We start from the raw sequence: 57,671 nt of genomic DNA on the forward strand, positions 1-57,671 counted from the left end.
TTTGATAAAATGAAATATCATTTTCAATCAATGTTTTGAATGCTTTTGAAGCTACGCCCGACATGTCTCTCATGCCAGAACCAATTAGAGAGAGTTTAACGTAATCTTCATTTATCTTAAAGTCTAACGCACTAAATGATTCTTTTAAAGACTCTAAAATCGTAGAAATTTGTATGACATCTGTATCTTTAATCGTGAACGACATTTGTAATCCTTCCAAATTAACGATTTGTGATATCATATCAACATTAACGGAACCATCTTCTAAATGGTTGAATAACGCAGTTAATAATTTGTTATCGGGTAGAGGATAACTAATAGTAACGTGCATCATATGCGTATCTAACGCAACGCCTGTAACGGCTTTTCTTTCTAATATTTCAGTTTGGGGCATAATCCATGTTCCTTTCACATTTGATAAAGTTCTTCCTAAGTAAAGTGGAATACTGTAATTGTTTGCCAATTCTACACTTCTTGTTTCAAGTACACCTGCGCCTAAAGCACTCATCTCCATCATTTCTTCATAAGAGACATAGTCCAAACGTTTAGCGTCCTTGTAAAGTCTTGGATCTGTTGCATAAACGCCATCAACATCTGTATATATTTCGCATGCTGTGTTATTGCTTGCTGCTAATGCGACTGCTGTAGTATCTGATCCACCACGACCTAATGTAGTTACTTCAAAGTTATCATTAATACCTTGAAAACCTGCTATGACTAAAATATCATTTTCGGTAAATGATTGCTCGAATGTCTCAGGATCAATTTCTGCTATACGACTCTTCAAATGATGTCCAACAGTTTTAATTCCTGCTTGATAGCCAGTCATGGCTTTGGCGTTAATACCAATATCATTTAAAACCATCGATAAATAAGAAACTGTTTGTTGCTCTCCTGTGGTAAGTAAGAGGGCAAGTTCCTGATCTTTAGGACTACTAGTTAAAGTCGAAACATTTGCCATTAGTTCATCTGTTGTTTTACCCATAGCACTTACAACCACAATTAATTGTTCACCTTGTTCAACTCTTAATCTAAGCATTTCGGCAATATTTTTTATTTTAGTAAAATCACTTACTGAAGAACCTCCAAATTTCAAAACACTTCTTTCCAATTTCTATATCCTCCTCAACGAATAGGGGAGAATCACAGTATTATAAAAAAAGAACAAGTTCGGAATGCGAACCTGTTCTATAATATATATACAAGTGATGCACTCCATTATTTTAAAATAATGACAGACTCTTAGCTCTTAACCATAAAGTCCAACGTGTTATAAGCTGCTATTATAACTGTTTCGGCATCTCACCCTTTCAAAATTAGCTGCTAGCAGGCAGGTTCTTCTAATAATTACTAATGATTGATGCGCCTCATCAAAACCATATTTAATTTTTTGTTTATGATACACATTATACATAGGCATGCATATACTGTAAACCGCTTTTACGCAGTTTTTTTAATTTACTGAAAAATCCAATACTTTATAAATCCTTTTTGCAACTTATGTGTAAAAAGTGTTGTAAATCAATTCATATTCCCAATTTTAAATTATAATAATGGGAATTATAGTGGATTAAAATTCTTCATATACTGCTGGATCTTGTCCTTTTAATCTGCCGTCTTTTTGTGTTAATGCATTTATTTTTTCTATATCATCATGCTCTAAAGTAAAATCAAAAACATCTTTATTTTGAATTTGTCTAGCAATAGAAGTTGCTTTTGGAATAGGTACTACACCATTTTGAATATGCCATCTCAAAATAATTTGAGGAATGGTTTTATCATATTTTTCTGCTATCACTTCAATATCCTTATCATTTATAACTTCTGAAGCACGACCAAGAGGGCTCCATGCTTGTGTGATAATTCCTTTTTCATTATGATATCTAAGCATATCTTGTTGGTTAAAATAAGGATGTAATTCTATTTGGTTAACCGAAGGCAGGACTCCTGTTTCTTGTTCTAACGTTTCAATGTGTTCAGGCAAGAAATTACATACACCGATAGATTTAATTAACCCAGCATTACGAGCATCAATCAACGCTTGCCAAGCCTCAACAAATTTACCATGTCTTGGATTTGGCCAATGTATTAAGTATAAATCTATATATTCCACATTCAGACGATAAATCGATTCTTGAATAGCAATCATTGCCGAATTGTAGTCTTGATAACGCCCAGGAAGTTTAGAAGTTACAATAATTTGGTCTCTTGAGACATGACTCTGTTCAATCGCTTTACCAACGGTACCTTCATTCTCATAATTATATGCAGTATCTAATAAACGATAACCTTGATTTAACGCGCTAACAATCGCATGCATCCCTGATACACCATTTAACTTATATGTACCAAATCCTATTTGGGGTATTATCTTGCCGTCAATCATATCTATATTTTGCATTTTCAAATTCCTCCTAGCTTAAACTTATAATGATTATATAATTCTTGAAAAGCATTTCAAAGTAATTGGCCCTTACAACATTTATTTTACAATCATCAAATGGGGAGTAATAAAAAAGTCTGCCAGATTATAAACTGGCAGACAAATATATTTTCATATTTTTAATTATTATTAAACAATCATTAATTATTTCGTTAATACGCCAGTTTCTTCTAAATAAGCTTGGTATGATATCTCTTTAGATACAGCTCCAGCTGGATTTAAGTCGATTACACGATTTGCGATTGTATTGATAAATTCAAAGTCATATGAAGTAAAAATAAGAGAACCTTTAAAGTTCTTCAAGCCATCATTTACAGCAGTGATACTTTCTAAGTCTAAGTGGTTCGTAGGCTCATCAAGTAATAATACGTTTGCGCTTGATAACATCATTTTACTTAGCATACAACGCACTTTTTCTCCCCCTGATAATACACTTGCTTTTTTCTTAACTTCTTCACCACTAAATAACATACGACCTAAGAAACCACGTAAGAACGTTTCAGTTTGTTCATCCTCAGGTGCGTATTGGCGTAACCAATCGACAAGATTCATGTCAACACCTTCAAAGAATTCTGAGTTATCTTTAGGGAAGTAGCTGCGAGATGTAGTAACACCCCATCTTACAGTACCTTCATCAGGTTCCATTTCTCCAGCTAGTATTTTCAGTAATGTTGATTTAGCAAATTCACTATCTCCAATTAATACAGCTTTATCATTTGGATCCATTGTAAATGAAATGTTATCAAGAACTTTAACACCATCAATTGATTTTGATAGGTTTTCGACAAATAATAAGTCGTTACCAATTTCACGTTCTGGCGTGAATTTTACAAATGGATAACGGCGCGAAGAAGGTTGAATATCATCGAGTTCAATTTTCTCTAATTGCTTTTTACGGCTTGTAGCTTGTTTAGATTTAGATGCGTTTGCAGAGAAACGCGCAACAAATTCTTGTAACTCTTTAATTTTTTCTTCTTTTTTCTTGTTTTGATCTTGGGCCATTTTCATAGCTAATTCACTTGACTGATACCAAAAATCATAGTTACCTACATAAACTTTAATCTTACCATAATCTAAATCAGCAATATGAGTACACACATTATTTAAAAAGTGTCTATCATGTGATACGACAATAACAGTGTTGTCAAAATTGATAAGGAAATCTTCTAACCAACTTATAGCTGGAATATCTAGTCCGTTAGTCGGCTCATCTAGTAATAGTACATCTGGCTGACCAAAGAGACTTTGTGCTAATAACACTTTAACTTTTTGATTGTTTTCTAATTCTGACATCGTTTTGTCTTGCAAGTCAGCTTTAATACCAAGACCAGAAAGTAGGGAACCAGCATCTGCTTCTGCATTCCAACCATCCATTTCTGCGAATTCACCTTCAAGTTCAGCAGCTCTGATACCGTCTTCATCATTGAAATCTGGTTTCATATAAATTTCATCTTTTTCTTTCATTACTTCATATAAACGTTCATGACCTTTAATAACAACGTCTAAAACACGTTCATCTTCAAAGGCGAAGTGATCTTGTTTCAATACTGCTAAACGTTCATTTTTACCCATTGAAACATGGCCAGTTTGAGCGTCTAATTCACCGGATAAAATCTTCAAGAATGTTGACTTACCAGCTCCATTTGCCCCAATCAAACCATAGCAATTGCCATCTGTAAATTTAATATTTACATCTTCGAATAGTTTACGATCGCCAAATCGTAAACTTACATCAGTAACTTGTAACATGCATTTACTCCTTTTCGTTAATCTACCGGACAAATTATAACACACTTAGCTTGTACTTTCGACCATTCTCGCTATACTGATGCTTGTTTCCTTATAGCATGTTATAATAAGAAAGAATAAATTTATGTACGAAGGAGAAAAGTATGGCCCAAGATGAAAAAGATATAGTAGGTTCAATAGAATTTCTTGAAGTTGTTGGTATAGAAGGCTCAACATACCAATTAAAAGGACCAAATGGCGAAGACGTAAAACTAAACCAATCTGAAATTAACGAAGAAGATGAATTACAAATAGGGGAAGAATATAGTTTCTTCATCTATCCAAACAGATCAGGAGCATTATTTGCCACACAAAATATGCCTGATATCACAACAGATAAGTATGCTTTTGTTAAAGTAATCAAAACAGACCGCGATGGTGCGCATGTAGATGTCGGTTTACCGAGAGAGGTATTAATTCCTTGGGTAGATTTACCAAAAGTAAAAGAAGTATGGCCAATACAAGGTGATGAGTTATTTGTTACTTTACGTGTGGACAGGGACAACAATATGTTTGCGCGTTTAGCGACTGAAACTATTGTCGAACAAATGTACACCCCTTCATTTGAAAATGAAAAGCAAAACCAAGTTATCGAAGCTAGACCATATCGTCTATTAAGAATTGGTAGTTTCTTACTATCTAAAGATGGATATAAAATATTTGTTCATGAATCTGAACGTAAAGCAGAACCACGTCTTGGTGAAAATGTAAAAGTACGTATTATTGGCCAAAATGATAAAGGTGAATTAAACGGGTCATTTTTACCATTAGCTCACGAAAGATTAGATGATGATGGGCAACGCATTTTTGATTTACTTGTAGAATATAATGGCGAACTACCATTTTCAGATAAATCAAGTCCTGAAGCCATTAAAGAAATATTTAACATGAGCAAAGGGTCCTTTAAAAGAGCAATTGGTCATCTTTACAAAAATAAAATTATTAACATTGAAGGTGGTAAAATAGCTTTAACTCAAAAGGGTTGGGACCGAGTAGAAAAATAGTCCACGAAGTTAAACGTAAAAAACTTTAAAACGTCATATAGAAATACACGTTATAACCTGAAAACACTACGGTAAAGTAGTTGTTTTCAGGTTTTTTTAGTTTTTATATTACAAACCCTGAATTTTTGTAATATATCACTAAGATTATAAACACTGCTACCAAAGCATTTTTAGTACTAATACACATTATCATATGCAAAATATAAATATTGTAAATGACAAAAATGTTTTCTTAACGAAACATTTACACTAACTATATTTCTATTTAATAAACATTATGTAGTATAGGAACTGTAATAAATACATATAACTTTTGGGTTATTCACTTATTAGGAGGATGTTTCAATGAAAAAATGGCAATTATTTGGTGCTACAGCAATCGGCGCTTCACTTTTATTAGGAGCTTGTGGTGGCGGTAACGCAAACTCAGGTAAAGGCGAAGGAGAAGTAAAGGGCGATGGCTCTTCTACAGTAGGTCCAATCATTGAAAAACTAAATGAAAAATTTGCTAAAGATAATTCAGATGTAACAGTTTCTTCTGGCACTTCAGGAACAGGTGGTGGCTTTGAGAAATTCATAGCCGGGAATACTGATTTTTCAAACGCTTCTAGACCAATCAAAGATGAAGAAAAGAAAAAACTAGATGATAAAGGCATTAAATATGATGAATTCAAAATTGCTCAAGATGGTGTAACGATTACTGTAAACAAAGATAATGATTTCGTTGATGAACTTACAAAAGAACAACTTAAAAAAATCTACTCAGGCGAAGCAAAAACTTGGAAAGATGTTAATTCAGAATGGCCATCAAAAGAAATCAAAGCTTTCTCACCTGACCAATCACATGGTACTTATGACTTCTTTACCGAAGAAGTGATGGATAAAGGGGATATCAAGGCTGAGAAAAACGCTGATACAAACGTAATAGTACAATCAGTTCAAAACAATGAAAATGGTGTTGGTTACTTTGGTTACAACTTCTACGAACAAAACAAAGATAAATTAAAAGAAGTTAAAGTTAAAGATGATGAAGGTAAAACTACTGAGCCAACTAAGAAAACAATACAAGATGGTTCTTATGCTTTAAGTAGACCATTATACATTTACACAAATGAGAAAAAATTAAAAGATAATAAAGGATTCCAAGACTTTATGAAATTTGTACTTGAAGACAAAGGTAAATCCGCTGAAGATGCAGGTTTCGTAGCATTACCTAAAAAAGATTACAAAGAACAACAAGATAAATTAAAAGATATTATTGGTAAAGAAAGTAAAGATAGCAAAAAAGAAGAAAAATAATTTTTAATTAGATCGTTAAGGGTTGGGATTCTGGAATGGACACAAAGTAAACTTTGTACACTACTTTGTCATCACACTTCCATTCCCAACCTTTTTAAATAATTGGGAGTTTACAAGAAGGAAGGAATTCACATGGCGAATAATAACCTCTCCGTAAGTGAAATGATAGCAAGAAATAATGCTAAAAAGAATGGTACGAGTGATAAAATTGCACCAATAATTTTAGGCATTATTGCAGTTTTCTCTATTTTAGCAACAATTGGCATTATCGTAACACTGTTAACAGAAACAATCACATTTTTTACACGCGTTTCATTAGCAGACTTTTTCCTTACAATGGAATGGAATCCATTTTCATCAACACCTAAATATGGCATTTGGGCTTTAATTTTAGGAACATTAAAAATTACAGCCATCGCTACCGTTGTTGCAGTACCGCTTGGTTTAGGTGCAGCATTATATTTAAGTGAATATGCTTCAAATAGAGCAAGAAGCATTATTAAACCAATATTAGAAATACTTTCTGGTATTCCGACAATCGTATTTGGTTTCTTTGCCTTAACTTTTGTTACACCTTTATTACGTTCTATATTTCCGGAATTAGGCAGTTTCAACTCAATAAGTCCAGGATTAGTCGTAGGGGTCATGATCATACCATTAATCTCAAGCATGAGCGAAGATGCGATGTCTTCTGTTCCAAACAAAATGCGTGAAGGTGCATTAGGTCTCGGCGCAACAAAATTCGAAGTCGCAACTAAAGTAGTGTTACCAGCAGCTACATCAGGTATCATGGCATCAATTGTTTTAGCTATATCACGTGCTATAGGCGAAACAATGATTGTGTCTCTTGCAGCCGGTAGTACACCAACTGCTTCTTTGGATTTAACTGGTTCTATTCAAACAATGACTGGTTATATCGTACAAGTAGCTACAGGGGACGCAACATTTGGATCAGATATATACTATAGTATATACGCTGTAGGCTTCACATTATTTATTTTTACTTTAATCATGAACTTATTATCACATTGGATCACAAAACGTTTCAGAGAGGAGTATTAAAATGGCTGAAACAAATAATAGCAAAGTACTTGTCGATCAAAACACCGTTGAGAAAAAACTCTCTGGACGCTTATCCGTTAATAAAATTAATAAATGGGCATTTTTTGCTTGTACAATGATTGGTTTACTTGTCTTAGCAGCATTAATCATAGATACACTCTTCAAAGGCGTCGGGCATCTGACACCATCATTTTTCACAAGTTTCTCATCTTCAACACCGTCGATGGCAGGTATTAAGGGCGCTTTAATCGGAACAATATGGTTGATGATTACAATCATCCCAATTTCTATTATTTTAGGTGTCGGGACCGCAATTTATTTAGAAGAATACTCTAAAGATAATGCATTTACAAATTTTATTAAAGTTAGTATTTCAAACTTAGCTGGTGTCCCATCAGTAGTATTCGGTTTACTAGGTTTAACTATTTTTGTTCGAGGCATGGGCATCGAAGCTTTAGCGCTAAGTAATTCTATCTTAGCCGCTGCGCTGACAATGTCGTTGTTAATTCTACCTGTAATTATTGTTGCAAGCCAAGAAGCTATAAGAGCAGTACCTAATTCAATTAGAGAAGCTTCATACGGTCTAGGTGGTAATAAATGGCAAACTATTCGTCGCATTGTATTGCCAGCAGCAATACCTGGTATATTAACAGGCTTTATCCTTGCTCTATCTAGAGCATTAGGTGAAACTGCACCATTAATTCTTATTGGTATACCAACTGTGTTGTTACAGTTACCATCAAGCGTATTCGATCAATTCCAAGCTTTACCAATGGCAATCTACAACTGGGCTAAGTTACCTCAGGCAGAATTCCAAAACGTGGCTTCAGCAGGAATAATCGTATTACTAGTAATCTTATTATTGATGAACGCTATTGCAATATTCTTAAGAAATAAATACAGCAAAAAATATTAATTTAGTAATAGAACACAAGATTTTATCTAACTAGGCTATGAAAATGGGAATATGCTAACATTTTCGAAAATGTTAGCACATAGCCTAAAAAAAGGAGTTTTAATTATGACTAACAAACAAATTAAAGATAGAAATGATGATTTACAATCACATACGAATCGTAACGATACGCCTATAGCAACAATAGATCCAAATACGTCGGAAAATAAAATAATTAATACGCAAAAAAATATTGTGTACTCTACTAAAAACTTAGATTTATGGTATGGCGAAAACCACGCTTTAAAAAACATTAATCTCGATATTTTAGAAAATAATGTAACTGCTATTATTGGGCCTTCTGGTTGCGGTAAATCAACATATATCAAAGCATTAAACCGTATGGTAGAACTTGTACCATCTGTTAAAACAGCAGGAAAAATTTTATATCGTGATAATAATATTTTTGATGATAAATATTCTGTTGAAAAATTAAGAACAAACGTTGGCATGGTATTCCAACAACCGAACCCATTCCCTAAATCAATTTATGATAATATCACATATGGCCCTAAAATTCATGGCATTAAAAATAAAAAAGTTTTAGATGAAATTGTAGAAAAATCATTACGTGGCGCAGCAATTTGGGACGAATTAAAAGATCGTTTAGATACAAATGCATACAGTTTATCAGGTGGGCAACAACAACGTGTCTGCATCGCTCGTACATTAGCAATAGAACCAGATGTCATACTGATGGATGAGCCAACTTCTGCTTTAGATCCTATTTCTACATTAAAAGTTGAAGAACTTGTTCAAGAATTAAAAGAGAAATATTCGATTATTATTGTGACACACAATATGCAACAAGCAGCTCGTGTTTCTGATAAAACCGCATTCTTCCTTAATGGCTATGTAAATGAATACGATGATACTGACAAGATCTTCTCAAATCCTTCTGATAAACAAACAGAAGATTATATCTCTGGTAGATTCGGATAATTTAAATATGGCGATTATTAGACGCAAATATGAAGACCAACTCGACGATTTAATCAAAGATTTACGTCGACTTGGTCTTCATGTATATCGTAATATTGAATACGCATTAACGTCATTAAGTGAAGAAGATCGTAACTATGCTAGACAAACTATAGCCAAAGATAAAGATATCAATGCGATTGAAACTGAAATTAACGAAAAAGTTATCATGCTTATAACTAAACAACAACCCATTGCTAGCGATTTGCGTTTAATGATGGCAGCAATGAAAATTGCTTCTGACTTCGAACGTATTGGAGATAACTCAGCTAATATTGCTGAAATTAGACTTAGAGCTAAAATCATTGATAATTACGTCCTCACAAGACTTAACACAATGGGGAAACTCGCACTTTTAATGTTAAAAGATTTAAACGATGCTGTAAGAGACAATGATATTACTTTAATTAAAGAGATCATCGAAAGAGATGTAGACATTGACGATTTATATAGAAATATAGTCAATACGACTTATTTAATAGATAATGATCCTTTTGTGGCTGGTCAAGCTCATTTAGCCGCAAGATATCTAGAGCGTATAGGAGATCATATTACAAATATCGCTGAAAACATTTACTTTTTCATCACAGGTGATCGCTACGAATCATATAATAAATAAAAAAGGCTCAATAGTCGCACAGGAGTTTAGCACCTTGCGATTATTGAGTCTTTTTTATCATTCTACAAGCTTTATGCTTGTTCAATTTCATCTGTAAGTTTTTCTAATTCATCAACTAGACTGCCTATATAGCCAATTGTTGATTTTAAAGGAGCATCTGTACGGATATCTATATTAGCGATATCTGCAAGTGCTACAGGCGATTTACTGCCACCAGCTTTCAACGTTTCTAACCAAGCATCAACTGCAGGTTGTCCTTCGTTTTGAATGCGTTGAGACATAACTGTACCAATTGTTAAGCCAGCAGAATACGTATAAGAATATAAACCCATATAATAGTGAGGCTGTCTCATCCATGTTAATTCTGTACCTTCAGTCAATTTAACACTATCACCAAAGAATTGGCCATATACATCTAGCATAATTTGATTAAGTACAGGAGCAGTTAATGATTCTCCTTTATCCACTTTATTATAAACTTCGCGCTGATATGCTGCTTCTAATAAATGCGTAACCATATTATGATAGTAAGTTCTTGAAACAATTGAACCAATTACCCAACGCTTAAATTTAGGATTGTCACTATTTTTGAACAGATAATTAGACATAAGCATTTCATTCATTGTTGACGGTGCTTCAACAAAATACATAGAAGCTTCTGATTCTAAATAATTCTGGTGTTTCTGTGCCAAAGTGAAGTGGCCAGCATGACCAAGCTCATGTGCTAGAACAAACGTTTCAGTCATTTTACCAGTCCAAGAGATAAATATATATGAATGTGAGGCGTAAGGACTTGCACAGTATGCACCAGTATCTTTACCTTTATTTTGAGCAAAATCTATCCACCTATCATTGTACGCTGATTCAACCATTTTTAAGTAATCTTCACCTAAGACTTCTAAAGCACCATAAATATATTGCTTAGATTCTTCAATTGAGATTTCTGGTTCATAATCCGGATCAATAGACACTTTCAAATCTTCGAATCCCATAACTTCTAAGCCGTGAACACGTTTGATTAACTTAGCATATTTTTGCATAATTGGAGCCAAATCACTCATAATTACATCAATTTGGCGATTAAACATATCGCGTGTGACTTCTTGATCTTGCAATAAATAATCAATAACTGAGTCATAACCCCTTAAATCTGCTTCTATTTTCTCTTGCTGAACTTGCATATTGTATGTAGCAGCAGTAGTATGTTGGTATTTACGTAATGCATCGCTGAAATATTTGAAGCTTGTTTTTCTAAACGTTGCATCTGGATTATCTTCATATTCATTTTCAAATGTTGCATAATCTAAAGGATAGGCTTGATTATTATGTTCAAAAGATTCAAAGTTTATGTCCAACATTTTAGTAGTGCCATATAACTCATATGCGCTATCAAAAGTAGGGGACAAACTAGCTAATACTTTTTCAACTTCTGGTGATAATTCATATGCTTTTTTAGATTTAACTTTAGTAAGAAAATGGGGGTATTTCGACATATTAATTAGTTCATTTAAATCTTGTTCGGATAATGCTATAATCTCTGATACTACAAAAGATAACTCACTTGCAATTTTGCCATAAGATGTAGATAATTTTGCACTTAGTGTCTGTGACTGTTCGTTGGCTGTATCTACACTTAAGCGTAATTCTGCATAATTAGCCATTCTGTCTAATTGAATTAATATTTCAGAATAGTCATCCAAAGCTTGTTCAATTATCTGTACATCTTTCAACTGGTTAACATATTGAGCATTAAATGCCTTAGCCGATTTAATAATATCTGTTAAAGTTTGATAAAATTCATCATCTGAGATGAATAAATCTGTAACGTCCCACGTTTCTTCTAATGGAACTTCTTTTCTGAACGGTAATGTTTCAGTCATTGAATCACTCCTAAAATTTATTTAGTATTCACAGTTAATTATACATGAAAGACCCTTAAGAAATACAACCGTAAGTTTAGTAAAATTTAAAGTAGGGAACAGTTATAAAATAGATTGACTACACATGAATCCGTAGATATTATTAAATTATACTCCCACAGTCGGACACTATTTATATGAAAATATAGTACAATTAAATAAACACCACTTAAAACCAGGTTTTAAAATATAAGGAGTGCAATAGATGACGATTTTTGATATGCCTAATTTTTTATGGATTTCAATTGTTGCAGTTATAGTCGTAACTGTTTTTTGTAATCTCGTATTAAATAAATGGTTTGCTACAGCTATTCTAACATTTATAGTGTTAGCAATAGCCGCGTTTCTAATTCCTAATTTCCAAGACATTACCTATGAGCCATTACTAGGATTTGCAGCGTTTATGGCTGTTCTAAGCTTAATCATTAGCTTTTTGATATGGTTTTCTACAAGAAATTGGAGACGTAAACGTCGAGAGAAAAAAGCAAAAAAAGAAATTCGTAAACGTGGAGGAATACCACAAGACGAAATAGAAAATTACAGAGAAAAAAGATAAACATTTATAAAAGGAATTGTAGCAATCTACGTTACAATTCCTTTTATTTTATTATGATCATTAAATAGGTTAGTAGGGGGTTATTTATAAGCTTTTTGTATTTGCTCTAGCTGTTCGATAGTTAAACCAATACCACCTTCACCGAAAAACCAACTGTTTGGTTCAAAAAGTGTAACATCATTATTTTTAATTGCTTTTGAATTTTTAATTACATCATTTTGTAATGCTTGAGGTATGACTTTATTCTGTCCATTAGCTTTTTTAGTTCTATCAATAACAAATAATTTATCAGGATTAATTTCATTTAAGTACTCATTAGAAATAAGTATGCCACTTGAATTAGCTTTCATTTGTTTATCAGCGTGTTTAATACCTAAATCTTTATTTAAGAAGCCTCCGAATCTTCCTGTAGGACCATATGTTTTTAAACCTTTATCATCAATATTTAAAAACAAGACTGATTGACCACCGATTCTTTGTTTAGTTTCAGCCACTTGGTCATCTAGTTCTGCAACTAATTTTTTTGCTTCGTTTTCCTTTTCAAAAATCCTACCAATATTTTCGGTGTTTTGTTTAATTGAAGCTATGTAATTATCATTTTGTGGACTTACAAAAACAATTTTAGCACTTGGAGCAGCTTTCTTCATTTCTTCCAAAGTTTTAGTATGAGCTTGTCTGAAAGAAGCAAAAATAACATCTGGTTTAGACTTTGCTAACTCATCATAATTAGGTTGCCCTGGATTGCCGATATTTTTATATTTACTATTTTTAAATGATTTTAGTCTATCTGGCAAAAATGAAGATCCTTGTCCCTTAGCAATAGCAACTATATGGTTTTCTAATTTTAATTGTTGCATTACATCTAACGCTCCATAATCCATTACTACAACTCGTTTAGGATTTACAGGAACCTCAACAGTCTCACGTTTCATTTCACCTCTATTATGATCTTTATTCTTATCTTTGAGCTCATAAGAAGTTTTGATTTTAACTGTTTGTTTTGATTCTTTATCACTATGAGCATTATTACAAGCACCTAAAAATAAGACACATAAAGCTGTTAACATAAAGAATACAAATTTATTCATATGTAATTCCTCCTTTAATATAGAAGTTAATTATATATTAAATGAAAACCATTATCAATTAGAGGTTTTATAATTCTTATTAATTGTGTTAAATTGAATTTGAAGGTGTTATTACACAAACACTATCAATGTATTCTACAGTAAAAGTAAATGGGAAAAACTAAATGAATATGCTAGAAACAACCAAGAAGTTATTCGACCTTAACATCAAGTGCATATATACAAAATCAAACGCACATCTGAACTACGTTTTGACCATAACGACTGTCAATTATAGGAATATTAAATAATTGTATCGAGTGTTTAAATAATAAACAAATAAAGCAATGAGCTAAACATTCAATTAGTATTGATACTAATAAAAAATCAAACTCATAGCTTGAGATAATGCAGATGGTTTAATTATTTAAGTAACAAAATTGTATTAGTATTTAACCAATAGATATAATAGAATTAAATATTTAGCAGTCAGTAAATAGCAAATAGGTCTATATATAATGAAATAGGGTCAAGAACTATAATTATATCAAAACACACATAACTTCCTATAATATATATTATGTAAACTAAAATGGATTTCAAAAATTTTACAACTTACATATGAACAATTTGCTTTAAATTACATTATTTGCTTTACGTATTAAACCTCGCTTATATATGCACATACTAATTATCATTTTAAAATCTTAGCTAGATACATATATAAACCTGCACGTATTTTACATACCGTAATTCATACCTAAGTTTGCTTAAAGTCATCAGTTTACAAGTTCTCTCAAAGATCCACATTTACAAAAGCAATTATTCATTTACAATATCTGTTTAAAACACACCGTATAACATCAAATAATACATAGTTGTTTATTTGCATTAATCGACTAACGATACACAGGCATCATATTTGATGCTCAGAAATCGAAATCTCAGCGTCAAAATTCAGACAATTAATAAAAAAAACAATTTTACGTAAATGTTTACTTTAATATGTGGTATTATACCTACCAGAACCTTCAATCCTTAAATAATGGTTTTGATTTTGCTATTACTTATATAGGGTTACATAACATAATTATAGTCTACTTAAAAATAGTGTTTTTTTCTCGTTTTTGGGTATATATTAGTTAGTTAAAAATTTAGGAGTGACATTTATGCAGCAATCTTCAACTATTAAATGGTCTAGTTTAATCATCGGCGTAATATTTCTTGTTATCGCGGTGTTTATTATAAGTTTTCCAGAAGAAAACTTATTTGCTATAACTTGGCTAATAGGTCTTTTATTTATAATTAATGGTTTTTTAGAAATATTTATAAGACAAGTAATCAAAAGAGCAGCACAACAAAGTTCGACAATGCTTATATTATTAGGTATTTTTAATATTATCTTTGGTTTATTAATCTTGTTCAATGTAGTAACAAGTACGACATTTATTGTTTATTTGTTTGCAATTTGGTTTATTATTAACGCAACTTTTAATATGTTTAATGTAACGCCTGTAGAAAAATCAAACAAAACTTTCCATATAATCTCAATTCTTTTAAATATTATAGCTATTTTATTCGGGGTTATATTATTATTTAATCCGCTCATAGCAGCTTTCATTATTGCAATATTTATTAGTGCTGTGTTCTTTATTATAGGTATCAGCTATATTATAGATGCATTACATTAATCGCTTTTTGTTTATTCAAGCAGCTATTATTTAGAGCAAGAAAACATTTGCAACTAAAAACACCCTGAACGCAATGGTTCAGGGTGTTTTTATGTGTTTTTTATTTTATAAAAAATATTTTTACTATAAAATTATTTTTATGCGTGAATGTTGAAATTGTTTTACTCTATGCTATACTAAATTACGTGGAGTACAACCAGAAACTAACTTCTCAGACTATTCCACACTTTAGTTCACTGTTATATTGGAATGCCATCCTAATATAACCAACTTCAGAACGAAAGAAAGCATACTGACCAGGGCTTAACATCATCAGTATGCTTTCTTTTTTTATTATTTTCTAACCTTTTTTCTTAAATTATTCAGTGTATTAAACAACCAGTATTTCGATTTCTTGATTGGTTTGTAGAAGTCACCGATTAATTCTTCGATTTGTACATTAAAACCACGTTTAAAGCGATAAACTCCGTAATCCTCACTATTTTCAGTGAAATCACCTGATAGTCCATAGAAATTATAACGTCCATATCCATGATCAAAACAATAATTCAACATAAACCAATGCATCATATAAGGTCCCATGTATTGGTTATATTTTTCTGAAGAACCACCTGAGAAATAATTTACTTCATACGCATTTGCGAAGTAAACACCTGCCGCTAGATTCAATATTGCCCCATCAGTTTGTCTTAATTCACTTGCTTGAAGCAATTCCTTTTTATCATGATCAATTTGTTTGTCTAACTCAGCAATTTTTTTCAATTGCTTATCTGATTTGTTTTCATTTTGCATCATTTGATCTCTACGCGCTTCTTTTTCATTAATACCCTCTTGCATATTATTAATATATTCATCTAAATCAATATATGCCAATGGTACTAACGCTTTATCCCCATAATTATCAATAAAATTATAAAAATATTCATCTGTTTTTGAAACAAAACCAGCACGTTCTTCCGTTTCACGATAAAGTTCCAAGAATACACCAAATTCTTCTCTTGGTAATAATCTTACTTTAACACCGTAATTAATTGCTTTATTTATGTTTCGCTTACGTTGACTATCGAACTGTTTTTTTAAGGAAGCTGGTGTTTCACCATCAAGATTCAATACACCCATCCATCTCACTTGGCTTGATGTGTCATATTCCGTTGTAAAACCATGATGCGTATAGTTGTGAGATTTAAATAAATTCACTAATGCATCATTCTTATCTTGATTCGGTAAAGGATTAATATCTTTATCGTAAATTTGATAAATCCAATATGGATCCATTTTTACATATAAGCAATTATGTTGTTGCAAATACGTATCTAATTCACGTAAATAAAAATCTACTAATCCCAAATCATTGTAATCCATCACTGGTCCACGATTTGAATAATAAACATAGCTTCCCATTGTAGGGATTTTAGAGAAAAGACTAGCAGCAATAACTTGATTGTCGTCATCTTTTAAGCCTAATAAAACAACTTGAAATCCATCTTCTTCTCTTGTCGCAATATTTTCTTTCACTTGAAAGTAATGACTCTCTAGTGCTGGATTCTGTACAAAATTGTCATATTCTTTGACAGTTAACTCTGTAAATTTCATTCTAGCTTAGTTCCCTTCTATTAAATGTTTATTTCTTTTTATCTTTAATTTTCTTTAATGTCGTATAAATTTTGTACATTGGTTTATTGATTGGTTTAATAAAATCACCAACATATTCCACTACATCCGCATTAAATCCTTTTTTAAATTTAACTACACCTGCGTCTTCTGCATCTTCAGTGAAATGACCACTAATTCCATAAAAATTATATCTATCAATATTATGATCAATGGCATAGTTAATCATCTTCCATTGAATGGCATAACTACCAGCAAAATGTCTAAACTCATTCGACGTTCCACCTGCATAATACACAACTTCATAAGGATTAATGATGAAATATGCTGCTGAGATTGGTAGTTCATTACCATGTTTCTCTTGTAAAACTTTAGCTTCATCGATTTTTTGTTGATTCGCTATAAGTTGTTTCTCTAGGTTATCTTTTTTGTTATATGCTTTTTTATTTTCAGGTCTTTTCTCGATATCTTTTACTGCTTTATTGATATCTTTGCTTAATACCTCACGTTCGGCTTGTAATTCTTCAATATATTCATCGAAATCCATATAAGCCAGTGGTACTAGAACGCGGCCCTTGTAATACCTTAATCTATTATAGTAAAAATCATCGTCTCTATCGTCAAAATCTTTACTTTCAGATGTATCTTCCATGAACGAGCGGAAAATTGGCAACTCATCTTCCCCTAAGAACCTTACTTTCACACCATTTTTTTGTACTTTTTTAGTATTACGTTTACGTAAACTATCCATACCATTTAATACATCTTTAGCTGTTTTGCCTACTAAATCCAGTACAGAGTGGAATCTAATTTGAATAATGGAATCGAAACCAGTTAAAAATCCTTGGTGTTTATATCCAAGCTGTTTCATTTTATCGAAAATCCAATCATGTCCTGCATTCTCCAATACATCACCATCATGATTACGGTATTGATATGCTAAATAAGGGTCAACTCTTAAATAAAGCGCATTATGTTTTTTTACATATTTAGATAGTTCATTGAAAAAGTAATGTACTAATTCTTTATTTTCAAAATCTATAACCGGACCTCTATTAGTGTAAAAATACTTAAAGAACTTCATTACTGGCACCGCAGTTAATAAACAAGCTGCAATGACTTCATTTTCATTATTTTTTATACCTACTAAATGCGTCTCCGTACTTTCTGCAATTTTCAATTCATAATTCCCTACCATTTGTGTGAAATGGCTATTTGGCATTTTATCTGTAAATGCGCCAAACTCTTTTGCAGTTAAATTTGTAAATTTCATTTTTGTATACTCCTAATTGTCTATAATTCTTTTTCGAGTTAAGCTTCAATCTTAATTATTATACAATATTCATTCATAAAACAAAATCATTACCCAGTCCACAATGTTTTATAATCGTGCTGTGTCTTACAATTATATCATTACTTCTATTCTAACAAAGTATTTATATTTAATCTTTCATCAGCATTATTTTAATTATTAAAAAGTGTTTTAATATTCATGTATTGACCAAAAGTATCTTAATAACAATATTTTAAAGAACAATATTTCCCTTTATATTACGCTTTTAACATAAACAGTCATGTTTACATTTATCTGTGCTTATTTAGCCCTTCTTCAACTATATTTAAATTCAAATATTACTGTATATTAGTCTACTTCTTAAAATATAATAAAAACTGGGAAACTTAATAAGTCTCCCAGTTTTTTATTTAGCACAAATAACTAATAAATTATCATTGTGTTTATTTTAATGCATCACGTAACGCTTTACCGATAGCAACGCTTGATTGTGGATTCTGTCCAGTGATAAATTGACTATCTGATTCTACGTGTTCGCTAAAGTTTTCTTTAGTTATGAATTTAGCACCTTGATTTTCTAATTCTGTTTGAGTTAAGAATGGTACTTTATTATCTAAGCCCATAGTACGTTCTTCTTCATCTGTAAATGAAGTAAGCGTAACACCATTAACTAAGAAATTACCTTGTTTATCTTTGGCACCAACAAATGCACTTGGTCCATGACATACAGATGAAATAATTTTATCTTCATCTTTAAAATCAGCTAATATTGATGATAATTGTTGGTTGTGTGCAAAATCAAATACCGTACCATGACCACCAGGTAGGTACACAGCGTCATACTGAGCTACATCTACTTCTGCAATACTAGGTACATCTTTAATTTTTGCTACAAATTCTGCATATTTATCAAGTTCGTTATTTTGTGTTGAATTTGGATCTAACGGAACTGCTCCACCTTCGATAGAAGTTAAATCTACAGCAATGTCAGCCTCTGTTAATATATTATAAGGCTCGCTCGCCTCTTCTAACCATAATCCTGTTGGTGTTCCATCTTCATATTGATCTCTGCTTGTTAGTATGAATAAAACTTTTTTACTCATTTTATATCACCTCTTTATAAAATAAGGATTATCATCGATACAATATATACCAAGAATCCTCTGATAATCTGTTACCCTTATTTTAACAAATCTATACATAAAATTATTGTGGAATTTTATTGATTAAGTGCATTTCTTATAGATTTCAAGTAATTCAATATATTTTTTTCACTATCATTTTCAAATCGTTTAACAATTTCACTACCTATAACTACACCATCTGATGACTCTGTAATATCTTTAACATGTTCCGGTGTTCGTATACCAAAACCAGCAACTACGGGTACCTCAGATTTATCTTTTATTTTTTTAATTCTATCTTTTAAATCTGGATGAAATTTACCATTTTCACCAGTTGTTGCATTCATCGTTACAGTGTATATAAAACCCTCTGCATCTTTAGCAATTTGATTACTTCGAGATTCAGATGTCGTCATAGCAATTAATGAGATTATTTTTGTATTTCTTTGTGGATGGCGTTCTTTAAATTGTTGCACTAATTCATGTGGTAAGTCAGGGATAATTAATCCGTATACACCAGCACGTTCACATGCTTGTAAAAAGTCTGATTCACCATAGTAATTGATGATATTATAATACGTCATTAATACATAGTCACTTTGAATTTCATCACGATGTTTTGTGAGTTGATCCAAAATGAATTGTATATTCACACCTTCTTGAATTGCTTTATTACCCGCATCCATAATGACAGGGCCATCAGCTACTGGATCTGAAAAAGGCACCCCCACTTCAATAATATCGGCACCTACATTACTTAATGTTTTCACATTTTCAATAAAATGCTTATTCCCCATAACATAAGGTATAAATAATTTATGCATGTTTGTCACCGTCCTGTTTCATATAATTTCTAATTGTTTCCATATCCTTATCACCACGACCTGATACTGTAACAACTAAGATTTCATCTGAGTTCATAGTCGGTGCTAATGTTTCTACATAACTTAAAGCATGCGCGCTTTCAATAGCAGGAATAATGCCTTCAGCTTTAGTGAATCTAACAAGTGCATCCATCGCTTGTTTATCACTCGCAGTTGCATACTTCACTCTGCCGATATCATGATAATACGAATGCTCAGGACCAACGCCAGGATAATCTAATCCAGCTGAAATAGAGTGTGCTAATTCAATTTGACCATGCTCATCTTGAATCAAGTACATCTTGGTACCGTGTAACACGCCTTCTTTACCTTTATTTATTGCTAATGCATGTTTGTCAGAATCAAAACCTTCACCAGCTGCTTCGACGCCATATAGCTTTACATCCTCTTCGACAAACGGATAAAACGTTCCAATCGCATTTGATCCTCCACCAACACAAGCAACAATTGCGTCAGGTAAGCGACCTTCAATTTCTTTAACTTGCGCTTTGATCTCAGTACCTATAATTTTTTGGAAGTCTCTTACAATAGTAGGAAATGGATCTGGACCTAATGCAGAACCTAATAAATAATGCGTATCTTCTACATGACTGACCCAATATTGCAGTGCCTTGTTCACTGCATCGGATAATGTTCCTTGACCTTCAGTTACTGGTTCTACTTTTGCACCTAATAATTCCATTCGAAAAACATTTAGTGATTGTCTCTTAATATCTTCTTCACCCATAAATACAACAAGTTCCATATCAAACAACGCAGCTACTGTTGCACTAGCCACGCCATGTTGACCTGCACCTGTTTCAGCAACCAGTTTGTTTTTGCCCATACGTTTAGCCAACAGTGCTTGTCCAAGCGCGTTATTTATTTTGTGTGCGCCAGTATGGTTTAAGTCTTCACGTTTCAAATAGATTTTGGCACCACCTAATGATTCCGAGTATGACTTAGCATAAGTCAATGGCGTTTCACGACCTACATAATCTTTTAAATAACCATCGAGTTCTTCTTGAAATTTGGGATCTTCTTTTGCCTCTTGGTATGCCTGCTTAAGTTCTTGTACTGCTGGCATTAATGTTTCTGGTACATATTGTCCACCATAATTACCAAAGAAACCAAACTCATCTACTTCTGTTTGGATGTTTTTCACCATAATTAATTAGCTCCTTTTACTAGTTCTATTATTGATTGCATTTTACATATATCTTTAACATTATTCGTTTCTATACCACTAGCAATATCATAACCACTGTGTTGAAGTGATAATTTTTCTATCTTTTTAATATTCTCATAATTGATACCTCCCGCAATCAAATAATCAATATCATTAACAACTTCAAGTATTTCCCAATCATAGACTTTTCCTGTGCCGCCATAGTTTTGTGATGGTGTGTCTATAATAAATTGGTCTATTACATGTTTATAATATTCAATTGCTGTCAGTAATGATGCACTATCTTTAGCTGGCAAAGCTTTAATAATCTTTATAGCCTTACTTTTTTGTCTTATATATGAGATTGTGGCTAATGGTTCCTCCCCGTGTAATTGAATTGATGTAATACCAGTTTCTTCTATTAAATTGTCTATCACATCATAATCTGGATTCACCAAGATAACTACCTTTTCCTTATCATCAGGGATAACATCTGTAAATTGTCTAATGGTTTGAATATCAACAAATCGCTTACTTTTGGGAAAATGGATAAAACCCATAGCATCGATGTCTAAATCTTTTGCTTTCTTCACATCAGCTAGCTGACGAAAACCACAAAATTTTAACTTCATTCCTTCACCTTATTTAATTTTAATCCTGGTAAAAACTGGCTTAAATCATCACATTTCATTAACGATTCACCAATCAATAAACCATCTATACCAGAATCAACAACATTCGCTACATCTTGTTCATCACGAATGCCACTTTCTGAAATATAATAATAACCATCTTTTTTATTTTCTAAAATTTCATTAGTATGCAAGACATCTGTAACAAATCTTTTTAGATCTCGATTATTCACACCAATAATTTGTGGATTTAGCTGATAAGCACGTGATAACTCTTCTTTATCATGCACCTCAACAAGTACTTCTAAATTTAATGAAGTTGCATATTGATATAACTCTTTTAATTGCTGATCAGTTAAGACATTGACAATCAATAGAATAATTGAAGCACCTGCTTTTTTAGCTACATCTATTTGTACTTTATCTACGACAAAGTCTTTACATAATACTGGTAAGTCAGTTTGAGTAGTTAAGGATTGTAAACGTTCATAGCTACCACCAAAGTACTGCTCATCAGTTAATATTGAGACTGCGTTTGCTCCGTTTGCTTCATAATCTTTAACTTGTTGCACTAAATCTCTACCAGGTAATTCATTTAATGTTGGGCTTTTAGATTTAATTTCTGCAATAACTGCTAAACGATTCGATTCATCTATTTGTGCTTTAAATGTAGTTTTATGTGAAATATCTACATCATCAAGTATTTTTAATTTTTCTTCATAATAGCCCTGTTTAAGCAAATCCTTTTTATATAATACGATTTCATCCAATATAGTCATACGTTTTTCCTCCCATTTTGTTATATTGTGCCAATGCTTCACCTTCATCAATCAATCTCTGTGCTTTACATACGCCTTCTTGAATTGTACTCACTTGCTCAGATACATATAATGCAATACCAGCATTCAATACAACGACATCTCTTTTGGCACTGCGATCTGTTCCATTCAAAATATTTTTAGTAATTTCTAAATTTTCAGCTGGTGAACCACCAATTAAATCTTCATTTGGCGCATAATCTAACCCAACATCGTTAGCATTTAAAGTGTAAGTTTTAACTTTTTCATTTGTGTTTACTTCATATATTATATTGTCTCCAGACAAGGTTGCTTCATCCATACCATTAGCCCCATACACTACAATTGCTTTTTTGCGCCCTAAATCTGCTAACGTTTGAGCAATTTTGTCTAGTTTTGAAGTTTCATAGACACCCATAACTTGATAATCTAATTTAAATGGATTTATCATCGGTCCTGTTATATTAAAAATCGTTGGATTACTCATATGTTTTCTTATAGGTTGTATTTGCTTCATAATTGGATATGTTTCTGTCGCACTCAAAAATGCTAAACCTGTATCGGCTAATTGACTCGGTGTCTGTTCTACAGAAGTAGTTTGAATTTGCATCGCATTGAGTAAATCTGTACTTCCTGATGATGATGTAACACTCTTATTACCATGTTTAATAACTGGAACCTTGGCACTCGCGATTATAAAAGAGACAGTAGTTGAAATATTAAAGCTATTAGATTTATCTCCACCAGTACCGCAAACACACATACTATTTGGATAGTAAGGCTGTTGATCATACATAGAATGAATCAAACTTTTAGCAATGTATGTTAATTCTTCCTGTGTAATTTCTTTTTCGGAAAACGAAGTTAAATATTCTATTTTCACTTCATCTTTCACATCTTCAGAAATAAGTAACTCAATAAACGCATTCATTTGTCGTTGATTTAATGGTTTATATTGATTGAGTAATGCTTGTAATTCCATGACTTTCAACCTCCTCTACTATATTTAAAAAGTTTTTAATAATTTGTTCTCCAAATTCAGTTGCAAATGATTCAGGATGATATTGAATGCCGAAATGTAATAACTGCAAATGTTCGAATGATTGAATACAATCATTCGTTTTTGCTGTAATTGCTAAAGATTCAGGCATCATTTGTGGATCGCTAATAAGTGAATGGTATCTCATTATTTCAGAATATTCTGGAATATCACTGTATAACTTTGTCTCTTTTATGATTTGCATTTGATCTTTTTTACCATGCATAATATTTTCACTTTGGATTACGTCTCCTTGATGATAACAAGTTAACGCTTGTGCACCCAAGCACACACCTAATATAGGTTTATTTTCATAGTGCTTAATAATATTTATTAGATTATCTGTATCTAACGGATGACCAGGACCTGGTGATATCACTATACCTTCAACATCTAAATTGTATATACTAGGGTCATCTGGATACTTAATAATCACTTCTTTATGTTGTGCTATCATATTCACTAAATTATAAGTAAAAGAATCATAGTTATCGACAATTAATATCATGGTGATACCTCCAATAAACTTTTGGCTTTCAGTTTCGTTTCTTCAAGCTCTTTTTCAGGTATAGAGTCAAATACTACACCGCAGCCTGCTTGAACATTCACATGTGTTTCATCAATCATCATCGTTCTTATTGCTAATGCAAAATCTAAATCATGATTACAATTAATATAACCAATACCACCACTATAAACGCCACGCTTATGTGGTTGTGATTCGTAGATACGTTGAATCGCTCTGAGTTTTGGTGCACCCGAAACCGTGCCTGTTGGCAATAAACTCGCAATTACAGTCATTGGAGAATAATTATTTTTTAATTTGCCAGTTACTTCACTCACGATGTGCATTACATGTTCATAGCGTTCGATTGTCATTAGTTTTTGGATTTTTGACGTTCCTGTTTGACTTACTCTATGAATGTCATTGCGTCCTAAATCAACTAACATACTATGTTCACTTAATTCTTTATCATCATTTTTCAACTGCGTTTCATTTAATTTATCCTCATCTTCGGTAGCACCTCTTTTAATTGTTCCAGCAATTGGATTAGTGATTACCGTTTCACCTTGTACCTTTACAAAACTCTCAGGCGAACTTCCAACAATAATAGGTTGGTCCATATTCATATAATACATATATGGACTTGGATTTTGCCGTTTTAGATTTTGATAAAGTTGATACGACAATTGTTGTAGCTGTTGTCCAAAAAAGTGTTCATAGCTATAAATAATCGATGGTACTACTTGGAACATATCTCCTTGTTGGATAAGTGTTTTCATATGTTCAACCGTTTCAATAAATTGTGTTGGTGCCATATTAGATTTTATTTCCTTCTCTGTTAAAGGATGTTCAATTTGTGTTGGATAAATATTAATTTTTCGCAATTCTGCCACACGACGTTGCACACGTTCCTGTAATTGTGAGTCATTGTCATTGGAAAATAAGTTCGTCGCTATAACATATAAGTGCTCTTTATAATGATCAAAAATATAAACATCCTCTACCATATAAAACTTCGTATCGTGTTGTGGATGATCTGCTAATTTAATTTGCTTTAATACCGGAAATTCATGTCTCACTAGATCAAAACTACATGACCCTACGAACCCTGATATAAATGGTAATTGCGCCAATATTTCGTCATCTATAGCCGTTTTGTATTGGTCAATCAGTTCCTTCATCTTGCCATATGGTTGGTTACGTTCTATGTTTATTCCGTTCGGTGTTTCTACAGTCATTACGTCATTATCTAAAGTAATAGACCCATACGTGTCGAATATGACAATGGAATAACGCCCTTTTAATTGAGATTGATCTGAACTTTCTAGAATTATTTTATTATTTCTTAACCTTGCTAGAGCTTCTGGGGTAACTTCAGCATTTAATTTTTGATATTGTACTTTCATATTACTTTCCTCCTTATAAAAAAATCAGCATCCTTAAACAATGTTTAAGGACGCTGACGCGCGGTACCACCTAAAATTAGTAGATATCTATTTTATTAAAAATCATCTACTCTCTCTTTGTTTATTCATTTTTAATCCAACAAAACCCAATTTCAGTATAAGTAGGTGTTAGTTCTCATCAACCACTAACTTTCTGCAACTACCTAATCATCACTTACTTCATTTTGTCTTCCAATTCAGTTCAATTTTAATATAAAAAAACACCACACTAACGCATACTGTAAGGACGCGTTACCGTGGTGCCACCTTAGTTAACAAATTTATTGTTCACTTTAATTGCTATTTAATTTTCATTTAAAAGCCCAATTCACAATATATGCAGTGCTAATTTCCATCAACCATTAGCTTTCTTATTGCTACATCACATATTTGCTACGTTATCTTTCAAATGGCAACTTTTGTTGCGATAAGTAATTAAGTAAAATCCTACTAGTATAAATCGACTTTGTCAACAGTTAAATTTAATTTCATAAATTTAATTGTCGTTTTCAAAGGTGTGTTAGTTATTAAAAACCTTGTATTCACAACTTTTATCGTAATCTATCTTCGTTATTTTGATATTTTTCGTAATTATCTTTCGGTGCTACTTTCTTAATAATATTTGCACCAATTGCGAATAAAAATAAGAATATAATTGGATGATATTGAAATTTATGATCTACAAATGTTACATATACAGCATATGACAACACTAAAAGCCAAAATATAGTTAAAAGTACAGTTCTCAAACTCGATCTTTTCATAATCTTTTTATCTCCCAAATGTCATTTTCCTTTTTACAACAAAATTTTATTTATAATTCGTTCTAACTACTTACTCTCCATTTTAAAGCTATCATAGTAAGATGCAATAGCTAAAGTGAAAATTGTGGTTAGATGCTGTGAGAGATAATTTTAAAAGTAATGATCTCATTTCTGATTTTACTTATTTTAACTTTTTCTTTGGATTAAACAATAATTTGCATTATTCCCTTCATTGTACCTTTAAATATATTTCTTCATAGAAACAATATGTAACGACTTATTATTCGGTTTATCAATAGTATAATTATCAAATATAAAATAGCCTATATCTTTATAGAGACTAACATTTCTTTTTATATTCATACGAACTTTACATATAATTTCTGATACACCTTTATTTTTTGCATATATTTCTAATGACTTTAACAAATGCTTTCCTACCCCATTTCCTTGGTATAAAGGATCTACAGATAGACGATAAAAATTCATTTTACAATTATCTATTTTAAATCTAGCCATTGCCACTGGTTCATCTGACTCATATACGATTAAAGCTTTTTCTCGTTCTTCCAATAACGCTACACTAATACTCTTTTCTGTTTCCTCTAGAGCGCTAGATGGAATCTCATCATTTTTGTATTCTGAAAATGCTTTAATCATCAACTTGTGAATTATTGGTGCATCAGAAATCGTTGCTTCTTTAAAGTACATATTTATTCATCCCCTCTTCGACTAGAAATCGTTATAAACAATTTGGTTCATATTATTAATTGCTGTTGTAAAGGCAATGCCAAATACTCCAATCCAAAAGGCTATAGTTATTTAATATAATTAAATAACTATAAATCTTACAATTTAAATAATTTTATGTATTTTATGATAGTTCCACTATAACACTTAATTTCATTAAATTATGAATTATACATATGCGAAAAATTGTATGCTTTTGTATAACTCCTCATATTATTCACAATATAAGTAAACAATAAACTCTATAATAGTTATATAATTCAATCCCTTTTTAATAACCTCACTCTAGTGAAACATTATTTCACTAAATTCATCTATTCAATTTGCATTGGACAATCTGTTTAAAAATATTACTTTTCAAGCACAATAAACAAAATTAATTTATAAATTGTGCAATTTTTATACTAAATACTTATATTATTTGCTAATATGAATACATACTATATTTCATTCTTACTGGGGAGTTGAATTTTATTTAATTCATTAGAATAAAAATATGATATGAATGTGTTGTTTATTTATTTCAAAACATAAAGGAGTTTCTTATATAAGAAAAATTTCTATAAATTAAATTTAACGATGATTAATTAAAAATTCTACAAGGCAAAACATAGAAAATACTGTTTACTATTACTAAAGGGAAATTAAAGCCTCGAATCGAAGCATTATGTTAAATTTTATATTGTTCGGAATATAAAATTATCTTGATTAAACGGGGTTCTTATTATTTAAGGAGTTTAAAATAATGATATATACAGTTACAAGTACACTTCCTCCAGTGCACGGCGGAAGAACAAAATCTTTATTGGGAAGAACAAAATTTTTAGATGAAGAATTAGGTGTCCCTTCCACAATATTAACTACCAATTACAATCCTAATTATAATGATGTATATGCAAGTTTTTTTAAAGAAGAGAAAGTTACTGAAAACATAAAATATGAAAATATATACGACTGGTTAGCTAATTATAAGTTACTAACATCACCTCGAAGCAAAATACTAAAGAAAATCAAATATATAGAAACACCACTTGAAATGAACGATTTGAAATATAAGTTTGGGAAAACTAATAATATTGTACGTTACTACGATAGTGACGATTCATATGTTTTATATAGAAGATATTTTAAAGACAGTAATATATTAGAGTTTGAAGACTTTATGTCTCCTATTAGTAAGAAGAGAATTCAGCGTTGGCAATATAACAATTATGGAGTATTACATAAAAAAATCTACTACTCTCCTAATAGTTATAAAAAAATTGCCGAAGAATTTTTTGATGCAAATGAAATAATTTATTGTAAGAAATTCTTTGAAGATAATGATGCTAACAATGTAATTCAAATACAAACTTATAAGGACGATCGGCCACACAAAACATTTAAAACTGAAAAACAATTATTCCAGTATTATTTTGATAACAAATTCAGTGAAAATGATACAGTGTTTTGTGATGCTAGATTACTTGATAAACCATTACTCAACAAAAAAATCAACACTAAGAATATACTTGTTTTCCACAGTAGTCACATGAATACTGATAAGGTTGAACAATCCTATAAATTTGCACTAGAAAACCATCATAAAGTCTCTAAATATTTACTTTTAACTAATAAACAAAAAAATGATATACAAAACGTTAGCAGTATTAGCTCAGATAAAATTTCTGTAATACCCCACTTTATAAACTCTAATCCATATTCTAATAATGTAGTGAAAGAAGATAGGTTTGTGTTTATAGGAAGAATTGCTGAAGAGAAACAAATTGTTCATATACTAAAAGCGTATTCTAAGTTTTTAGAAAGTGGTTACAATACTTCATTGGATATTTATGGACGAGGCGAATTTGGTCAAGTTTCAGTAATTGAGAATTTGATATTCGATCTTGGCATCCAAAACGAGGTGCATATTCATGGTTTTACAAATGATCCTACATCTGAATTTCAAAAATCTAAAGCTTCACTGTTAACAAGCTCCTTTGAAGGATTCGGCCTATCTGTAATGGAAAGTATAAATGTGGGGTGTCCTGTCATTTCATACGCTATAAAGTACGGACCCTCTGAAATAATTGATCATGGTAAAAATGGCTACCTTGTAGAAAAAAACAATATAGAACAATTAACTAAATATATGATAGATATTATTGAAAATCCATTAAACAATATTAAAACGAAACCTGAATTAACTTTTGATAGTGCCAAAAATAATTATAAACAGTTATTTAGCTCAATAGGCTATAACTTATAATTTTATATTAAGAAATTGCATATATGATGATCCTTAGATAAATTGAGATTGTTAATATGAAAGTTTAAGATATCTTTAATAAAAAACTCATATTTTAACAAATCACTAAATAATAAAACTCTCATTCTTAAAATTTGAGTTATCCCCATTTTTCAAAGTGTATTTTAACAAATCATTTCTACTTAATATAAACCATTATTTCTAAATACTATTTTTAAGATAAAATTAAAGACCACCACCTATATAAGGCGTGGTCTTTTTGTGTAAATTGTAGTAATAAATCATATGAACTTTGTGTGTATGTTTATTATCAATTATTACTCATATTTCAAATTAAGTCTTTTCCTTCTATCTTATCTAATTCTTTTTCCGTCTTTTTCTTGTTATCTTTTTGTGCGCTATCCCATTGGCCAAGTAGAAATAATAGTCCTATAATGCCAAATATTATAGCTACCCATATATTTAGCCCTAACTTTTCTGATAAATACAAATAGATAAGAACGATTACAAATATAACAGGTACAATTGCCCCCACTATCTTATTTCCTGTTCTAGATAAAAAATATTGAATTGCTAATAACACCGCATAAAATATTGCTGGTGATAGTATTGCTAAATTATTCATGACAAATCAAGCTCCTTACTATTTAAAAAATGAAAAGTAAATTTTAATATAATCTTGTTATGAAATTTACTTATAGCCTTCTATAAATTTCATAACAAGACTTTTTATATTATCATTATAAATTTCTATATTATCTATTCTATGATTTTCTAAATCTTTTTCAGGGGTCAACCATATTGGTTTCATACCTGCAGATAACGCTCCTAATACATCGTTATGAAGTGAATCACCTATAAACAGTGTATTTTCAACGGATACATTAAAAGCCTTAGCGACATATTGAAACGATTTTCTATCAGGCTTCTCAATATTTATTTCTTCTGAAATATAAATATTTCCATCAAATATTTTTTCAAGATCTAGTCGGCTTATTTTTTCTCTTTGTTCCCAAATTTTCCCATTTGTTAATATACCTATTTTCTTATAGTATTTTAAAATGTTAAGTAGTTCAATGAGTTCATAATCAGGGGTTATGTAAGATAACATATAATTAAAAAATGTTGCGAAGTATTCCTTAGCTTCTTCGTAACTAATATTGATATTAAATTTTTCTAGCGCTTTTATTAACCTTAAATACCGTAGTTGGTCTAAAGTGATTTGACCAGAATCATGTTGTTTCCAATAGTATTCGTCATAGTATATCAATATACGATTAAATTCTCGGTAATCAAGGTTTTTAGTGTATTCAAAATCCTTAAATACTTCTTCGTTGGCCTTATTCCAATATTCATGAAACGGGTATAATGTATTATCCAAATCGAATAAAATTAATTCAACATCTTTATCCATCTTTCCACCTCAATAATACAATTTATATTAGTATTTCATTTACTATTACCTTTAGACGTATAATTGATTTCCTTAATATTCTACTGATAAAATTCACTACATTCAGGTTTATTCAAGTTATACTTTCCAAAAACTATCTCTATACACAAACTATTAAAGTCACAGTTTTCTTCAGCAAGCATCTAAACTTTTTATATAAACTTCAATCGATAAATATAAATTATTGTATGGAGGCTAAACAATATGCATGAAGTAAAGCTTGTGTCGCTTTTAAAGAATCTATATGTGTACGTTCTAATGCATGTGACGATTCAATACCGGCACCGAACAAACCATGTCTAATATCAGCACCAGCTTTTAATGCTGCAGAAGCATCTGAACCGTAATATGGATAAATATCTACTTTATAAGGAATTTTGTTAATTTTACATAAATTAACAAGTTGCTCACGTAGCCCTTTATGATATGGACCTGAAGCATCTTTTGCACAAATAGACACTGTATATTCGTCAGATGTTTGACCATCACCTAGAGCCCCCATATCAAAAGCTATAAAATCAACAATTTGGGGTGAAATTGAAGCATTTGCACCATAACCAATTTCCTCATTGTTTGAAATATAAAATTGTGTCGTATGAGGTAGAGTTAAGTTGTCATTTTTGATGGTTTTCAAAAACTCTATAATCATTGCAACGCTTGCCTTATCATCTAAATGGCGTGATTTTATAAAGCCTGATGAAGTTATTCGCGTTCTTGGATCGAAACTTATAAAGTCACCTACATCAATCCCTAATTTTTTGGTGTCTTCTTTGGAGAATACTTTTTCATCTAATCTAACTTCCATATGTTCAATATTTCTAGGTATATCATCATTGTTTCTATAAACATGTACACTTGTCTCGTGTAAACAAATGGTACCAGTGTATGTATGTCCTGATGAAGTTTCTATTTCACAATACTCACCTTCAATTGCGTTATAACTAAAGCCGCCAATTAAATCCAATGCTAATCTTCCATCTTCTTTAATTTCTTTTACCATAGCACCTAATGTATCAACATGTGCAGTGATACATTTTTGTGCTTCGTCGTTCTCACCTTTTACGCTAATCAACAACGCGCCTTTGTTGGTCAAAGTCGTCGTATAACCCAACTGTTCAACTTCGTCTTTAACGTAATTAATGGCCTCTTCTGCGTGTCCTGACGGGCTATTAATTTCAGTTAATGCTTGAATAGTGGTGAAAATTGATTCAGTCATGCAATCCCCTCCTAATATATATAAGTCTATTTTAACTTTTATCTTTAAAAATTGGTATAATTGTACGAAAATCCTTAACACTTATAACTAAAATAAACTTGTTTAATTCTTAACTAAATTTAGTATCCTTTAATGAAATCAACTTGATTAGATACTGATTCATTATTTTCTAATTTTTTCAATGTGTTACAAAAACATGATATGGCATCATCGATATCTGTTAACGCTGAAATATGAGGAGTAATCGTAACATCTTTCCTTTGCCACAACTCAGAATTCTCTGTTAATGGTTCTGACTCAAAGACGTCTAATACAACATGCCTTAACTTTCCTTCATTTAAAGCGTCTAGTAAGTGGTCCGTATCAACTACTTTCCCTCTACCTACATTTATAAAATATGCATTGTTTAAATAATTAAAGTGATGTTGATTTAATAGCTTTTCTGTATCTTGTGTTAATGGTAAGGTACTAATTATATAATTTGAGCGTTCAAGTATTGTATGAGCATTTTCTATATTACTTATTTGATTAAAATACGCTTTATTTTGGCCACTATTTGAAATGCCATTTACAGTTGCCCCAAACGTTGAGAATACTTCTGCAATCTTTTGGCCTATCTCACCTGTACCTAGTATTGTTATGATTTGATCCTTCAATGAACCTGGTGATTTAACAGACCAAACTTTAGCTTTTTGCTGTGCTTTAAATTGGGAGTGATATTGTAAATCAGCTAATATATAACTCAAGCAATACTCACTCATTTTTTCTCCGAAATCACTGATTGTTCTAGTTAACAGAGTATTGTCCCAACCAGAAATGGCTAAATAATTATTCACACCTGCATTAAATGTGTGCACCCATTTGACTTTAGAAGGTTCAAAATTTACATTAGGAGCAAATCCTACATATGTATCTGCCCAGTTCATATCCTCTTGTGAAATGACATCGGTCGATTTAAAACGTAAATTATACTTCTCTAGCTGTTTCAAATATGGCTGAAAATCAAATTTGTGTGGACCTGCAATTAAAATGTTCTCTATTTTCAAATTTTACACTCCCTTTATTTTTTGAATATCATTATAAATAGTCGTATTTTAAAAATTATCACTATACTTATCATTTATTACGTTGTACATTGTTTACTTTCTCTTACTTTAGCATAATTCTATTTGGTTTATGTTCTTATGTTTCACATATTCATTTCTTATCTATTTGTGTTAGGTAATATTTCGTATTGTCAGCTCTAACAATTCATTTTCAATAAAATTATCACTATGATTTTAAAGTCGTAAAATATCATTAGTGGTGAAGCAAAAATTTCATCACGTATTGCGTATTAGTAATACCTACTATACAATATTACTATTCTGAAAATTTTGATAGAGGTGATTCGCTTAATGAAACAAATACTTTTCGTTGGTCTAGGCCTAATCGGCGGCAGTCTAGCGAGTAATTTAAGATACTATCATAATGATATAGAAATTACAGCATTTGATGCTGATACATCTCAATTAGATAAAGCTTTATCTATTGGTATCATTGATTTTCAATCGACAGACTATAAATCAAGCGTCGAAAATGCAGATATCATTATATATGCAACGCCCGTACAACAAACAATAAAATACTTACAAGAATTACCAAGCTATCAATTAAAGAAAAACGTTATTATTACAGATACTGGTAGTACAAAATCAACGATTCAACAGTATGAACAATTTCTTTTAAAACATGATATTCACCTTATCGGTGGCCATCCAATGGCTGGTAGTCATAAATCTGGTGTATTAAATGCTAAAAAACATTTGTTTGAAAATGCTTTTTATATACTCGTACATAATGAACCAGCTAATGATCTAGCTTTTGAAGAAATCCAAGATCTATTGAAAACAACTGATGCTAAATTCATTTCAACAACTGCAGAAGAACATGATTTTGTTACTGGGATTGTTAGTCATGTCCCGCACATTATCGCTTCAAGTTTGGTTCATTTAAATGCTCAACATGTGGATGATTCTGCTTTAGTGAAAACATTGGCTGCTGGTGGTTTTAGAGATATCACTAGAATTGCAAGCAGTAACCCAATTATGTGGCGTGATATTACAGTTGAGAATAAAGACACTATATTAAGTATCTTAAAAGAATGGAAAGATCAAATGGGAGAAGTTATATCGTTAATTGAGCGTAATAACGCCGAAGACCTTCATGCTTTCTTTAATGATGCTAAAACTTATCGTGATGAACTTCCCCTTAAACAACAGGGAGCGCTTTCCGTGGAGTATGATCTATATGTCGATATTCCGGATAAACCAGGTATGATTAGCAAAGTGACAAACATTCTGAGTTTACATAATATTTCTATAAGCAACCTTAGAATTTTAGAAGTTCGCGAAGATATATACGGAGCATTGCGTATTAGTTTTAAAAATCCTGATGACCGTAAAGCTGGCGCTGAGGCACTCAATGACTTTGATACTTATATTGGTTAATATATGAAATTTTATAAGTGGGGCTACGAAATCATTTTTGGTAGCCCCACTAGTTTAATAGTTTAAACAATGGTTTTTAGGTTTATCTGAGCTATTGCTCATGCATAAGTCCCAGTAGAATTTTTCTTAGAATACAAGCATTTTTACGCTTGTATAAGAACTACTAAAACTCTAAGTGGATTACATGAACTAAATTCATTATTAGAATTACTAATTTTCATGAAATGAAAAAGTAGTTCTATAGAGAAGTGAGACTTTACATCTTATGGCCTGCCATAAGACCAAGACGACCATGTTTTGTACCTGCATCTGTATAAGATACCGCTTTAGAGACAATTCCTCGTCCAAATTTCCGATGTAAGGCGTCTATAGTTTTAGCTAGCTTTTCATTTCGTTTTCTTTCGTACTCATCAATAAATAAATTCAATTGTCTATCTTTCTCATCGATGAACTGAGTTAAAGAAATACTTACTGTACGGAATAATGCATAATGGTCACATAATTTATCTGCAAACCCTTCAACCACTTTATACATATTATCTTCTAGATTTGTTGGATCTTCTAACGTATACTGTTTGCTTATGCCTCCTTCATCACTGTAACCAAATGAAAATTGAATCGTCTTAGCTAATTGATTTCTCCCTCTAACACGACTAGCAACATCCTCAATCAATTCACGCATAACTACTTTGGCTTCGCTGTAGCGATAATCTCGCATGAGTATTTGACTCTTACAAATAGATGGATTCATCACTTTATATTTATCTCGCACTCTACTTTCATCAATTCCATTTGCATGTAAATGTAAATCGATACCAACGACACCTAAGTCTCTTTTTAAATACGTATAAGAATAATGTGCTAGGTCGCCAACAGTAAAAATTCCTCTTTTATTCAATTTAGCCTCTGTTCTTCTGCTAATCCCCCAAAATTTGCTCAATGGTTGAATTGGCCAAAGTTTTTTAGGTACATCTTGATAACGCCATTCTGCAATTAAACTATCGTTATGTTTGGCTTCTATATCCAGTGCAATTTTACTCAATAACATATTTGAGCCTATGCCTATTGAACAATTAATACCTGTTGCTTCTTTAATTTCAAGTTGTAATTTTTGACAAAATGAATGAACCGTACTACTAAATCTATGATAACTATTCGTCACATCCATAAAGAACTCGTCTATACTGTACTGATGTAAGTCTTCTGGTGCAATATATTGCAATGCAATTTTTGATATTTCTATAGAAACTTCCAAATATTTTCGCATGCTTGGATTAATTATATAAATGTCATTTCTATGTGGTATTTCAAATAATCTAGATCCAGTTTTGATACCTAGTGCTTTTAGTGGTCCTGTGGCAGCTAATACTACTGAACCTTGTCTTTTAGTGTCAGCAACCACTGCTAATTTTTCAGTAGTAGGGTCTAATCCTTTTTGAATACAAGATACACTCGCAAAGAAACTCTTTTGATCTATACACAAGACGTCTCTTTCTTCTACTAGATTATAATCATACATATCAAACAACCTCCCTGAATTAACTCTATTATATACGAACGTTTGTTCTTAATCAATATAAAAAAGAACAAACATTCCTGTGGGTTATTTTTATAATTTTTCGAATTTTCGTGATATAATATCTTTAAATTATTTTAGGAGGAATTACATATGCCAATCGTAAATGTAAAATTATTAGAAGGTCGTTCAGATGAACAACTCAAAGACTTAGTAAGTGAAGTAACAAATGCAGTTGAAAAAACAACTGGTGCTAATAAAGAAGCAATCCAAGTAGTTATAGAAGAAATGAAATCATCACATTATGGGGTTGCAGGAGTTAGAAAATCTGACCAGTAGTAATAATCATTCTATTACTAGAATATGGACTTATCTTGTCTAAAAACAAGAATTTTACAGTAAAAAAGTAGAACAGAAATCCAATTTATTTAAAAACATTTCATTGTTCTATCTCTGAAGATAAAAGATTTACTTGAGCTAAAGATCATACATCAGTGGCTGTGCCATCGCATATTTTACTAACTGGCTAAGTAAACGCGATAGATAATAAATAGGCGACAATAGCCAACACTATAAAAATCCCCCTTATTATGACAATAGTAAGGGGGATTGGTATATTAATGCTAATCTTTTTCGTTAAATATATTATAACCTCATGCTAAGTAAAAATGCAAAAAACTTCACCAGTATTATATTTCTTACTAAGCATCTTTACTTGGACAGAAACTAACGAAATACGATAAAAATCAAGTGCTATATTACTTCTTTGTCTTACACTTACATAGCAACAATATTATTCATCCAAGAATTTCTTAACTGCCTCTTTGTTTTTCTCTTTATCAATTTCTAAAGCACTGCCATCCGTTGGTGACTGGATATCTTGATAAGTACCCTTAATTGGTAATGTTATAGAATCTACATTCTTATCGCCACGAATACCGAAATTTAATCCTGATTGCACCAATGCAGAATCCGGCATATTGGTGTTTAAATAGCCTCTTAAAATACCTGCAACTCTAGGTAACTTGAGAATTGAATCTACACTCACAAGTTCCTCTTTTAGCGATTGCATCACTTGTTGCTGTCTACGGACACGTCCAAAATCTCCTTCAGGATCATGTCTAAATCTAGCATAACCTAAGAGCTCTTTACCATTTAAACGATGATGACCTTTTTTCAACGATACGCCAATATTTTTTGACATGTCTTTTTCAACGTCTATCGGTACACCATTCGGTTCCAGTTCATCTATCATTTTCTCAAAACCAGTGAAATCTAAAACAGCGTAATATTCAGGATCAATACCTAAATTTTTCTTCAACGTTTGTCTTAATAATTCTGGTCCGCCGATGGAATATGCAGAGTTAATCTTATGTTGCCCATTTCCTGGAATATCAGCATAGATATCACGCATTACAGACACCATCTTCATCTTTTTATTAACATAATCGTACTGAGCGATCATAATAGAATCTGTTCTAGAAATACCACCGTCTTCGGCGTCTGCTCCTAATACCATTACCGTAATCTTACCGTCATTTTTAGCGGCACCATTAAATTTTTCTTGCTTTAATGTTTTCCCATGGTCTTTTGCATAATTAATACCGGAATTATAACCATGTACTGCATAACCTACGATAATTGCTAAAATCACAATAAAAATTAAAATGATTATTGGTAATTTCTTAATCCGCTTCTTCTTAACCCTACGCATAGGCGCTTCTTTAGTGTTGTTTCTTGAGTTTGTATTACTTCTTTGTTTGTCTTCATTCATTAGTATCAACCTTATATCTTCAAAATTGCACTGCTATGTACTATAATTAACATATATTAAAGTTATATAAAAAGAGTATAAAAATCAAGTGATATCTTTATATATGGTACTAAGGTCTAATACGGAAAGGATGTTAAGCATGAATATTAATAAAGCATACTTCGCTGGAGGTTGCTTTTGGTGTATGGTTAAACCCTTTGATACATTTGAAGGCATAGAAAAAGTAACCTCTGGGTACATGGGAGGACATGTAGATAATCCTTCATATGAACAAGTCAAAAGTGGTAATACCGGCCATTTGGAAACTGTCGAAGTCGAATATGATGTCGCATTGTTTTCCTACAACAAATTATTAGAAATTTTCTTTTCTGTAATAGATCCCTCTGATGAAGGCGGACAATTCCAAGATAGAGGTTCACACTATAAAACTGCTATCTTCTACACAAATGAAGATCAAAAAGAACTGGCAGAAATTTATATTGAGAAATTAAAGGATACTATGGATAAAGACAAAGCGATTGCAACACAAATTCTACCCGCTTCTACATTTTACGAAGCAGAAGCTGAACATCAAGATTTTTACAAAAAGAATCCTGAGCGTTATGCAAAAGAACAACAAGAGCGTCAAAAATATGAAAAAGGGTTAGACATCTAATTTACATCAAATCCTTTTATTAACTTCATTGAAATGGTAGTAACTTTAATTTTATAGTCAATTCGTGTCAACGCAATAACTGAGATAAAGCTATTTATATAAATTTTAAAGCCGGAGTAGTGTTTGCTACATCCGGCTTTATTATAGATTATTGCCAATTAATTTTGTTTTTTCTTTTCTAATGGGATTTTGTTTTTCTTCTCTATTTTCTTACCATCAAATAAATTCATTACTGTTTTAATACTTTCCTCTCCCATTAAATGAGGTTGTTGCGCAACAGTAGCATATAATTTATTGTTTTCTACCGATTTAATTGCATCCTCGTTACCATCAAAACCAATAACTTTGATATCCTTATTACCCACCGCTTCTACAGCACCTAGTGCCATTTCATCATTTTGCGCAAAAATAGCTTTGATATCTGGATGTGCTTGTATAATGTTTTGCGTCACATTCAATCCTTCTGTTCTATTGAACTTAGCACTTTGCTTCGATACCACATCAAGTGATTTATCGGCTACATTATGAAATCCTTTACCACGTTCTCTCGTTGCACTTGCACCGGGTATACCTTCTAATTCAGCAACTTTCGTATTTTTACCTAATTGCTCTACAATTAGTTGGCCACCCATTTCTCCACCTTTAACATTATCTGAAGCAATAAATGATGCTACTTCTCCTTTAGCAACTTCCCTATCCAAAGTAACAACTGGGATGTTTTGATCATTCGCAATTTGTATGCTACCCGAAATCGCATCTGAATCTGTTGGATTAACGATAAGGTAGTCTACGTTTTGTTGAATTAAATCATCAATATCATTTGATTGTTTTGCTGCATCATCTTGTGCATCAGCAAATTTCACTTTGGCTCCTTGTTTTTTCGCTTCATCCTCAATACCATCTTTTATTTTTACAAAAAACGGATTATTTAACGTAGATAGACTGACGCCAATTACAATTTCAGATTTTTTCTTGTTTGATTTATCTTTGCTATTATTTTCTAATGGAGATTCTAGTGAACACCCTGCTAAAAGTAACAATATTGCAATAGCACTAATAAATACTTTTTTCATTAAATGACCTCCTCTATGATTTATTCTTTCTATCTATTAGCACTGCAATAATAATTACAACACCTTTAACGACTTGTTGATAAAATGAAGACACACCCAATAGATTTAAACCATTGTTTAGAACGCCTATAATAAGCACACCGATTAAGGTGCCAAGAATGCGTCCTTTACCGCCTGTAAGTGAAGTACCACCAAGTACTACAGCTGCAATAGCGTCTAATTCATATGACATGCCCGCTGTTGGTTGTGCAGAATTTAAACGAGATGTTAATATTGCTCCTGCCATCGCAGACATTAAGCCAGCTAAACTATATATCATAACCTTCAACTTATTTACTTTGATTCCTGAGATAAATGCCGCTTTTTCATTACCGCCCATAGCATAAGTCTGTCTACCAAACACCGTTTTATGTAAAATAATATATAAAATAATAAATGTGATAAACATCGTAACTGCTGGTACAGGTATACCTATAAAGTAGCCACGTCCAAATAGTTGAAATGCATAACTACCATTTAAATTTGTAATCGGATTACCATCAGTAATAACCAGTGTGACCCCTCTAAATACGGTCATTGTTGCTAAAGTTGCGATAAATGGTGCCATCTTACCTAATGTAATTAAAAGCCCGTTAATCGCTCCTAAAATAGCACCAAAGATACAACCAATTAACAACGCAACAATTGAATCAACACCAGATACCATTAATATGGCTATCATCGCACTAGATAACGCAAGGGTGGAACCAACTGATAGGTCTATCCCCCCTGTTAAAATGACGAATGTCATACCAAATGCTATTAAACCATTAATGGATACTTGTCTTAATAAATTAAACAAATTAGATGGTTCTAAAAAAGCACTGTTTAATGCACTTATAATAATGACTAATAATATTAATCCAATAAATGGTATAATTTTTTCTAAATATGAAAAAGATAACTTAGATTGATTCATTTATTTTCCCTCCAGTAGCTAAAGTCATAATACGTTCTTCAGATAATGATGCCTTATCTAATATCCCTACAATGTTACCTTCATGGACAACAGCAACATTGTCACTCATGCCAATAACCTCAGGTAACTCTGATGAAATCATAATAATAGACATTCCTCGTTCTGTAAGTTCATTCATTAATTGATATATTTCTCTTTTAGCACCTACATCAATTCCTCTAGTAGGCTCATCTAAAATCAATACACGTGGTGCTGTCGCTATCCATTTAGCTAAAACTACTTTTTGTTGGTTCCCACCAGACAAATCTATGCACGCATCATCTTGTTTGCCTTTAATATTTAATCGCTTAATCATTTGCTGTGAATATTGTTCCATTGAACCTTGAGCTAGAAATCCTGATTTTGAAAAACTTTTTAGCGCAGGTAATGATATATTCTCTAAAATAGAATCTTGTAAAACTAATCCTTCTTCTTTTCTATTTTCAGTGATAAAAGCTAAACCATGTTTTATAGATTGGTTAGGATTTTTCATGTAAATATCTTTACCATTCAATTCTACTTGCATAGTTCCTTTATCTAGCCCAAACAACACGCGCATAATCTCTGACCTACCTGCACCCATTAACCCACTAAAACCTAAGATTTCTCCTTTATGCAACTCAAAGTGCACCGATTTTAGATTATGCTCATTTGAACTAAGCTCCTTAACAGAAAGAACTAATTCATCTTGCTTATAATCCCTTTCAGGATATTGGTTATCTAAATCTCTACCTATCATCGCCTTAACGATTTGTGGATGTGTTGTAGATTCAGTAGCAGACGTTAAAATAGAGCGACCATCTCTCATAACGGTAATACGATCAGAAATACTAAATATTTCTTCCATTCTATGTGAAATATAGACAAAAGATACGCCTTCACTTTTTAACTTTTTGATTTGTTCAAATAACACTTCTATTTCATTATTTGTTAATGCAGCAGTTGGCTCATCCATTATAATAACTTTAGCCTCTTGCATAAGCGCTTTACTAATTTCTAACATTTGTTGCATACCAACCGATAAATCTCCTGCTAATTGATTTAAATCAATCGTTATATTCAATTTTTTAAATATCTCTTGTGCTTGCACCCTCATGGCTTTATTATCTACAATACCGAAAAATTTAGTTGTTTCTTTTCCTAGAAATAAGTTTTCTAATACTGTCAAATTAGGCCAAATATTCAATTCTTGTTGTATAAATGCGATGCCATGGCTTTCAGCATCTTTAGTATTTTTAAAATGAATCGGTTGCCCATTTTCTACTACTGTGCCACCATCCGCTTCATAGACACCTGTTAGAATTTTCATTAATGTACTTTTACCAGCACCATTTTCCCCCATTAATGCATGGATTTCTCCATCAGCAATTTCAAAATCTACACCCAACAACACATCATTTTGTCCAAATGATTTATATATTTGATCCATATTAATCATTATTAATCACCCCTTTAAAATAAAACGCCGCTCTTTAATATCGCATTAGCAAAAGGTTTAGCTTCGCCTGTTCTGATAATAGATTTAACTTTGCAACTATCCGCTTTTAACTGTTCATGAGATACAGTACTAATATCAATGTTTTCTGACACCAATTGTATATAGAGTTCATCATTTTGCTTAATCATTTCATTAGCAATCGTTACTTGCTCAATTACCATATGATTCTTTATTAAGTGAAATACTTCTAAGAATGATGGTTTCCCAAATTCTAAGGCAAGGTCTATTTTCTTAACCCCTTGTGGTACTGGCAAACCACAATCAGCAATAATAATTTGATCTGTATGACCTAAATCACTTAGCAATTTTGAAATTTCACTATTTAAAATACCTGTTTTATACATCAAACCACTCCTTTTTTATGTAACCCGTTACATGTTACGCATTAATGACGTGTACTCGATCTCTTTATTACGGAAATTGCTACTTTTTCTAGTTCGACACAATCTTGATGATCATACAATTTAAGTAACTTTGACATTGCTAGTTCTCCCAAACGATAAGCCGACTGATCGATTGTACTAATTTTGGGAAATGTCATAGTTGAAAATGGTATATTATCATACCCTACAATTTGAACATCCTTTGGAATTTGCAAGTTATGTTGTTGAAGTATCCCCATTACTTTAATTGCTAATAAATCATTACTGCAGATAATACTATCTATATTGTGTGTCCTAATTAAATTAATAAATGAACCTTCATCGTTTAAATCCTGCGCTAAATATGTTTTATAGTTAATACCATGTTCTTTAAAAATTGACACTACACCTTTAACGCGATGTTTAAAAGCATCAATAGTTAAATCTTCATGTACGACTAGACCATAATTACAGACTCCTTCAATAACAAGCTCTGCTTGACATTGTCCACCTTCATAATGATCAGTTGAAACACCTGATATTTCATTATTAGTTCGGTCGACAAATACAAAAGGCATATGAAGAGGTTCTAACATATTTTCAATTATATTTTCGTTAAGTGCAGTAGTAATCATGCCAGCGCAATTATGAGATACAAATGTTGTTAAATAGGACTTTGCTTTTTCTATATCATTATCACTGTTACCAATTAAAACTTGGTAACCATGTTCAACAGCAACATCTTCTACTCCCCTTGCAATTAACGTAAAGAATGGATTACTTATATCTGGTAGGAGCAATCCAATCATTTTTGATTTTCTTTTGTATAATGTTCTTGCCGCTTCATTTGGTTGGTAATTCAGTTCTACAATTGCACGATCAATTTGCAATCGCGTTTGTGCTTTAACATACCCAGTATTGTTAATCGCTCTAGAAACAGTTGCAACTGAGCAACCAGCTAATAGCGCTACATCTTTTATCGTTGTCAGTAAAATCACCCCTCTTATGTAACCGTTTTCATACTACCACATATTTTCTCTATTTAACAGAAGTTTCCATGATTAATTTATTAAATTATTTTTTGTTTAAAATAAAAAATCAGCGTTAATCCGTGTGATTTATCACTATAAACGGAAGTCTTTTTTGACCTGTCACTTAGAATAAGTAATAATACATATAAATATTAATAAGAAAACGCACGTATAATATCTCCATAATAAAGTGAATAAGATTTCAATACACTATTGAAAGCGTTTTCTATTGATGATATATTTATATTGTACCTTTAACAAAGGGGTAACGAGAAATTCAAATGTAGTTAGAATCAAAATGATATTTAAAAGGGTAACAATTGTTAGTTTATTAAAGTAGTTAATAACTTCTCCAAAGGTTAACTACACAAACCATTAAGCACTATTAAACTCCTTAAAAAGCACCCCACATGCATATGACATGTGGGGTGCTTTATGTTGTACTTTAACTATTTTTTCTAATGATACGCATTACTTTTAACATGCTCACCCATAATGAGTGGCGTTTACGATAAACGAGAAATCTTGGCTCCCATTTCGGATTAAATTTCTCTTTATATCTTCTGAGACCTTGGAATCTATATAGGCCGTTGAAATGTTCAAACACACGCCCAGCGATTCTTTCACCATAAAATGAATAAGGAATTTGCCCAACATTAGATAACGTCGCCATTCCCATATTAAAATGTTCATAGCTATTAGCTTTTGACCAAAGTAGCATATTCAAATATAAACTATCCATTAATGGCAACTCAATGTCTTGTTTCCAACGTATTAAATCAACTGAAATCACGCCACTATAGTAAGTTGGCATCAATGTACAGAAAGCAATGATGGATTGTTCATTATTTTTTAACACGCCTATCGGAGCTTGTGATATATAATTTACGTCAAAACTACCAACAGAAAAATGCATTTCATTTTTATCAGCTAACCATTCATCACTTATGGCTTTTAAATCAGTAATCATCTGTTGTGAGAAAGGTGGCTTCACCACTTCAAATGAATAACCCAAATCATCAAGTTTGTTTAGCGTCGCTCGCAAACCACGCTTTTTCTTCCCTGACGTTGTAAATGTCGTTAAATTTATAATAGCTTCTTCACCTAATTTAAAGAATTGATTACCAAAACTATGATAGAGTGACATGTATTTATCCGTTACTTGATAAAAAATAATATCATAACCTAAATATTCCGCTTCTTGATAAAATGATTCTAATAAATTGTAAAATGATTCTGTATTACCAATTGGATCACCTAAAATAATATACGTATTATTATGATAACGATACATTACAAAAGCATCTTCATTGTCATTTATAAAAAATTTCTTATCTCCACTGTACATTAAGTGACTTAAATAGTTCCCATTATATTTATCAATAATCGCTTCACAGGTAGCGATGTTATCTCTACTATTTGATAATCTATATCTGTATTCAAACCACCATACAATAACACCAACTATAATTGCTACTAATAAAATAGTAATCCAGAAATAATATCTCAAAATAGAAGTCAGCATTTCAATATGATAAATATCTAAGGAATAAAACGTACTCTTAACCACAAGATGATTAATATAAAGTATTATCGTACCTGTAAAAATACTTAATAATAACTTGGAATATCTAAACGGTCGTTTGATAATCCGAGCCCGTTTATAAAATACAAGCAATAATACAAAGATCACTGTAAGCCAACTTAATAGTATGAATGATGCATACGTATAAGCCGTTGCAATAAATATAAACAATACAGAAATAATTGCGAATAGTATCGCACGTTTAGATAATTTATATACGCCTATGACATTTAATAATAATAATAAACAAGCACATGTATGAATTGAAACAATAATATAATAGATATAGTGATTTGAATCATATAACCCATCATAAATAATTGTTAAATTATTCAAAAAGAATACTAAACTCGTAAATAGCAATAAAAGTGCCATAGCAAAAGATGGTATACGTGCAATTATGTCCTTTTGATATGAGCCTAATAAAGACGTCATATCTTTTACTGGCACTAATATGCGTGAATCTTCCCAGTAACGTTTGGCAGTACTACGGAATTCAAATGTAGATAAAATCAATGCAATAAGTACAGGGAATAAATAATAAGCAAAACGATAAAGTAATAAACCTAATACGATTGCTTCCTCATCAATATTTAATGCCTTCAAACCTAACAGTACAACTAAATCAAATGTACCAAATCCACCAGGAATAAAACTAATTAACCCCGATAACGCTGCTAGAATAAAAATCCCCATAAAGGTAGCAAAAGGTATTTGAACACCCACGATAGCCATTGCCATGTATAACACTAATGCTGCAACAAACCATTCAACACCTGAAACAATTGTGCAATATACGCCAAGCAATCTATGTGTTTTTTGTACTGGCTTAATTATAGTAAATACTACAAATATTGGTAAAAACAATGCTACTACGTACATTAACCACTTAACCCATGGATACGGTGTGAAAATATGTGAAATATCAAAGACATGAATCACTACTAAGATAGAAAGCAAACTCAAACCAGTTAACATTGAAATTAAAACAATAGAAATGGTATGTAGAAGCGCTTTTTTATCTTCAGTTGTATTCTTATAAAATAGGAAACGTACACTAGCCCCTATAAATCCCCCAAAGCCAACAACAGCATTTAAAGCATTTACAATATAACCAATTCTAATCGTTTTACCTAAACCAATTTTTAACTTTAATGTTTTAGCTAAAATCACATCATACATTGAAAGCACTATAATAGATGCGCCACCACTAAAGAACAATGCAACGAGCCAAAATCTATTAATTTTACTAAATGATTTTATTGCGTCTTTGAGATTAATATGTGAGAGCTCTTTGTATAAAATAATAGCAACAATTGTAAATAACGTAAATGCGAATGCAATTTTTAATATAGAAAATAATTTGCTTCTCAATTCTTTTGACATCTTTTCACTTCACTTTTAATAATCTAATCGTTCCATAAAAATATAGCACAAGAACAATACATAATAAATAAAATTTTTAATAATAACTACTAACAAAATTGTTAGATATATGACTTAATTTTAAATATCATGAATTAAACGTCATTAAATAAGGTAAAATTCTCAATAATATAGCCATATAGCACAAAACTTCCATGTATAACGACAATCTAATTCAGTAAGTTAATAAATCATCATGAAAATAATTAAGGACGAGACAAGAACCACATTTTAGAAGTTGATTTCATCATCTCGTCCTCAATAGTTTTTATAACTATAGTATATTATAAAAACGCCTATAGATTACAGTATGTACCTGCATTATATCTATAGACGCTTATCAATTTTGTTTACTAGCCTACTGCTTTAGTATGAACACTATTATGATATAAAATCGAAATTAAAATATTGTTTATTGTCAAAGCATACTGAACAAAATTTATAATAATTTAACGAATTTCTTCATCCGTAGTAATTTCATATTCTCCAGCATCTTCACCATAATACTTATTATATCTACGTTTAAACATAGTATATAAATGTGAAACCAAGACTTTTAATATTGCATAAGCCGGTATACCTAAAATCACACCTACAATACCTAATAAGTTACCTGCACTTAACAAGATGAAAATAATTGTTAGTGGGTGTATTTTAAGTGTTTTGCCCATGACATTAGGTGAAATTAGATGACCTTCGATAAACTGAACAGCCGTCCAAACTACAATTAATTTCAATAACATAATTGGGGAAGTTATTAGCGCAATAATAATTGCTGGCGATATTGCAATTGTAGGACCAATGTACGGTACCACACTTGTAACAGCAGCGATTGATGCTAAAATCAAGCTATAATCTAATCCAATAATGCTATAACCTATAAATAATAAAATACCAATACAAAATGATACAATAATTTGACCTTGAATATAAGAACCAACTTGAACACTCATTTTGTCTAATAAATCATGATAATCTTTTCTGAATTTAGGTGGCATTAATTTTGTAGAAAACTCTTTAAAACGATGTCCATCTTTTAACATAAAGAACAACACAAATGGTGTTGTCGCAATGACTACACCAACATTTACAATTGCCTCAGCAAAATTCTTAACCTTTGAACCAAATCCGTTGAAGTAATCTGAAACCATAGATGGCAATTTGTTAGCCAACGCATCCAATTGTTCTTGAATTTGACTATAGAAATTCGATATCAAGGAATACTTTGTAACACTATCTATAAATTGATTGACTTTATCTACATATAATGGGAAATTATTACCAAAACTTCTAAATTGAGACCCTATTACAGGTATCAAAAGGTTAATAACAAGTGTTATGACACCTACAATCAACAAAAATAATATAATTACGCCCCATAATCTAGAAATATTATAACGTTCCATTAAATTGACTAATGGATTCAATAGATAATATAGAATCACTGAAACAATAATAGGTGCAGCAATAGTATTAAAAATAATGATAAACGGTTTGAAAATATAAGATACTTGATCAAATATAAATATAGCTATACCTACTAATATTAAAATTAACAAACCAAAAAGTAAGTCTTTGCCACCCGCAAACTTCATGAAGCGGGTTTCAGGGAAACTAAGTTTTAACTTATCTTTACCCTTCTTATTTTCTTGTTTTACATTGTCTTCATTCGACATATAACTCACCATACCTTAAATTAATTCTAGAAATAGTAATTACTTGTTATGATTATAAAAAGAAGGTACAAAACTCTATTATAAAAAACTTTAATAGTTTATTGTACTATGCTTAATAATAACACATCCTCTATATGACAATCATCTATTATACTAAATTATGATTGTCATCTCGCTTCTGCATAGATTATTCACTATTCCATTACAATTAAACACATTTTCCAAATTTTTCTAAATAATACTTAAATTAAAAGTATTATTGAACACAGAAAGCTAAATCGTTAAAAATCATGTATTTTAGTACAAAAAATAAGGCCCTTTCGTATAATAAAATTACCACCACATAATTTTAAAATGAGGTGACTTATGTATAAAGGTTATAACATGACTCAACTTACATTACTATTGTAAACTTCAATATTTCATAAAAATCAAAGAAAACACCAATTTCTATATATACTCAGTAGAAATTGATGTTTATTCTTTATTCAGAGATATTTATGCCCCAGAGACTTAAAAATTACTTTATTTTCATTTTTACGTCGTTGCTTCATTACCAGTATCACTATTATCTCGAATATTAGCAAGGTGTTGATTAGCTTTCTTTTTCGGAATAGGTACAATGTAATTTCCAAATGGTAGCTTGCCAATTAAGTATACAATGAATACTGATAAAGCAACAGATGCTATAAATACACCCATAAATTTACTTTGAGCATCGATGTCTTCAACAAGAGGCAAACGCTTCACGAATTGGATTGCTACATAATGTACTAAATAGACGCCCATAGAGTAATTTCCTATTAATGTGAGTGTACGCAAAATTATTTTATTTTTCTTTACATGTTCAAACATGTAGTTAAGAAATACAATAAAAAACGGGATATAAATTATATTTGAAACATGGATTGAACTGTGTAAATCGTCTAAATCAATACTGATTAATAAATCAATAAATAATATACCTATAATAATTGAAAGTAACGCCTTATATTTGAATATCAGTACTTTTATTTCATTGTAAAATTTTGCGTAAACAATACCTAAAACGAAAAAGGAGATCCAGTTCATAATGAAGAGTTTATCATTTACAAATCGTTCTACTCCACCGCCGCCCAATGAAACTGGTCCCATCATTATCCAAACTATATTAGCAATAGTTGCAACTATGAATAAAGTAATAATTGGCCATCCTTTTTTAAATTTGTGTACAAATGGAAATAAAAAATAGAATTGTATTACAGTTAATATAAAATATAGATGAAAGTTTGCCTTACCGAATACAAAATAATTTATTAATTTACCATCATCTTCTAAGTTATGTAAAAAATAAGCCCTGTATAATAAATAAAAAATTGTCCATATAATATAAGGAATTAAGATTTTGCTAAACCTTGATTTTATAAAATAATTCAAGCTAAAGCCTTTATGAATGACAGAAATAGTTAATAAAAAAGCACTAACTACTGCAAAAATAGGTGTGCCTAACCTTGCAATTTGATTTATATACCCTAACCCATCTGAAGTGAATGAGTCTCCTGAAAGTGCGATACTATTAACTGTATGGATAGCCACAACAAGCATAGCTGCCACTGACCTAATTATAGGAATTTCATCATAGTACTTAATACAAAAACATCCCCTTTAAACAAACCAACTTTAAAACTAATTCTATGATTTTTAATTGGTATAGTAAAGTGAATTTGCATACATAAATAAAAACATAATACTTTCATTACACGCAATTAAAATTCTTAATATCAACTTTATAATATGCAACTAATTACACATTTAGTTTTCTATAAACTCTAAATTTGTCATAGATATTAACAATATATAATAAATATAATTACGATATTAAAAATACGACGTCACATCGTTTAGTGACATCGTATTTTTGAATGTAAACTATTTAAAAACTTTAATCATTAGATGTATTCGTATGATCAGCAACAACCATAAAATGGTAGACATGCAAAGTTAAATAAATAACTTCTGCATCATATATTTTAACACCCAATTCCTGCTGTAACATTTTCATTATTTTTAATGCGATATTGAAGCATAAAGGATACTGAGTTTTCAATAACTCTTCAAAAGCATTTGTTTTTTGCAAATTTTCTCCAGTTCTCAATCTTTTAATTAAAAATTGAATATGCCTAATAAAGCGCTGATACTGGACTGTGTCTTTTTCTATTTCATGTTTTAAATCATGTTCTAGAATAAATATACTTTTATTAATCAAACGATTAATCAGTTCCATTTCACGTATAGGTAAAGTTTCGGTATTAGAAGCTATATGTAATGCTATAAAACCTATTTCGTCTTCCGGAAAATTCACATCTAATACATGGTTTAAACGAGCTATTACTTTTTCAGCAATGCCATATGCCTCTGTATATAATTGCTTTGTTTCTACAACAAAAGGATTATTTATTAATTGATTTTGTTTTAATCGGTTATATGCAAATATAATATGATCAGTTAAAGATATGACCAATTTTTGATTATCTATCTTCATTACTGAATTCGTAATAATATTAACAGCTTCAATTACTGCTTGAATTAATGTGTCATCAGCTTGTTCAACCAGAGATTTATAATGGTCTTGTTGAGACTTTTGATCTAATATATACGTTTTCTCAACTGTTTGATTTTCTTGCAAAGTCATGCCACTTTTTTTATTAAAGCCAATGCCTTTAGCAATGAACACATATTCTTCTTGTTCCTTTTTACAGATAATAACATTATTATTTAAAACCTTAGTTATCAGGTAATCACTCACATGAATCATCCTTCTTTTTCTGTCAATCAATATTATATAGTGTATTTTCAAAAATTGAAAGATATAAAAGAGCCTTCCAAATTCTCACTAACCAGTGATCTATTTGAAGGGCTCTATATGTTGATATAAATAATTTTTAATTATTTTTTCATACCCCAACTTTCAATACCGAATAAATTAATTTCTAATTCTTCCGGTTTGAAAACAGGTTTTTTACCAGCTTTACGTTGACGTTGGTAGTCATTCATCACTGCAAAAGCAATATTAGATAGACCTATGATGGCAACTAAGTTAACAATTGCCATTAATCCCATAAATACATCAGCAGTACCCCATACAGTTTCAGTTTTAATGACTGCGCCGACAAATACAAGAACAACGACTAAACATCTAAATATAAATAATATAGATTTATTCTTAGATAAAAATTCAATATTAGATTGACCATAATAATAGTTACCGACAACTGAAGAAAATGCAAACAATGTAATTGCAATTGTTAAGAAAATTCCTCCCGCACTACCTAAGTGTTCATTTAAAGCTGATTGCGTAACAGCCACACCTTGTGCTGCATTTTCACCAAACTCTAAACCAGTGTATAGTAATATCATTATCGCTGTAGCAGTACAAACTAACATTGTATCAAAGAATACACCTAATGACTGAATTAATCCTTGTTTAACTGGATGAGGTGCAGCTGCTGTTGCAGCAGCATTTGGTGCAGAACCCATACCAGCTTCGTTTGAGAACAAACCACGTTTCACACCTTGGAGAATTGCAGCACCAACTGCTCCACCAGTTGCTTGTTCAAATCCAAATGCACTTTTAACAATAGTTGAAATCATTGGAATAATTTGATCATAGTTTATGAACAATATCACAACGACTAAACCAATATAAATAATTGCCATAACAGGTACAATAATTGAAGATAATTTTGCAATGCTACGCACCCCACCAAAAATAATTGCGGCTGTAACGATCGCTAATATAATACCTGTAACCACAGGACTTACATTATATTGTGTTTTCAAAGATTCAGCGATTGTATTTGATTGAACCGTATTAAATACAAATGCAAAAGTAATAGTAATTAATACTGCAAATACAACACCTAACCATTTTTGATTTAAACCTTTAGTTATGTAGTAAGCCGGACCCCCACGGAAGCCACCATCTTCATCAGGCACCTTATATACTTGCGCTAAAGTTGCTTCAATAAACGCACTTGCAGCTCCTATAAAAGCGATAACCCACATCCAAAATACTGCGCCAGGACCACCGAGTACGATTGCAGTTGCAACACCCGCTATATTACCAGTTCCAACTCGAGAACCTGCACTAATTGCAAATGCTTGGAATGGGGAAATACCTTTCTTACCATTATCCAAAGTTTCAGGTTTCTCACCAATTGCACGAAACATCTCTGGTATCCATCTTAACTGTACAAATTTCGAACCAATCGTAAAGAAAATACCCGCTGTTATTAACAGTCCAATTAGGTATTGTGACCAGATTAAATCATTCCCGACTTGAACAAATGCCTTGAACCAATCTGGAATTAAACTATCAAAATCTCTCAATTTAATCCCTCTCATCTATGTAATTTTTAATTTCTAATTAGAGCAAGAGATTTATAGCTATATTTATACTAGTAATATTTATATTACTACGTATAAACTTAGGTAAAATATGCGAAAGCTAGTAGCAATACACACACCTTTTACACTATGCTATAAATCTCTTTTAAATAATTTATTGCACCTTATTGGTATTTTATCACTATATAGTTGTATTTACTAATGATTTTTTAGAATTAATCTTATTTGACTTCTAATTCTTTAATTTCACCAAAATCACTAGTATCTACGATAAAGCTACCATTTGTATATTGTTCTGATAAGTGGATATCCTTGATTAAGCCAGACTCTTGCTGTTTATCAGAGTAGATTGTATAAGTCGTTTGGTCTGATTGAATAACTGCAGCGTCTATAATACGGTGCGGTGTTTTCTTTAATTCTTTTAATAACGTAATACCACGTTGGGCGCGTTTAGCCGTTTGTAATACTTTAAAACTGATGCGTTTTAAAGATCCGCGTTGTGTCGCCATTAATATTGTATTATTTGAAGTTACAATATCTGTTAATACTGTAAAGTCTTCATCTTTTAAGTTGATAGATTTAACACCTGCTGCTCTCAAGCCAGTATCAGAAAGTTCATCACTATCATAGGTAAGCGACATGCCTTTGTTTGTAACCACAGTAATCAATTGTGTCTCTGATATACGCATAACGTTTATAATTTCATCATTATCTTTCAACTTCATGGAGACAAGTGGTTTATTATATCGTGTTGTTTTAAACATAGATATATTACTTTTTTTAATCATACCATTACGTGTCGCTAAGATATAAAATGCTTCTGGCTTAAAGTCATTTTCACAATAAGCGTTAATAACATATTCACCTTCATCAAGTGGCACAATTTGGGAGACATGTTGCCCTAAATCTTTCCATTTTATATCAGCTAATTTATGAACAGGTATAAATAGATAACGACCTTTATTGGTAAACACTAGCGCTGTATCTAAAGTGTTGACTTCTTCATATTTCATGATTGAGTCTCCATCTTTAGTACCCACTTCATCTACATCACTTGCATTAAAACTACGTAATGATGTTCGTTTAATATAACCATGTTTAGTGATACTCATAATTACAGTTTCACTAGGGATCATCACTTCTTTATCAATCTTAATCTCTGAGATCTCAGCCTCTATAGAAGATAGACGCTTTTGTTTAAATCTATTACGAATTTCGGTTAATTCCTCTTTAATTACATTTAATAATGCATCGTGATTATCTAAAATATTTCTCAAACGCTCGATTAACGCTTTCAATTCACCGTGTTCTTCTTGTAGCTGAACAATATCTGTATTCGTCAAACGATACAATTGTAATGTCACTATCGCTTCCGCTTGAGCTTCAGTAAAGTCATATTCAGCTACCAAATTTTCTTTAGCATCTTTTTTGTTTTTTGAAGCTCTAATATGTTTAATCACTTCGTCTAATATAGATAAAGCTTTCATTAAACCTTCAACGATGTGCATTCTATTTTCAGCATGATCTAGTTCATAACGTGTACGTTTCGTTACAACATCGATTTGATGATTTAAATAACTATCTATAAATTGACGAATGCCCATTAATACTGGGCGCCCTTCACTAATAGCAACCATGTTAAAATTATATGAAACTTGTAAATCTGTATTTTTATAAAGGAAATTGGCTACAGCTTCACTATTAATATCTTTTTTCAATTCGATTGCAATGCGTAATCCTGTACGGTCAGTTTCGTCTCTAACTTCTACGATGCCATCAACCTTTTTATCAGCACGTAATTCATCCATTTTTTTAACTAGTGCACTCTTATTAACTTCATAAGGTACTTCTGTAACAATTAGTTGTTTTCTACCGTTTCTTAATTCTTCAATCTCAACCTTTGAACGAACTACGATCTTCCCTTTACCTGATTCATACGCTTTCTTAATACCATCCACACCTTGAATAATACCACCTGTTGGAAAATCAGGGCCTTTGATATATTTCATCAATTGATTCACAGTTATATCCGGGTTATCAATAAATTTAAGTGTTGCTTGAATCACTTCACCAAGATTATGTGGCGGAATATCTGTAGCATAACCAGCAGAAATCCCAGTACTACCATTTATCAATAAATTAGGAAGTCTTGCAGGCAAGACCATCGGTTCCATCGTCGTATCGTCATAGTTTGGCATAAATGGTACAGTTTCTTTGTTAATATCTCTTAAAAGTTCTTCTGAAAGACGGCTTAATTTTGCTTCAGTATAACGCATTGCAGCAGCTGGGTCATTATCGATACTACCGTTATTACCTTGCATTTCTATAAGTACATGTCGTAGCTTCCATCCTTGGCTTAAGCGAACCATCGCATCATATACAGACGTATCACCGTGCGGATGATACTGACCTATAACATCACCAACAGTTTTAGCACTTTTACGGAAATTTTTGTCGTAAGTGTTACCGCTTGAATACATTGCATATAAAATACGTCTTTGAACAGGCTTGAGACCGTCGCGAACGTCTGGCAATGCACGTTCTTGAATGATGTATTTACTATATCTACCAAAACGATCGCCAATAACATCTTCTAGCGATAAATCTTGAATTACTTCACTCAATTTACTTCCTCCTCATTAGGCGCTTCCTATTCCAATATTTGAATTTCATTATTATCTAAAATACTTTGTTGTTCTTGTAAACCAAATTCAACATGATTTTCAATCCATTCACGTCTTGGTGCAACTTTGTCGCCCATTAGTGTTGTAACACGTTTAGATGAACGTAACTCATCTTCAACTTGTACTCTGATCAAGGTTCTCGTATCAGGGTTCATTGTCGTTTCCCACAATTGGTCGGCATTCATTTCACCAAGACCTTTATAACGTTGTAATGAGAAACCTTTACCTAATTTTCGTTGTAATTTCTCTAATTCTTCATCTGTCCAAGCGTATTCTACTTTTTTTGACGCACCTTTTCCTTTTTCGAGTTTATAAAGTGGTGGTAATGCAATAAATACTCGACCCGCCTCAACTAATGGCTTCATATATTTAAAGAAGAATGTTAATAATAACACTTGAATATGTGCACCATCTGTATCAGCATCTGTCATTATAATGATTCTATTGTAGTTACTATCTTCAATTTTGAACTCATTTCCGACACCAGCTCCAATAGTATGAATAATTGTATTAATCTCTTCATTTTTAAAGATATCGTCAAGACGTGCTTTTTCAGTATTAATTACTTTACCTCTAAGCGGTAAAATCGCTTGGTATTTGCGATCACGACCTAACTTTGCAGAGCCACCCGCTGAGTCACCTTCGACAAGGTATAATTCTTTTTTCTCAGTATTTTTACTTTGTGCAGGTGTAAGTTTACCAGAAAGCAAAGTATCTTTACGTTTATTTTTCTTACCTGAACGTGCATCTTCTCTCGCTTTACGTGCTGCTTCTCTAGCTTGTTGTGCCTTTAAAGACTTTTTAACTAACGATTTAGATAATTGTCCTTTTTCTTCCAAATAATATGGTAATTTGTCGGCTACTACTGAATCTACTGCACTCCTGGCTTCAGGTGTACCTAACTTAGATTTAGTTTGTCCTTCAAATTGTAACAATTCTTCAGGAATTCGAATTGAAATAATAGCAGTTAAACCTTCTCTTATATCATTACCATCTAAATTTTTATCTTTTTCTTTTAATTCATTAATACGACGTGCATAATCATTAAACACACGAGTCATAGCTGTTTTAAACCCAACTTCATGTGTTCCGCCATCTTTTGTACGCACATTATTAACAAAACTTAGTATGCCTTCTGAATATTGATCGTTATATTGGAATGCAACTTCCACTTCAATATTATTAGCTTCCCCAGAGAAATCTGCTACATCATGTAATACTTCTTTCCCTTCATTGACATAAGCAACGAATTCTTTAATACCATCTTCATAATGGAAGATATCTTCACGTTCTTTGCCTGCTCTTAAGTCTTTTAGAATGATTCTCAAGCGTTTAAGTAAAAATGCTGATTCTTGTAGTCTTTCACTTAAAACATCATAATTAAACGATGTAAATGCTTTGAATATCTCTGGATCTGGTTTAAATGTCACTTTAGTACCAGTCTTTTTAGTTTTACCATGTTTTTTCAAACCAGTTGTTGGTTTCCCACCATCTGCAAAGCTTTGAGAATATATGTTACCATCTCTATAAATTTCAACTTCTAACCATTCACTCAAAGCATTGACAACTGAAGCACCAACACCGTGTAAGCCACCTGACGTTTTATAACCGCCTTGTCCGAATTTTCCACCTGCATGAAGTACCGTAAAAATGACTTGAACAGTAGGTTTTCCAGAAGTATGAATACCTGTAGGCATTCCACGTCCATTATCTTCTATAGTAATGCTCTCATCTTTATTTATCGTAACAGTGATTTCACTTCCGAAACCATTTAATACTTCATCGACGGAATTATCGACAACTTCATATACTAGATGATGTAAACCACGTTTATCGGTAGAACCAATATACATCCCAGGTCTTTTTCTAACGGCCTCTAGTCCCTCAAGTACCTGAATGGAATCATCCGAATAATTATTTTTTTTATTCATTGCCAATCGTTTCGCCCTCCTACAAACGTACGTTCGTTTTTAAAACTATACATTAGTTATTCTTATATAAATCTTGATAAATTGCAAGTGTCAAATCAATTTTCAGTAGATAAATGCTTTTCATTTGAAATTTTTATTCGTATTATGATGCTCTTATGTGGTAAAATAATTTTAATGTCATTAAAGGATGTGGATTATATATGATGATTGTAATCATGTTAATACTAAGTTACCTCATTGGTGCTTTTCCAAGTGGCTATGTAATAGGTAAATTATTTTTCAAAAAAGATATTCGA

Annotated in this window: 49 protein-coding genes and 1 riboswitch (2 of these 50 running past the window's edge); of the genes, 14 read left to right on the forward strand and 35 right to left on the reverse strand. The window is 31.6% G+C overall.

Annotation, left to right across the window (positions count from 1 at the left end; genetic code table 11):
• The 3 genes from ACSUE0_RS04700 to ACSUE0_RS04710 all read right to left on the reverse strand — a co-directional run.
• A protein-coding gene (locus ACSUE0_RS04700; protein ID WP_119614149.1) for an aspartate kinase crosses the window boundary here: on the reverse strand, positions 1–1,111 show its 5' portion. 92 nt of this gene lie to the left of the window's left edge; only the first 1,111 of its 1,203 coding nucleotides appear in the window; its start codon is at positions 1,109–1,111; its stop codon lies off the left edge, out of view.
• An 89-nt stretch (positions 1,112–1,200) separates the two neighbouring features.
• Positions 1,201–1,379, reverse strand: a riboswitch (Lysine riboswitch).
• 191 nt (positions 1,380–1,570) lie between these two features.
• On the reverse strand, positions 1,571–2,401 hold the full coding sequence (locus ACSUE0_RS04705) for an aldo/keto reductase (RefSeq protein WP_119614150.1): 831 nt from the start codon (positions 2,399–2,401) through the stop codon (positions 1,571–1,573).
• A gap of 186 nt (positions 2,402–2,587) precedes the next feature.
• The gene (locus ACSUE0_RS04710) at positions 2,588–4,192 is read right to left on the reverse strand and encodes an ABC-F family ATP-binding cassette domain-containing protein (protein ID WP_119614151.1); all 1,605 of its coding nucleotides are present in this window, start codon (positions 4,190–4,192) and stop codon (positions 2,588–2,590) included.
• A gap of 143 nt (positions 4,193–4,335) precedes the next feature.
• Here ACSUE0_RS04710 and ACSUE0_RS04715 point away from each other — a divergent pair, with 143 nt between their 5' ends.
• The 6 genes from ACSUE0_RS04715 (at position 4,336) to phoU (ending at position 10,151) form a co-directional block, all read left to right on the forward strand.
• The gene (locus ACSUE0_RS04715) at positions 4,336–5,235 is read left to right on the forward strand and encodes a CvfB family protein (protein WP_436956299.1); all 900 of its coding nucleotides are present in this window, start codon (positions 4,336–4,338) and stop codon (positions 5,233–5,235) included.
• A gap of 345 nt (positions 5,236–5,580) precedes the next feature.
• Positions 5,581–6,534: a PstS family phosphate ABC transporter substrate-binding protein gene (locus tag ACSUE0_RS04720; protein ID WP_119614844.1), complete on the forward strand. Its 954-nt coding sequence runs from the start codon at positions 5,581–5,583 to the stop codon at positions 6,532–6,534.
• 132 nt (positions 6,535–6,666) lie between these two features.
• Positions 6,667–7,596: a phosphate ABC transporter permease subunit PstC gene (pstC, locus tag ACSUE0_RS04725; protein ID WP_119614843.1), complete on the forward strand. Its 930-nt coding sequence runs from the start codon at positions 6,667–6,669 to the stop codon at positions 7,594–7,596.
• A gap of 1 nt (position 7,597) precedes the next feature.
• On the forward strand, positions 7,598–8,512 hold the full coding sequence (gene pstA, locus ACSUE0_RS04730; RefSeq protein ID WP_436956302.1) for a phosphate ABC transporter permease PstA: 915 nt from the start codon (positions 7,598–7,600) through the stop codon (positions 8,510–8,512).
• Positions 8,513–8,617: 105 nt separating this feature from the next.
• On the forward strand, positions 8,618–9,493 hold the full coding sequence (pstB, locus tag ACSUE0_RS04735; protein WP_119614841.1) for a phosphate ABC transporter ATP-binding protein PstB: 876 nt from the start codon (positions 8,618–8,620) through the stop codon (positions 9,491–9,493).
• A 7-nt stretch (positions 9,494–9,500) separates the two neighbouring features.
• Positions 9,501–10,151: a phosphate signaling complex protein PhoU gene (gene phoU / locus ACSUE0_RS04740; protein WP_119614840.1), complete on the forward strand. Its 651-nt coding sequence runs from the start codon at positions 9,501–9,503 to the stop codon at positions 10,149–10,151.
• A 71-nt stretch (positions 10,152–10,222) separates the two neighbouring features.
• Here the strand turns inward: phoU and pepF are convergent, their stop codons facing one another.
• A complete protein-coding gene (gene pepF, locus ACSUE0_RS04745) occupies positions 10,223–12,031 on the reverse strand; it encodes an oligoendopeptidase F (protein ID WP_119614839.1) in 1,809 nt (602 codons plus the stop codon).
• 244 nt (positions 12,032–12,275) lie between these two features.
• Here pepF and ACSUE0_RS04750 point away from each other — a divergent pair, with 244 nt between their 5' ends.
• The gene (locus tag ACSUE0_RS04750; protein ID WP_119614838.1) at positions 12,276–12,626 is read left to right on the forward strand and encodes a hypothetical protein; all 351 of its coding nucleotides are present in this window, start codon (positions 12,276–12,278) and stop codon (positions 12,624–12,626) included.
• Positions 12,627–12,706: 80 nt separating this feature from the next.
• Here ACSUE0_RS04750 and ACSUE0_RS04755 read toward each other — a convergent pair whose 3' ends face one another.
• A complete protein-coding gene (locus tag ACSUE0_RS04755) occupies positions 12,707–13,714 on the reverse strand; it encodes a siderophore ABC transporter substrate-binding protein (RefSeq protein WP_436956305.1) in 1,008 nt (335 codons plus the stop codon).
• Positions 13,715–14,862: 1,148 nt separating this feature from the next.
• On the opposite strand from ACSUE0_RS04755, the gene ACSUE0_RS04760 reads away from it, so the two are divergent.
• Positions 14,863–15,384: an HdeD family acid-resistance protein gene (locus ACSUE0_RS04760; RefSeq protein ID WP_119614836.1), complete on the forward strand. Its 522-nt coding sequence runs from the start codon at positions 14,863–14,865 to the stop codon at positions 15,382–15,384.
• Positions 15,385–15,717: 333 nt separating this feature from the next.
• Here ACSUE0_RS04760 and ACSUE0_RS04765 read toward each other — a convergent pair whose 3' ends face one another.
• From ACSUE0_RS04765 to ACSUE0_RS04820, 12 genes are all read right to left on the reverse strand, one after another.
• Positions 15,718–16,977 carry an aminoacyltransferase gene (locus ACSUE0_RS04765; RefSeq protein ID WP_436956307.1) on the reverse strand — a complete coding sequence of 420 codons (1,260 nt, stop codon included), beginning with the start codon at positions 16,975–16,977 and terminating at the stop codon, positions 15,718–15,720.
• A gap of 28 nt (positions 16,978–17,005) precedes the next feature.
• Positions 17,006–18,268, reverse strand: coding sequence for an aminoacyltransferase (locus ACSUE0_RS04770; protein ID WP_119615278.1), 1,263 nt, complete (start codon positions 18,266–18,268; stop codon positions 17,006–17,008).
• Between the two features lie 464 nt (positions 18,269–18,732).
• On the reverse strand, positions 18,733–19,392 hold the full coding sequence (locus tag ACSUE0_RS04775; RefSeq protein WP_436956309.1) for a type 1 glutamine amidotransferase domain-containing protein: 660 nt from the start codon (positions 19,390–19,392) through the stop codon (positions 18,733–18,735).
• A gap of 116 nt (positions 19,393–19,508) precedes the next feature.
• Entirely contained in the window at positions 19,509–20,237 is a 729-nt protein-coding gene (gene trpA, locus ACSUE0_RS04780; protein ID WP_436956311.1) for a tryptophan synthase subunit alpha, read from the reverse strand.
• Complete coding sequence (trpB, locus tag ACSUE0_RS04785; protein WP_119614963.1) at positions 20,230–21,444, reverse strand: tryptophan synthase subunit beta; 1,215 nt, start codon at positions 21,442–21,444, stop codon at positions 20,230–20,232. The genes trpA and trpB overlap by 8 nt, the downstream gene beginning before the upstream one ends.
• A 2-nt stretch (positions 21,445–21,446) precedes the next feature.
• Positions 21,447–22,076 carry a phosphoribosylanthranilate isomerase gene (locus tag ACSUE0_RS04790; RefSeq protein ID WP_436956313.1) on the reverse strand — a complete coding sequence of 210 codons (630 nt, stop codon included), beginning with the start codon at positions 22,074–22,076 and terminating at the stop codon, positions 21,447–21,449.
• The gene (trpC, locus tag ACSUE0_RS04795; protein ID WP_436956315.1) at positions 22,073–22,855 is read right to left on the reverse strand and encodes an indole-3-glycerol phosphate synthase TrpC; all 783 of its coding nucleotides are present in this window, start codon (positions 22,853–22,855) and stop codon (positions 22,073–22,075) included. The genes ACSUE0_RS04790 and trpC overlap by 4 nt, the downstream gene beginning before the upstream one ends.
• Entirely contained in the window at positions 22,839–23,855 is a 1,017-nt protein-coding gene (gene trpD / locus ACSUE0_RS04800) for an anthranilate phosphoribosyltransferase (protein ID WP_436956317.1), read from the reverse strand. Before trpD ends, trpC begins: the two co-directional genes overlap by 17 nt.
• Entirely contained in the window at positions 23,824–24,420 is a 597-nt protein-coding gene (locus ACSUE0_RS04805; protein ID WP_436956319.1) for an anthranilate synthase component II, read from the reverse strand. Before ACSUE0_RS04805 ends, trpD begins: the two co-directional genes overlap by 32 nt.
• Positions 24,417–25,823 carry an anthranilate synthase component I gene (locus tag ACSUE0_RS04810; protein WP_119614958.1) on the reverse strand — a complete coding sequence of 469 codons (1,407 nt, stop codon included), beginning with the start codon at positions 25,821–25,823 and terminating at the stop codon, positions 24,417–24,419. The genes ACSUE0_RS04805 and ACSUE0_RS04810 overlap by 4 nt, the downstream gene beginning before the upstream one ends.
• A 590-nt stretch (positions 25,824–26,413) precedes the next feature.
• The gene (locus ACSUE0_RS04815) at positions 26,414–26,626 is read right to left on the reverse strand and encodes a hypothetical protein (RefSeq protein ID WP_436956321.1); all 213 of its coding nucleotides are present in this window, start codon (positions 26,624–26,626) and stop codon (positions 26,414–26,416) included.
• Between the two features lie 240 nt (positions 26,627–26,866).
• Positions 26,867–27,337, reverse strand: a complete 471-nt coding sequence (locus tag ACSUE0_RS04820; protein WP_436956323.1) for a GNAT family N-acetyltransferase — start codon at positions 27,335–27,337, stop codon at positions 26,867–26,869.
• A gap of 784 nt (positions 27,338–28,121) precedes the next feature.
• On the opposite strand from ACSUE0_RS04820, the gene ACSUE0_RS04825 reads away from it, so the two are divergent.
• A complete protein-coding gene (locus tag ACSUE0_RS04825) occupies positions 28,122–29,624 on the forward strand; it encodes a glycosyltransferase (RefSeq protein ID WP_436956325.1) in 1,503 nt (500 codons plus the stop codon).
• 328 nt (positions 29,625–29,952) lie between these two features.
• Here the strand turns inward: ACSUE0_RS04825 and ACSUE0_RS04830 are convergent, their stop codons facing one another.
• The 4 genes from ACSUE0_RS04830 to ACSUE0_RS04845 form a co-directional block, all read right to left on the reverse strand.
• Positions 29,953–30,249 carry a hypothetical protein gene (locus tag ACSUE0_RS04830; protein WP_119614705.1) on the reverse strand — a complete coding sequence of 99 codons (297 nt, stop codon included), beginning with the start codon at positions 30,247–30,249 and terminating at the stop codon, positions 29,953–29,955.
• Between the two features lie 66 nt (positions 30,250–30,315).
• A complete protein-coding gene (locus ACSUE0_RS04835; RefSeq protein ID WP_436956327.1) occupies positions 30,316–31,038 on the reverse strand; it encodes an HAD family hydrolase in 723 nt (240 codons plus the stop codon).
• Positions 31,039–31,258: 220 nt separating this feature from the next.
• A complete protein-coding gene (locus tag ACSUE0_RS04840) occupies positions 31,259–32,293 on the reverse strand; it encodes a M42 family metallopeptidase (RefSeq protein ID WP_436956329.1) in 1,035 nt (344 codons plus the stop codon).
• A 119-nt stretch (positions 32,294–32,412) separates the two neighbouring features.
• On the reverse strand, positions 32,413–33,339 hold the full coding sequence (locus ACSUE0_RS04845) for a D-2-hydroxyacid dehydrogenase (protein WP_436956331.1): 927 nt from the start codon (positions 33,337–33,339) through the stop codon (positions 32,413–32,415).
• Between the two features lie 351 nt (positions 33,340–33,690).
• On the opposite strand from ACSUE0_RS04845, the gene ACSUE0_RS04850 reads away from it, so the two are divergent.
• Positions 33,691–34,782: a prephenate dehydrogenase gene (locus tag ACSUE0_RS04850; protein ID WP_436956333.1), complete on the forward strand. Its 1,092-nt coding sequence runs from the start codon at positions 33,691–33,693 to the stop codon at positions 34,780–34,782.
• Positions 34,783–35,038: 256 nt separating this feature from the next.
• Here ACSUE0_RS04850 and ACSUE0_RS04855 read toward each other — a convergent pair whose 3' ends face one another.
• Positions 35,039–36,301, reverse strand: a complete 1,263-nt coding sequence (locus ACSUE0_RS04855; RefSeq protein WP_436956335.1) for a Y-family DNA polymerase — start codon at positions 36,299–36,301, stop codon at positions 35,039–35,041.
• Between the two features lie 150 nt (positions 36,302–36,451).
• Here ACSUE0_RS04855 and ACSUE0_RS04860 point away from each other — a divergent pair, with 150 nt between their 5' ends.
• On the forward strand, positions 36,452–36,637 hold the full coding sequence (locus ACSUE0_RS04860; RefSeq protein WP_017724403.1) for a 2-hydroxymuconate tautomerase: 186 nt from the start codon (positions 36,452–36,454) through the stop codon (positions 36,635–36,637).
• Positions 36,638–36,788: 151 nt separating this feature from the next.
• Positions 36,789–36,845, forward strand: coding sequence for a type I toxin-antitoxin system Fst family toxin (locus ACSUE0_RS04865; protein ID WP_119614717.1), 57 nt, complete (start codon positions 36,789–36,791; stop codon positions 36,843–36,845).
• Between the two features lie 246 nt (positions 36,846–37,091).
• Here the strand turns inward: ACSUE0_RS04865 and ACSUE0_RS04870 are convergent, their stop codons facing one another.
• A complete protein-coding gene (locus ACSUE0_RS04870) occupies positions 37,092–38,072 on the reverse strand; it encodes an LCP family protein (RefSeq protein WP_436956337.1) in 981 nt (326 codons plus the stop codon).
• Positions 38,073–38,211: 139 nt separating this feature from the next.
• Between ACSUE0_RS04870 and msrA the strand changes: the two genes are divergently transcribed.
• The gene (msrA, locus tag ACSUE0_RS04875; protein WP_436956339.1) at positions 38,212–38,727 is read left to right on the forward strand and encodes a peptide-methionine (S)-S-oxide reductase MsrA; all 516 of its coding nucleotides are present in this window, start codon (positions 38,212–38,214) and stop codon (positions 38,725–38,727) included.
• A 158-nt stretch (positions 38,728–38,885) separates the two neighbouring features.
• Here the strand turns inward: msrA and ACSUE0_RS04880 are convergent, their stop codons facing one another.
• From ACSUE0_RS04880 to parE, 12 genes are all read right to left on the reverse strand, one after another.
• A complete protein-coding gene (locus ACSUE0_RS04880) occupies positions 38,886–39,800 on the reverse strand; it encodes a D-ribose ABC transporter substrate-binding protein (RefSeq protein WP_436956341.1) in 915 nt (304 codons plus the stop codon).
• Between the two features lie 13 nt (positions 39,801–39,813).
• Positions 39,814–40,758, reverse strand: coding sequence for an ABC transporter permease (locus tag ACSUE0_RS04885; RefSeq protein ID WP_017724399.1), 945 nt, complete (start codon positions 40,756–40,758; stop codon positions 39,814–39,816).
• Entirely contained in the window at positions 40,745–42,235 is a 1,491-nt protein-coding gene (locus tag ACSUE0_RS04890) for a sugar ABC transporter ATP-binding protein (RefSeq protein ID WP_119614715.1), read from the reverse strand. The genes ACSUE0_RS04885 and ACSUE0_RS04890 overlap by 14 nt, the downstream gene beginning before the upstream one ends.
• Positions 42,236–42,249: 14 nt before the next feature.
• Complete coding sequence (gene rbsD, locus ACSUE0_RS04895) at positions 42,250–42,639, reverse strand: D-ribose pyranase (protein WP_119614716.1); 390 nt, start codon at positions 42,637–42,639, stop codon at positions 42,250–42,252.
• A gap of 41 nt (positions 42,640–42,680) precedes the next feature.
• Positions 42,681–43,655: a LacI family DNA-binding transcriptional regulator gene (locus tag ACSUE0_RS04900; RefSeq protein ID WP_182475174.1), complete on the reverse strand. Its 975-nt coding sequence runs from the start codon at positions 43,653–43,655 to the stop codon at positions 42,681–42,683.
• 478 nt (positions 43,656–44,133) lie between these two features.
• On the reverse strand, positions 44,134–46,659 hold the full coding sequence (mprF, locus tag ACSUE0_RS04905) for a bifunctional lysylphosphatidylglycerol flippase/synthetase MprF (RefSeq protein WP_436956345.1): 2,526 nt from the start codon (positions 46,657–46,659) through the stop codon (positions 44,134–44,136).
• 488 nt (positions 46,660–47,147) lie between these two features.
• Positions 47,148–48,374 carry an AI-2E family transporter gene (locus tag ACSUE0_RS04910; RefSeq protein ID WP_119615187.1) on the reverse strand — a complete coding sequence of 409 codons (1,227 nt, stop codon included), beginning with the start codon at positions 48,372–48,374 and terminating at the stop codon, positions 47,148–47,150.
• A 537-nt stretch (positions 48,375–48,911) separates the two neighbouring features.
• Positions 48,912–50,003: an acyltransferase gene (locus tag ACSUE0_RS04915; protein WP_436956444.1), complete on the reverse strand. Its 1,092-nt coding sequence runs from the start codon at positions 50,001–50,003 to the stop codon at positions 48,912–48,914.
• Between the two features lie 292 nt (positions 50,004–50,295).
• The gene (glcT, locus tag ACSUE0_RS04920; RefSeq protein WP_436956347.1) at positions 50,296–51,159 is read right to left on the reverse strand and encodes a glucose PTS transporter transcription antiterminator GlcT; all 864 of its coding nucleotides are present in this window, start codon (positions 51,157–51,159) and stop codon (positions 50,296–50,298) included.
• Positions 51,160–51,299: 140 nt separating this feature from the next.
• Positions 51,300–52,742: an alanine/glycine:cation symporter family protein gene (locus ACSUE0_RS04925; protein ID WP_119615039.1), complete on the reverse strand. Its 1,443-nt coding sequence runs from the start codon at positions 52,740–52,742 to the stop codon at positions 51,300–51,302.
• 239 nt (positions 52,743–52,981) lie between these two features.
• Complete coding sequence (gene parC / locus ACSUE0_RS04930; protein WP_436956349.1) at positions 52,982–55,384, reverse strand: DNA topoisomerase IV subunit A; 2,403 nt, start codon at positions 55,382–55,384, stop codon at positions 52,982–52,984.
• Between the two features lie 26 nt (positions 55,385–55,410).
• The gene (gene parE / locus ACSUE0_RS04935; RefSeq protein ID WP_436956446.1) at positions 55,411–57,375 is read right to left on the reverse strand and encodes a DNA topoisomerase IV subunit B; all 1,965 of its coding nucleotides are present in this window, start codon (positions 57,373–57,375) and stop codon (positions 55,411–55,413) included.
• Between the two features lie 200 nt (positions 57,376–57,575).
• On the opposite strand from parE, the gene plsY reads away from it, so the two are divergent.
• A protein-coding gene (gene plsY / locus ACSUE0_RS04940; RefSeq protein ID WP_017724388.1) for a glycerol-3-phosphate 1-O-acyltransferase PlsY crosses the window boundary here: on the forward strand, positions 57,576–57,671 show its beginning. 513 nt of this gene lie beyond the right edge of the window; the window shows 96 of its 609 coding nt (coding positions 1–96); the start codon lies at positions 57,576–57,578; its stop codon lies off the right edge, out of view.

The sequence above is a fragment of the Staphylococcus sp. AS1337 genome (assembly GCF_051408735.1).
GTDB classification, from domain to species: Bacteria; Bacillota; Bacilli; order Staphylococcales; family Staphylococcaceae; genus Staphylococcus; species Staphylococcus xylosus_B.

Excerpts from the sequence above, each read along its gene's own strand:
- ACSUE0_RS04750 (WP_119614838.1), top strand. The coding sequence starts at position 12,276 with ATGACGATTTTTGATATGCCTAATTTTTTATGGATTTCAATTGTTGCA.
- mprF (WP_436956345.1), bottom strand. The coding sequence starts at position 46,659 with ATGTCAAAAGAATTGAGAAGCAAATTATTTTCTATATTAAAAATTGCA.
- ACSUE0_RS04765 (WP_436956307.1), bottom strand. The coding sequence starts at position 16,977 with ATGAAATTTACAGAGTTAACTGTCAAAGAATATGACAATTTTGTACAG.
- ACSUE0_RS04850 (WP_436956333.1), top strand. The coding sequence starts at position 33,691 with ATGAAACAAATACTTTTCGTTGGTCTAGGCCTAATCGGCGGCAGTCTA.
- ACSUE0_RS04820 (WP_436956323.1), bottom strand. The coding sequence starts at position 27,337 with ATGTACTTTAAAGAAGCAACGATTTCTGATGCACCAATAATTCACAAG.
- ACSUE0_RS04755 (WP_436956305.1), bottom strand. The coding sequence starts at position 13,714 with ATGAATAAATTTGTATTCTTTATGTTAACAGCTTTATGTGTCTTATTT.
- ACSUE0_RS04720 (WP_119614844.1), top strand. The coding sequence starts at position 5,581 with ATGAAAAAATGGCAATTATTTGGTGCTACAGCAATCGGCGCTTCACTT.
- ACSUE0_RS04890 (WP_119614715.1), bottom strand. The coding sequence starts at position 42,235 with ATGATTAATATGGATCAAATATATAAATCATTTGGACAAAATGATGTG.
- pstC (WP_119614843.1), top strand. The coding sequence starts at position 6,667 with ATGGCGAATAATAACCTCTCCGTAAGTGAAATGATAGCAAGAAATAAT.
- ACSUE0_RS04710 (WP_119614151.1), bottom strand. The coding sequence starts at position 4,192 with ATGTTACAAGTTACTGATGTAAGTTTACGATTTGGCGATCGTAAACTA.
- ACSUE0_RS04835 (WP_436956327.1), bottom strand. The coding sequence starts at position 31,038 with ATGGATAAAGATGTTGAATTAATTTTATTCGATTTGGATAATACATTA.
- ACSUE0_RS04880 (WP_436956341.1), bottom strand. The coding sequence starts at position 39,800 with ATGAAAAAAGTATTTATTAGTGCTATTGCAATATTGTTACTTTTAGCA.
- trpB (WP_119614963.1), bottom strand. The coding sequence starts at position 21,444 with ATGGTGAAAAACATCCAAACAGAAGTAGATGAGTTTGGTTTCTTTGGT.
- trpA (WP_436956311.1), bottom strand. The coding sequence starts at position 20,237 with ATGCATAAATTATTTATACCTTATGTTATGGGGAATAAGCATTTTATT.
- trpD (WP_436956317.1), bottom strand. The coding sequence starts at position 23,855 with ATGGAATTACAAGCATTACTCAATCAATATAAACCATTAAATCAACGA.
- ACSUE0_RS04705 (WP_119614150.1), bottom strand. The coding sequence starts at position 2,401 with ATGCAAAATATAGATATGATTGACGGCAAGATAATACCCCAAATAGGA.
- pepF (WP_119614839.1), bottom strand. The coding sequence starts at position 12,031 with ATGACTGAAACATTACCGTTCAGAAAAGAAGTTCCATTAGAAGAAACG.
- ACSUE0_RS04770 (WP_119615278.1), bottom strand. The coding sequence starts at position 18,268 with ATGAAATTTACAAATTTAACTGCAAAAGAGTTTGGCGCATTTACAGAT.
- ACSUE0_RS04830 (WP_119614705.1), bottom strand. The coding sequence starts at position 30,249 with ATGAATAATTTAGCAATACTATCACCAGCAATATTTTATGCGGTGTTA.
- msrA (WP_436956339.1), top strand. The coding sequence starts at position 38,212 with ATGAATATTAATAAAGCATACTTCGCTGGAGGTTGCTTTTGGTGTATG.
- ACSUE0_RS04815 (WP_436956321.1), bottom strand. The coding sequence starts at position 26,626 with ATGAAAAGATCGAGTTTGAGAACTGTACTTTTAACTATATTTTGGCTT.
- ACSUE0_RS04855 (WP_436956335.1), bottom strand. The coding sequence starts at position 36,301 with ATGTATGATTATAATCTAGTAGAAGAAAGAGACGTCTTGTGTATAGAT.
- ACSUE0_RS04715 (WP_436956299.1), top strand. The coding sequence starts at position 4,336 with ATGGCCCAAGATGAAAAAGATATAGTAGGTTCAATAGAATTTCTTGAA.
- ACSUE0_RS04805 (WP_436956319.1), bottom strand. The coding sequence starts at position 24,420 with ATGATATTAATTGTCGATAACTATGATTCTTTTACTTATAATTTAGTG.
- ACSUE0_RS04870 (WP_436956337.1), bottom strand. The coding sequence starts at position 38,072 with ATGAATGAAGACAAACAAAGAAGTAATACAAACTCAAGAAACAACACT.
- parE (WP_436956446.1), bottom strand. The coding sequence starts at position 57,375 with ATGAATAAAAAAAATAATTATTCGGATGATTCCATTCAGGTACTTGAG.
- rbsD (WP_119614716.1), bottom strand. The coding sequence starts at position 42,639 with ATGTATAAAACAGGTATTTTAAATAGTGAAATTTCAAAATTGCTAAGT.
- ACSUE0_RS04840 (WP_436956329.1), bottom strand. The coding sequence starts at position 32,293 with ATGACTGAATCAATTTTCACCACTATTCAAGCATTAACTGAAATTAAT.
- ACSUE0_RS04810 (WP_119614958.1), bottom strand. The coding sequence starts at position 25,823 with ATGAAAGTACAATATCAAAAATTAAATGCTGAAGTTACCCCAGAAGCT.
- ACSUE0_RS04790 (WP_436956313.1), bottom strand. The coding sequence starts at position 22,076 with ATGAAGTTAAAATTTTGTGGTTTTCGTCAGCTAGCTGATGTGAAGAAA.
- pstA (WP_436956302.1), top strand. The coding sequence starts at position 7,598 with ATGGCTGAAACAAATAATAGCAAAGTACTTGTCGATCAAAACACCGTT.
- ACSUE0_RS04775 (WP_436956309.1), bottom strand. The coding sequence starts at position 19,392 with ATGAGTAAAAAAGTTTTATTCATACTAACAAGCAGAGATCAATATGAA.
- phoU (WP_119614840.1), top strand. The coding sequence starts at position 9,501 with ATGGCGATTATTAGACGCAAATATGAAGACCAACTCGACGATTTAATC.
- ACSUE0_RS04825 (WP_436956325.1), top strand. The coding sequence starts at position 28,122 with ATGATATATACAGTTACAAGTACACTTCCTCCAGTGCACGGCGGAAGA.
- ACSUE0_RS04860 (WP_017724403.1), top strand. The coding sequence starts at position 36,452 with ATGCCAATCGTAAATGTAAAATTATTAGAAGGTCGTTCAGATGAACAA.
- ACSUE0_RS04885 (WP_017724399.1), bottom strand. The coding sequence starts at position 40,758 with ATGAATCAATCTAAGTTATCTTTTTCATATTTAGAAAAAATTATACCA.
- ACSUE0_RS04760 (WP_119614836.1), top strand. The coding sequence starts at position 14,863 with ATGCAGCAATCTTCAACTATTAAATGGTCTAGTTTAATCATCGGCGTA.
- ACSUE0_RS04910 (WP_119615187.1), bottom strand. The coding sequence starts at position 48,374 with ATGTCGAATGAAGACAATGTAAAACAAGAAAATAAGAAGGGTAAAGAT.
- trpC (WP_436956315.1), bottom strand. The coding sequence starts at position 22,855 with ATGACTATATTGGATGAAATCGTATTATATAAAAAGGATTTGCTTAAA.
- pstB (WP_119614841.1), top strand. The coding sequence starts at position 8,618 with ATGACTAACAAACAAATTAAAGATAGAAATGATGATTTACAATCACAT.